This is a genomic window from Rhodovulum marinum (assembly GCF_004343075.1).
Classification (GTDB): domain Bacteria; phylum Pseudomonadota; class Alphaproteobacteria; order Rhodobacterales; family Rhodobacteraceae; genus Rhodovulum; species Rhodovulum marinum.
Genome location: NZ_SLXP01000014.1, coordinates 1 through 56,000, shown reverse-complemented (window position 1 = coordinate 56,000; position 56,000 = coordinate 1). Strand labels below are relative to the sequence as shown.

The following is a 56,000-nucleotide window of genomic DNA, read 5'->3' as shown; positions in this document are numbered from 1 at the left end:
TGCTCCAGGATATGCGCGGGGTAGTGCGTCGGAAACGCCTGCAGGATTCGCCGCGTCTGGCGCGCCTCTTCGACGACGCGGGACAGGTCGGCACCGATGATTTCCTCGCCCGACCCCAGCCGCAGCACCGCGCCCTCGATCCCCATCTCGATCAGGTAATCCTCCAGCGCCGCCTGGTCCTTGAGATAGACCTCGGACTTGCCGCGCGCGACCTTGTAAAGCGGCGGCTGCGCGATGTAGAGATACCCCCCCTCGATGATCTGGGGCATCTGCCGGAAAAAGAACGTCAAAAGCAGCGTGCGAATATGCGCGCCGTCCACGTCCGCGTCGGTCATGATGACGATCTTGTGGTAGCGCAGCTTGCCGATATCGAACTCGTCCCGCCCGATGCCCGTGCCCAGCGCGGTGATCAGCGTGCCGATCTCCTGGCTGGAAAGCATCCGGTCGAACCGCGCGCGTTCCACGTTCAGGATCTTGCCGCGCAGGGGCAGCACCGCCTGGTTCGCGCGCGCCCGGCCCTGTTTCGCCGATCCGCCCGCGCTGTCCCCCTCGACAAGGAAGATCTCCGACTTGGCCGGGTCGCGCTCCTGGCAATCCGCCAACTTGCCGGGCAGGCTGGCGACATCCATCGCCGTCTTGCGCCGGGTCAACTCGCGCGCCTTGCGCGCCGCCTCGCGCGCCAGCGCCGCCTCGATGATTTTTCCGACGATGTTCCGCGCCTCTTGCGGGTGCTCCTCGAACCACTCGGCCAGTTTCTCGTTCACCAGGCTTTCGACCGCTGGCCGCACCTCGGAACTGACCAGCTTGTCCTTGGTCTGGCTGCTGAACTTGGGATCGGGCACCTTGACCGACAGCACGCAGGTCAGCCCCTCGCGCGCGTCGTCGCCGGTGAAGTTCACCTTCTCACGCTTGGCGATCCCGCTGGACATCGCATAGTTGTTGATCGTCCGGGTCAGTGCGCCCCGGAACCCCGCCAGGTGCGTGCCGCCGTCACGCTGGGGGATGTTGTTGGTGAACGGCAGCACCGTCTCGTGATAGCTGTCATTCCACCACATCGCGATTTCCACGCCGATCCCGTCCCGCTCGCCGGTCATGAAGATCGGCTCGTCCATCACCGACGCCTTGTGGCGGTCGAGATAGCGAACGAATTCCCGCACGCCGCCCTCGTAGAACATCTCGGCCCGCTGCGGCTCGGCGCCGCGTTCATCCTCCAGGATGATCTTGACCCCGGAATTCAGGAAGGCCAGTTCGCGCAGGCGGTTTTCCAGCGTCTTGAACACGTAGTCGAGGTTGGAAAACGTCTCCAGCGAGGCGAGAAAACGCACCTCGGTTCCGGTGCGGTCGCCGGCTTCGCCAACGACCTTCAGGTGCTCGACCGTATCGCCGCGTTCGAAGCGCGCGTAATGTTCCTTGCCGTCGCGCCAGATGCGCAACTCCAGCCAATCCGACAGCGCGTTCACGACCGACACGCCCACCCCGTGCAGGCCGCCCGACACCTTGTAGGAGTTCTGGTCGAATTTCCCGCCCGCGTGCAGCTGGGTCATGATGACCTCGGCCGCAGAGACGCCCTCTTCCTCGTGGATGCCCACCGGAATCCCGCGCCCGTTGTCATGCACCGACACGCTGGAATCGGCGTGAATCCTGACGGTCACGGCGTCCGCATGACCCGCCAGCGCCTCGTCGATCCCGTTATCCACAACCTCGTAGACCATGTGGTGCAGGCCCGAGCCATCATCGGTATCCCCGATATACATGCCCGGCCGCTTGCGCACCGCCTCCAGACCCTTGAGAACCTTGATGGAATCGGCGCCGTATTCTTCGGGCTGCCGCGCGTTTTCCGCCATGCGAGCGATCCTTTTTCTTCTGCCCGATTTATACGGTCTCGTGGTGGGAATGTCACGCGCCACCCACAAGATTTGGTGTCAGGTAAAGGGTATGACCAGCCCGACCAGGATCAGCAGACCACCCGCCACCCGGTTGGTGCGCCTCAATGCCTTGGGCGAGGTCAGGATACGCCGCGCCCGGTCGATGAACAGCGCGAAACACAGGTTCCCGATCAGCGGCACGCCCATCGAAATCGCCACGATGGCCGCGATGTCGGGCGCCCCGATCCCCGACAGGTCAAAGAACCCGGGCAACACCCCCATGTAGAACAGGATCGCCTTGGGGTTGCCCAAGATCACGGCAAGCCCCGCCACGAACCCCGCCCACATGCCCGGCCGCGTCAGCCGGCTGTCCTCGGCGATCGAGGCGCCCGGATGCCGGATCAGCAAAACGCCCATTGCCAGGAAGACGGCGCTGGCCACATAGCGCAGCACCACGAGAAACCCGTCGAACACCGACACCACCCAGCTGACGCCCAGGATCGCCAGAAGCGGCCAAAGCGCATCGCCCACCACCACGCCCAGCGCCAGCGGCCAGGCCGCGTTGAAGCCGCCCGACAAGGCGCGCGCGGTCAGCGCCACCCAGACCGGCCCGGGCGTCAGGAACAAGACGAACAATGCACCTGCGTAAAGGGCCAGGTCACCCGGTGTCACGGTCACGGTGTATCCCTTACCACAACGGCGCTTGTCCCGCCGGTTTCGGTCACTTCCAGGTATTGCGCCCGCTCGCCCAACGCCTCGAACAACTCCGCCCCGGTGCCGGTCATCCAGGCCTGCGCCCCCAGCACGCAGATCTCGTCGAACAGCGCCGCGCGCCGCCCGGCATCCAGATGCGCGGCCACCTCATCCAGCAACAGCAAGGGCGGCGCCCCGAAATCCTCGGCCAGCGCACGAGCATTGGCCAGGATCAGCGAAATCAGCAACGCCTTCTGCTCCCCGGTCGAACTTTGCCGGGCGGGCACACCCTTGGCGGCGAACACGGCGTCCAGGTCCACCCGGTGCGGCCCGGCCAGCGTGCGCCCCGCCATCCGGTCGCGCCCTCGCCCCTCGGCCAGCGCCTCGGCCAGCGCCTCGGGCGTTTCGGGATCGGCACCCTCCGGCCCGACCAAGGCCAACCCGGCCTGCGGAAACGCCGTCTCGCCCTGCGCCTGCGCGACCTCCAGCCGGGTCAGCGCCGCCCGCCGGTTCGCGCCGATCGCGGCCCCGGCCTCGGCCATCTGCCCCTCGAGCGCGGCAAACCAATGGGCGTCGCGGACGTCGTCCTTCAGCAGGCGGTTGCGCTCGCGCATCGCCTTTTCATAGGCCAGAACCGCCTCGGCATGGCCGGGCTCAAAACTCATCGCGATCCGGTCCAAGAACCGCCGCCGCCCCTCGGCGCCCTCGATCCACAGCCGATCCATCGACGGCACCAGCCACAGCACCCGCGCGATCCGGCCCAGTGCGACCTGCGCCGCCGCCTTGCCGTCGATCCGCACCTGCCGCGTGCCGCCGGGTTCGGCCCAGGTCTCGACCTCGTGCACCTGCCAAAGCGACTCGAGCACCGCGGCGACCTTCCAGCCCAGCCCGCCCGGGGCGCGTGCCATTTCCTCGGCCGCGGCCCGCCGCAAGCCCCGCCCCGGCGACAGCAGGGAAACCGCCTCCAGCAGATTGGTCTTGCCCGCCCCGTTCGCACCGAAAATCGCCACCGGCCGCCCGTCCAGGGCCAGCCGCGCGCGTTCGTGAGAGCGGAACTGGGCGAGCGTCAGCTCTTTCAGGGCCAGCCTGGGCATCCCCCGCCCTTCTTCTGGTCAGAAATATCCCCGCCGGAGGCAGCCCGGCAAAGCCGGGCTAGACCCGCATCGGCATCACGACATAGACGGCCGAACTGTCATTTCCCTCGCGCATCAGGGTCGGGTCGCCCGAGGAATTGAACAGGAACACCGCATTCTCGCGGTCCACCTGGCTGGCGATTTCCAACAGGTATTTCGCGTTGAACCCGATCTCCAGCTTCTCGTCGCCATAGGCCACGGCCAGTTCCTCTTCGGCGGCGCCACTGTCGGGCGCGTTCACCGACAGGGTCAGCCGATCCTCGTCCAGCGCCAGCTTGACCGCGCGCGAGCGTTCCGAACTGACGGTGGCCACCCGGTCGACGGCCTGCGCGAACTCGGCGGCATCGACCTCCAGCCGGCGCGAATTGCCGGTCGGGATGACCCGGCTGTAATCGGGGAAAGTGCCGTCGATCACCTTCGACGTCAGGGTGATCTCGGGCGTGGCGAAGCGCACCTTGGTCTCGGACACCGACACCGCGATCTGCGCATCGTCGTCTTCCAGCAGCTTGCGCAGCTCGCCCACGGTCTTGCGCGGCACGATCACGCCGGGCATCGTCTCGGCGCCCGGCGGCAGCTCGGCGTCGATCCGCGCCAGCCGGTGGCCATCGGTCGCGACACAGCGCAGCACCTTGCCGCCCTCACCCTCGGCGACATGCATGTAGACGCCGTTCAGGTAATACCGCGTCTCTTCTGTCGAGATCGCGAATTTCGACTTGTCGAACAGCCGCCGCAGCACCGGCGCCGCGGCGGTGAAATTCGACGTGTATTCCGACGAGGCCATCACCGGGAAATCTTCCTTGGGCAACGTGGCAAGCGTGAAATGCGACCGCCCCGCGCGTACCGTCAGCCGACCCGAGGCACCGTCATCGGACATCTCGACCAGCGCGCCATCGGGCAGCTTGCGCACGATCTCGTGCAGGGTGACCGCGGGCACCGTGGTCGCACCCGCGCGTTCGACCTGGGCGGAAACCTTGTCGACCACCTCGATATCCAGGTCGGTCGCGCGGAAGCTGACGGTATCGCCCTCGGCCTCGATCAGCACATTGGCAAGGATCGGGATCGTGTTGCGCCGCTCGACCACCGATTGTGCCTGACCGACCGCCCGTAGAAGGGTGCCGCGTTCGATGCTGAATTTCATGCCCTCGCTCCTCATGCCGGCGGGAGGCGAACCCTAGCGGTTCCGCCCCCCGGCTCAAGCGTTTTCTGGACTGTCCGAGACTTTCGCAGGGGCGTCAAGGCCGTAGCCGCCGCCCTCAGGCCTCCAGCATGCGGCGCAGCAACTCAAGATCCTCGGCGATCTGCGGATCGCTGGTCCGAAGATCGTCGATCCGCCGGACCGCGTGCATCACGGTGGTGTGGTCGCGCCCGCCGAACCGCCGTCCGATCTCGGGCAGGCTGCGCTGGGTCAGTTGCTTGGCCAGCCACATCGCGATCTGCCGCGGCCGTGCGATCGTGCGGTGCCGCTTGGGGCCCACCATGTCGGCCAGGCGCATGTTGAAATGCTCGCTGACCTTGCGCTGGATCTCCTCGATCGTCACCTTGCGGTCGGTCGCGCGCAGGATGTCGGCCAGGCAATCCTGCGCCAGTTCCAACGAGATTTCCTTGCCCACCAAAGAGGCAAAGGCGAACAACCGCGTCAGCGCACCCTCCAGAACCCGGACATTCGTGGAAATCCGGTGGGCGAGGAATTCCAGCACCCCGTCGGCAATCACAAGACCCGGATATTGCTGGCGATACAGGTCGACCTTCTGCTGCAGGATGCCCAGCCGCAATTCGTAATCGGTGGGATGCAGGTCCACGACCAGCCCGCATTGCAGGCGGCTCTTGATGCGGTCTTCCAAGTCCTTGATTTCGCCCGGCGCACGGTCTGCGGAAATCACGATCTGCTTGTTCTGGTCGACCAGCGCGTTGAACGTGTGGAAGAATTCTTCCTGCGTCGAATCCTTGCCGGCGATGAACTGCACATCGTCCACCATCAGCACATCGACCGAGCGGAACAGCGACTTGAACCCCATCATGTCGCGTTCGCGCAGCGCCTGGACGAACCGGTACATGAACTGTTCCGCCGACAGGTAGACCACGCGCTTTTCGGGGGCGCGTTCGCGCAGGTCCCAGGCGATGGCGTGCATCAGGTGGGTCTTGCCCAGCCCAACGCCGCCATACAGGAACAGCGGGTTGAAGGTGACGTTGCCCCCCTCGGCCACGCGGCGCGCGGCGGCATGGGCCAGTTCGTTCGGCTTGCCGGTCACGAAGGTGTCGAAGGTGAACCGCGCATCCAGCGGCGCGCCGGGCAGATCGTTTTCCGCCTGCGGCGCCGTCCCCGACGCCGACGCAGGCGCCGCAGCCCGTGGCGCGGCGCGGGCCGCGGCGGGTTTCGTGGCCGAGACGGCGAATTCCAGGCGGTCGACGGCAACGCCGTTGCGCGTCAGCTGTTCGATGATCTTGTCGCCGAAGTTCCGGTTCACCCATTCGCCGACGAAGTTGGTCGGCACGCCGAACCGCGCGACCCCGTTTTCCAGGGCCCGGAACTCGAGCGGTGCAATCCAGGTTACAAAGTTGTTTTTCCCGATCGTCCGCTCAAGGTCATCGCAAATTCGTCCCCAGGTGTCGTCTGTCATTTTTGCCCGCTTTCGCTCCGTCCCTGATCATCTGGCAGACGGGATCATCGTGCCGTTCCGGCCACGGACCACCGCCCCCGGCGTCCCCAAAGACCCGGCGGGCGGCGCCACGCGAACGGACCAAGGAGCAAAAGAGATCGACCCCGGCCAAACCTGTCGGACAGGCGCCGGTTCCCATTTCTCCTGCTCCGCTTCCGCGCGGGCAACCTTGGACATGAGGCCGGAACGCCGGAAGCCAGTTCCGGCAAGGGCCTGCAATCGCGTCCGAATTTTCGCCGATCCCCCAATCGTCGCGAAATCCGAATCCTGCCCCCGCGAGCGTTCCAGGCCATGCACCACCAGGCCAGCGGAACGGTCCCGGGGGACCGCGTGCGTCATGTCCCCCCAAGTCGATGTGAATCGCCTCAAGACGGTAGCCCGCCCCTCGAGACAGGCGCAACAGAACTTAGACCTTGACTTGGGCTTTGCCGGGAACGAATCCGGGCCCCGTGGCAGAGCCGCCACGCGACCCGATTTCGCGCCCCGAAAACAAAAGGGCGCGGCCAGTGCCACGCCCTTCAAAAGCCTTGTTTTTATGGCCGATCAGGCGCCGAGCGCCTTCACCCGGGCCGACAGGCGCGACATTTTGCGTGCCACGGTGTTCTTGTGAAGAACGCCTTTGGTGACGCCGCGCATCAGTTCGGGCTGGGCCTGGCGGAGGGCGGCGGTGGCGGCTTCCTGGTCGCCGGAGGCGATGGCCTCTTCGACCTTGCGCAGGAAGGTGCGGATGCGCGAGCGGCGCGCCTTGTTGATCGCGGTGCGGCGCTCGGCCTGGCGGGCGCGTTTCTTGGCTTGGGGCGAATTTGCCATTGTCTTCAGGTCCTTCGGTCCGGGTTCGTTCGGTCAAAATCTGTCGCGCAACGAGCCCCGGGCCGGGTTCCAGACAACCGGCTGATTCCGGCCAGAGCGGGCCTCACGCGCATGTAGGCCCCGGCGTATAGGGCAGAACGGCGCGCAAGGGAACCCGGAAAATCGCGATATGAATTCCATATGAATCGCATATGAAATCCATATGACTCTTTTCGGACCCCGCGCGGCCGATCACTTGTCGCGGAATTGCGGCTCGCGCTTTTCGACGAAGGCCTGCATGCCCTCGGACTGGTCCTCGGTGGCGAACATCATGTGGAACATCCGCCGCTCGAACAGCAGCCCCTCGCGCAGCGTGGTTTCATAGCTGCGGTTCACGCATTCCTTGACCGCCATCACCGTCAGCGCGGATTTCTCGGCGATCTTGCTGGCCGCGGCCATCGCCTCTTCCATCAGCTTCTTGGCGGGCACGACGCGGGACACCAGCCCGGCGCGCTCGGCCTCTTCGGCGTCCATGAACCGGCCTGTCAGGTGCATGTCCATCGCCTTGGACTTGCCCACGATGCGGGTCAGGCGCTGGGTGCCGCCGATGCCGGCCACCACGCCCAGGTTGATTTCAGGCTGGCCGAACTTGGCGGTGTCGGCGGCGATGATGAAATCGCACATCATCGCCAGTTCGCAGCCCCCGCCCAGCGCATAGCCGGACACCGCGGCGATGATCGGCTTGCGGCAGGCCAGGAATTTCTCGGTCTCGGGCGTGAACAGGTCGCCCCCGAACACGTCCACGAAACTCTTGGTGCTCATCTCGCGCACGTCGGCCCCGGCGGCGAATGCCTTTTCCGAGCCGGTCAGCACGATCACGCGCACCTTGTCGTTGGCGTCGGCCTGGGACACGGCATCGGCCAGTTCGCCCATCAGTTCGGCGTTCAGGGCGTTCAGCGCGTCGGGCCGGTTCAACCGGATCAGCGCCACGTGGTCCTCGATCTCGACGATCAGCGTCTTGTAAGCCATGGGGGCCTTGCCTCCGTTCCGTTCGAACCCGAGTCCTTAGCAGTCTGGCCCCGGCGTTCAAGCTATCTTTGGCATTGCGGGCAGTAGAAGGTGGACCGCCCCGACTGCACGATGCGGGCGATCGTGCCGGTGCACCCGTCCGCCGGGCACGGCGCACCCTCGCGGCCATAGGCCCGGAAGGCGTGCTGGAAATAGCCAAGTTCGCCATCGGCCTGGCGGTAATCGCGCAGGGACGACCCGCCCGCCTCGATCGCCTCGGCCAGGACCTGGCGGATCACCGGGACAAGCCCGGCGACACGGGGTGCGGCAATACGGCCCGCCTTGCGCCGGGGCGAGATGCCCGCGCGGTGCAGCGCCTCGCAGACATAGATATTGCCCAGCCCCGCCACCACGCGCTGGTCCAGCAGCGCGGCCTTGATCGGGGTCATCCGGCCGCGCAGCCGGGCCACCAGATAGGGTTCGTCGAAGGCGTTGCCCAAGGGTTCGGGCCCCAGCCCCGCCAGCAGCCAGTGCGACTCGACCCGATCCGTCGCGACCAGGTCCATCGCGCCGAAGCGGCGGGCGTCGTTGAAGGTGATGCGCGCGCCGCGCCCCATGTCGAACACGACGTGATCGTGTTTCGCGGGCGCGGGGTGGTCGTGGACATAATCGCCCAGCATCCGCCCCGAGACCAGCACCCGCCCCGACATGCCCAGGTGCCAGACCAGCGTTTCGCCGGTGGACAGATCGGCCAGCAGGTATTTCGACCGCCGCCCCAGCCGGATCACCCGCGCCCCGGTCAGCCGTTCGGCCATCCGGTCGGGGAAGGGCCAGCGCAGGTCGGGGCGATTCACGCGTGCCCGGGCGATCACGTCGCCTTCCACCGCGGGGGCCAGACCGCGACGCACTGTCTCTACCTCTGGCAATTCGGGCATCGTGCCCTTCCTTGTGATCGGCTGCGCATTGTAACCCCCGCAGGGCGCCTTATAAGAAGGGCGCGAAAGATCAACGGCAAGGCCCCATGACAGAGCAAGCCCAGAACACCACCCATTTCGGTTTCCAGACGGTCGCCGAAGAGGAAAAGGCAGGGATGGTCCACGGGGTCTTTACCCGCGTGGCCTCGCGCTATGACCTGATGAACGACCTGATGTCGGGCGGCATCCACCGCGTGTGGAAAGACGCGATGATGGACTGGCTGGCGCCGCAGCCCTGGCAACGTCTGCTGGACGTGGCGGGGGGCACCGGCGACATTTCGTTCCGGTTCCTGAAACGCGCGCCGGGGGCGCAGGCGGTGGTCTGCGACATGACGGAATCGATGCTGGTCGAGGGGCGCAAGCGGGCCGATGCCGCGGCGCTGGCCGACAGCCTGGACTGGGTGACGGGCGATGCGATGGCGCTCCCGTTCGCGGACAATTCCTTTGACGTGGTCACCAACGCCTTCGGCACGCGGAACATCACCCGCATCCAGGACTGGCTGGACGAGGCATTCCGGGTGCTGAAACCGGGCGGGCGGCTGATGATCCTGGAGTTCAGCCAGCTGCCGAACCCCGCGATGCAATGGGCCTATGACCGCTATTCGTTCAACGTGATCCCGGTGATGGGGCAGATCGTGGCGAATGACCGGGCATCCTATCAATACCTGGTGGAATCGATCCGCAAGTTCCCCGACCAGGAGACATTTGCGGGCATGATCCGCAAGGCCGGGTTCGGGCAGGTGAAATACCGCAACCTGTCGATGGGCATCGCGGCGCTGCATTCGGGGTGGAAGCTCTAGGTGCGCGGTCCTCACAACATCGTCCGGCTGGTGCAGACGCTGGCCACGTTCGAACGCACCGGCGCGAACCGTTTCGTGCTGGAGGCGATGGAAGCCCCGGCCAGCGTGCGGGCGGCGGCGCGCATCCTCGGCTGGCCGTTCAAGTGGCTGGGCGAAAAGGGCGACGAGACGCAGCCCCCGGTGACCCGCGCGCTGTCGGCGCTGGGCCCGGCCTATATCAAGTTCGGCCAGATCCTGTCGACGCGGCCCGACGTGGTCGGCGACGAGCTGGCGGTGCAGCTGCGCGTGCTGCAGGACAAGCTGCCGCCCTTCCCGATCGAGGTCGCCAAGGAGACCGTCGCCCAGGAGCTGGGCCGGCCCGCCGACGAGCTGTTCTCGGAATTCTCGGAACCGATCGCCGCGGCCTCGATCGCGCAGGTGCACAAGGCGCGGATCCGCGAGACCGGCCAGCAGGTCGCGGTCAAGGTGCTGCGCCCGAATGTCGAGCGCAACTTCCGCCGCGATATCGACGCGTTCTATTTCGCCGCCTCGACCATCGAGCTGTTGGCGCCGTTCTCGCGGCGGCTGCGCCCGACCGACGTGATCGCCCATTTCGACGGGGTGGTGACGGGCGAGCTGGACCTGCGGATCGAGACCTCGGCCGCGGCGGAATACGCCGCCAACACCGAGAACGACCCGGGCTTTGCGGTGCCGCGGGTGATCTGGCCCCTGTCGGGCAAGCGGGTGATGACGCTGGGCTGGTGCGAGGGCGTACCGCTGGGCGACAACGCCGCGATCGACGCCGCCGGCCACGACCGGCGCGCGCTGGGCGAGCGGGTGCTGTCGATGTTCCTCAGCCACGCGCTGCGCGACGGGTTCTTCCATGCCGACATGCACCAGGGCAACATGAAGGTCGGCCCGAACGGCGACATCCTGGTGTTCGATTTCGGCATCATGGGGCGGATCGACGAATACACCCGCCGCGTCTATGCCGAGATCCTGTACGGGTTCATCCGCCGCGATTACCGCCGCGTCGCCGAGGTGCATTTCGAGGCGGGCTATGTCCCCGCCGACCAGGATATCGACGAGTTCGCGCAGGCGCTGCGGTCGGTGGGCGAGCCGATCTTCGGGATGGACGCCACGCATATCTCGATGGCCAAGCTGCTGGCCTACCTGTTCGAGGTGACGGAACGGTTCGGCATGGCCACGCGGACCGAGCTGATCCTGTTGCAGCGGACGATGGTGGTGGTCGAGGGGGTGTCGCGGTCGCTCAACCCGTCGATCAACATCTGGGAAGTCGCCCGGCCCATCGTGGAATCCTACATCAAGGAAAACATCGGGCCCAAGGCGCTGGCGCGCGACCTGGTGCGCACGGTGCGGGTGCTGTCGCGGTTCGGCCCGCAACTGCCGCAGATGGCCGAGGCGGCGCTGATCCGCCAGTCGCAGACCGCGCCCGACCACCCGCGCCCGACAACGCGGCACGCCGCGCTGTGGATGGGCACGGGCGCGGCGCTGGGCGGCGCGCTGGTGGCGCTGGCGATTCTGGTCTGAGGGCGGCGCCGGCCCCCTAGGGCTGGCGCAGCGCCGACACCGACGAGGCCGACGCCTCGCCGCCGCCTTCGAACACCAGGGTCACGCCGCTGGCATCGCTGCGCACCTCGGTGATGGGAACGTAGACCTCGGCCGCGCTTTCGGCGATGCGGGCGCCATCGAGAAAGCTTTCGACCACGAAACTGTAGGTGCCCTCGGCCAAGGCCGCGCCGTTGACGCCGGTGCCTGTCCACTCGATCGCCGCCGCGCTGGTGCCGATCGACTGGCGCTGCACCTCGGTCCCGTTGGCGTCACGCACGACAAGCTGTGCGGCGTCCGCCTCGGTCGAGGGTTTGGGCAGCACGGTGATCGGCGATCCGTCAAACACGGCGGGCACCTTGGCGCGCCCCTCCATCCCGACCCAGTCGCCATATTGCGACAACCCCGCGCCGCCCAGGGTTTCGGTCAGCGTCTTCAGCAAATCGTTGGTCTGCACCTGCTGTTCGACCCCCGAAAAGGTCGCGAGCTGCACGGCGTAATCCGACGATTCGATCGGGTTCAGCGGGTCCTGGTTGGTCATCTGGACCGTCAGCATCTTGAGGAACGTCTCGAAATCGCTGCTGATCGCGGCATTGCCGGTCTTGGTCTCGGCGGCGGCCGTGGCCGTCGTCGCCGTGGTGGTGGCAGAGGTTACGCTGTCCATCGGGTCGGTCCTTTCACAGGCGCAGGTCAAGACCGCCATCGGCGGCAAGGCGGGATCGGGGGCCGGGCACCGCAGCGGGCGCCAGCGCGGGGTCATCGCCGGGCGCGGGCGCCGCGGGATCGGCCTGCGGGGTCTGACCCTGGCCGGTGCCCTTGCCCGCGAAATCCAGCACCACCTCGCCATAGCCCAGCTCGCGCATCGCGCTGTTCAGCAGGTCGGCATGGCGGCGCATCAGGTCCATCGTCTCGCCACGCTCGGCGTTGATCGTGACGGTGATCGCGCCATCGCCGGGGTTGAGGGTCAGCCGCACGCGGCCAAGCTCCTCGGGGCTGAGGGTCAGTTCGACCGACCCGTCAGAGGCGCGGTGCAACGCCTCGGCCATGGTGCGCATCGCCGGGCGCGGCGCGTCGGCCAGCCGCGGCGCCGGCTGGGCGGGGCGGGGCGTGTCCTGGGCCGGGCGGTCGGGACCGGCCAGTTCGGTGCGCGCGGTCGGATCGGCCGGGGCGGTCTCGGCCATGGTGGGGGTCGCGCGGGCCGTGTCGGGCTGGGCCGGGCCATCGGTGGCCTGGACCGGCGCGGCCGACGGGTGCACCGGGCGGCGGCTGTCGGGCGGCGTGGCCGGCCCGGGGCGGTCGGCCGGGGGCGGGGTATCGCCGGGCGCGGCGCGGGGGTCCGGGTCGGCAGCCGCGGCATCGGCCGGGGCGTCGACCGGCCCCTGACCGGGCAGGGCCGCGGCACGCGGTCCGTTCGCCGCCTGGCGCACCGGCGCGGCCGGGTCGGCCTGCCCGCGGGGATCGGCCGGCGGCGGGGTATCGGTGGCCGCCGGTTGCGCGGGGGCGGCGCCGGACGGGGCGGGGACGGCCGGGTCCTGGGCGGGCGCGGCACCGGCGGGCACCGGCGCGGGCATGGGCGCGGGCGACGCGGCGGCCGGGCTGCCCAAGGCGGGCCCATCCGCCGCCGGGGGGGGCGATGACCGGGCAGGAAGGGCCGCGTCCGCGGGGCGATCTGCGGCGGCATGGGGCCGGGGCGCCGGGGGCGTGTCGGCCGGGCCGCCGGGCAAGGGACCGGGCCGCGGCGCGCGCGGCGCCTCGCCCGTTTCGGGCAGGGCCCGGGCGGCGGTCTGTCCGGTGGCCGGGTCGGCCGGGGCGGGGAAGGGGAGCGGGATTGTCTCCGGGCCGCGGCGCGATGCGGCCGGGCGCGCCGCGTCGGGCGCCGCGGGATCCGCCGCGTTCGGCAGCGGCGGGCGTGCAGCACCGGGCGCCGGTGTGCCGGCCTCGGACGCCGCCGCCTGGCCGGGGCGCGGCCCCGTCGCGGGGGGGGACGCGGCGGCGGAGACGCCCTGGGCGGCGGTCTGCGCTTGGGCGGCGGTCTGCGCCGCGTCTGGCCGCTGCGGCTGGGCGGCGGTCTGCGGCTGGGCGGGCACCTGGACCGCGAGGGACATATCCGGCGTCGCATCGCCCGCCGCGGGACCGGCCAGCGCCACTTCCGGCGCACCCTCGGCAGACCGCCCTGCCCCGGCGGGACCCTGCGGCACCTCGCCTGTGACGGCCAGCCCGGGTGCGATCCAGCCCTCGAGACCGGTCAGGTCGGTCGAGTCGCCCTCACCGGGCAGGTCGAGCTGGGCAAAGCGGCTGACCAGGCGCACGGGCGCGGACGACGGGGCACCGTCCCCCTGCGGCGCGCCCCCAGGCCCAAGCGTGAACGCGGCCTGAAACGCGCCCGGCCCCGTCGGGGAAGGCGATGCCGCGCGGACACCGTCGCCCTGTGCCGGTGCGGGGACAGCCGCGGACTCGAAGAGATGAACATACTGCATGCGTTTCGCCGGACTTCTGCCACTGGTCGGGAGCAGATTGGCCGCAAGCGGTTACCGGTTCTTTACCGGATGCGCGTCATACACGGAAAAACGACTCGCAATTTAGGGAAACCGCCATGCTTCCCCCGATCACGGCCCCGACCGCGCCCACGCCCGCCCCGACCGCCAGCGATACGCGCCTGCGCGCGGCCGCCCAGAAACTCGAGGCGCAGTTCCTGGCCGAGATGCTGAAACATGCCGGGCTGGGGGAAACCGGCGGCGAATTCAGCGGCGGCATCGGCGAGGAACAATTCGCCTCTTTCCTGCGCGAGGCCCAGGCCGGGGAAATGGTCCGCGCCGGCGGAATCGGCCTGGCCGAAACCCTGTTCGAAGCCCTGAAGGAGCGAATCGATGACGCTGGATGACCCGATCGAGGCCCTGCTCCTGCGCGAACGCGACGCGCTGCGCCGCGCCGATTTCCCCGCGCTGCAGGACCTGGCCGAGGAAAAGGAACGCCTGGTGGCCGACCTGTCCGCGCGCCCGGTCCCCGACGCCGCGGCGCTGGCCCGGCTGCGCGAGCTGGCCGAGGGCAACGCCCGCCTGATGCAGGCCGTGCAGCGCGGCGTCGAAAGCGCGGTGGCCACCCTGCGCCGCGCCCGCCAACCCGCCGAGGCGCTGACCACCTATGACCAGAGCGGCAAATCCTCGCGCATCGGCGCCACGCAAGGGTCGCTGACCCGCCGCGCCTAGGCCCCATTTTCGACAAAAGGCCCCGCTAATACCTTTTTCCATTAGCCGTCGTTTAACCCGCAGCTGAAATGCTCGGGACCGCGCCCGGAACATGGGTGGCACGGCACGGACCCCCTCCAAAGCCGTACGGGTGAGAACACCTTCGATCGTCGTCCCACGGCGGCAGCAACCCGTGGCGCAAAGCGCCATACGAAAAGGAAGGACCAACCCATGTCCAGCATTCTGACGAACACCAGCGCCATGACCGCGCTGCAGACCCTGAAAAGCATCAACTCCAGCCTCGAGAGAACCCAGGGCGAAATCTCGACCGGCAAAAGCGTCGCCACCGCCAAGGATAACTCCGCCGTCTGGGCCATCTCGAAGGTCATGGAAAGCGACGTGAGCGGCTTCAACTCGGTATCCGACAGCCTGGCCACCGGTCAGGCGATGGTCGGCGTTGCGCGCACTGCGACCGAATCGATCACCGACCTGCTCGATAGCATCAAGACCAAGGTCGTCGCCGCACAGGACCCCTCGGCCGACACCGGCAAGCTGCAGAACGAGACGGACCAGCTGATCCAGCAGGTGAACTCGATCCTCGACGCCGCCCAGTTCAACGGCGTGAACCTGATCAACAACGGCACCGACCAAAGCGTGCTGGGCTCGCTGAACCGCAGCAACGGCGATGTGACCGCCGCGACGATCACCGTGGCGGCCCAAAACCTTGACACCGCGCCCGCGGCGGCTGCGACGGCGACGCTTGCCGATGGCGGCGGAACGCAGACCTTCACCGTCGGCACGACTGCTGACGACGCCGCAAGCGTCGTAGCCCTGGCTGGCGGGGATGCCGCGATCGATCTCGACGCGATTGCGGAAGGCGAAACGGTTCGGGTCACCATCGGCGATCAGAACTTCAGCTATACGGTGACGGCTGACGACGCTGCGGCGGGCAACGATGCCAACGATATCGCGCTGACCAATATCCGCAGCCAGATCAATGCCGCTGGCATCACCGGCCTGACGGCCGACTACGACCCGGCATCCCCCGGCGTCCTGTCGTTCAACAACGCGGGCACGGGTGCGGCAGATACGGCCATCACCGTGCGCGTCAGTGCGGCGGGCACCGGCGGCCTGTCCGGCCTGGGCGATGGCGTGTCCACACGGTTGGACGTGACCTCGGCCACGGCGCTGGCGGACATCGAGTCGATGATCTCGACGTCGATCGACGCGGCCGCCGCCTTCGGGTCGATCGAGTCGCGCCTGGAAACCCAGTCGAACTTCGTCTCGAACCTGACCGATGCCCTGAAGTCCGGCATCGGGGCGCTGGTCGACGCCGACATGGAGGCCGCCTCGGCCCGTCTGCAGGCCCTGCAGGTGCAGCAGCAGCTGGGCACCCAGGCGCTGTCGATCGCGAACCAGTCGCCGCAGAACCTGCTGTCGCTCTTCCGCTAAGACATCGGCCGGGCCGGGGAAAATCCCCGGCCCTTCCCCTGATGCCTTGGCCCACTTTCAGAATGGAGTGACAGAACATGAACGCCCTGCACATGGCCAGATCGGCCTATTCCGCCCCCAATCAGACCACGATGCGGACCCCGCGCGCCACCGAATACGCGGCCTTTGCCCGTGTCACGGCACGCCTCAAAGAGGCCGCCAGCGGTGGAAAGACCGCATTTCCCGCTCTCGCCTCGGCGCTGACCGAAAACCGCAGGCTTTGGCGCCTGCTCGCGTGCGACGTTGCCCAACCCGACAATGCCCTGCCGGCCGACCTGCGCGCCCGCATCTTCTATCTTTACGAATTCACCGATTTCCTCAGCCAGGAGGTCCTGGCCGGTCGCGCCAAGGCGGATGACCTGATCGAAATCAACACCGCGGTCATGCGCGGGCTCGACAAACCGGAGGCGGTGTGATGAGCGGTCTCGTCCTGAAACTGGGCCCCAAGGAACGGGTCCTCGTCAACGGCGCCGTGATCGAGAACGGCGACCGCCGCACCCGGCTGTCGATCAAGACGCCCAACGCCAACATCCTGCGCCTGCGCGACGCGATCCACCCCGAAGAGGCGAACACGCCCGTCCGCCGGGTCTGCTATATCGCCCAGCTGGTGCTGTCGGGTGACACGACCCCCGAGGAGTCGCGGACGCAGCTGTTGCGCGGGATCGAACAGCTGAGCCAGGTGCTGACCGACCATGACAGCCGGCGGCAGCTGACGCTGGCCACCGAGGCGGTCATCGAAGAGCAGTACTACCAGGTGCTCAAGGCGCTGCGCAGCCTGCTGCCCCGCGAAGAACGGCTGCTGGCGGGTACGAGGCCGTCATGAGCTTTCAGCCCGTCGTTCCCATCGGCGGCTATGCCGGCTGGCGCTTTCTCGAACGCACGATGGAGCGCCAGCAGGAGGTGTTCAACCAGAGCACCGTCATGCAGCGCGACCTGGACTATTTCGCCGAGAAGATCGGCGATGTGCGCACCGCCGAGGACCTGGTCGGCGATTACCGCCTGCTCAAGGTCGCGCTGGGGGCGTTCGGGCTGCAGGACGACATCGGCAACAAGTTCTTCATCCGCAAGATCCTGTCCGAGGGAACGACGGCCGATGACGCACTGGCCAACAAGCTGGCCGACAAAAGCTATTTCAAGCTCGCCGAGGCCTTCGGTTTCGGCGAGCTTGGCCTGCCCAACACCCGCGACGAAGGGTTCGCCGACACGATCGCCGAGGCCTATCGCACCCGCAGTTTCGAGATCGCGGTCGGCGAACAGAACGACGACATGCGGCTTGCCCTGAACCTGGAGCGCGAGTTGGCGCCGCTGGCCGAGGGCAGTTCGAGCGGCGATGCCAAGTGGTTTTCGGTCATGGGATCGGAACCGATGCGCGCGGTCTTCGACACCGCCTTCGGCCTGCCCGATTCCTTTGCCGCGCTCGACCTCGACAAGCAGCTGGAGGTCTATCGCGACAAGGCCGAGGCCATCTTCGGGGATTCGGAGCTTGACCAGTTCGCCGACCCCGAAAAGCGCGAGGAACTGGTCAAACTGTTCCTGATCCGCTCCGAGATCAGTTCGGGTTTCGCGGGCTATAGCCCGGCCCAGACGGCCCTGACATTGCTTGGCGGCTAAGCACGGCCCGGCCGGGCGCCACAGACGGCCGCGATCACCCGCCGGCCGCCGCCGCAGCCCCCCTGCCGGGCGCCGCGCCCTTGCCGGGGCCGGGTCCGGGGCCCGCGCTGGCTTCCTCGAGGATCTGGGCCAGGCGCGCAAAGCTTTCCGGGACACCGCCCGGCGCGTTCTCGGACAGGAACCCGTCGAGACCGGGCCAGACCCGGATCGCGGCGTCGATCTCGGGATCGGACCCGGCGGCGTAAAGCCCGGCCTGGATCATCATTTCCGCCCGGTCATAGGCGCCCAACAGCTTGCGCGCGCGGGCGATCAGCGCGTTTTCCGGCCCGCTGGCCGCACGCGGCAGGCTGCGCGAGACGGACCGCAACAGGTCGACCGCCGGAAAGCGCCCGCGCTCGGCGATGCGGCGATCCAGAACGACATGGCCGTCGAGCACGCCGCGCAGGATGTCGGCCACGGGTTCCTCCATGTCCGAACCCGCGACCAGCACCGAGAAGATGGCGGTGATGTCGCCCATCCCCTCGACCCCCGGCCCGGCGCGTTCGGCCAGCGCCATCACCGCCTGCGCGGTCGAGGGCGGATACCCCCGAAGTGCCGCGGGTTCGTTCACGGCAAGCGCCAGTTCGCGATGCGCCTCGGCGAAACGGGTCACGGAATCGGCGAGGAACAGAACGTGGTTGCCCTCGTCGCGGAAATGTTCGGCCACGGCCATGGCGGCCCAGGCCGCGCGCCGGCGCACCATCGGCGACTGGTCCGAGGTCGCGGCGACGATCACCGAGCGGGCCATGCCCTCGGGGCCCAGCACATGGGACACGAATTCGCCCACCTCGCGGCCACGTTCGCCGACCAGCGCGATCACCGCCATGTCGGCCTGCACGCCGCGGGCGAACTTGGCCAGCAGGTTCGACTTGCCCACGCCCGAACCCGCGAACAGGCCGATGCGCTGGCCGCGCACGATCGGCAAGAGCGTGTCGAAAGCGGCCAGCCCCGTGCCCAGCCGCGGCCCGAGGCCCCGCCGTTCGGTCGCGGGCGGCGGCGCGGCGCGCAAGGGCCGCGGTTCTGCCCCGGGCATCAGCGGGCGGCCATCCAGCGGCTGACCGAACGGGTCGACGATGCGCCCCAGCCACCCCTTGTGCGGCGCGATCTGGCCGGGCCCCATCAGGACGACGCGATCACCCACCGACAACCCCTCGGGCGTGCCGTCGGGCAACACCGTGACCGCACCCTGGGCCAGCGCCAGAACCTCGCCCCGGCGGCGCACGCCGCGGCCATGCCGGATCTCGACCAGATCGCCCAGCCCCGCCTCTTCGGACAGGCCGGAGACGGTCACCGTGCCGCTGCCCGCGGCGGTCACACGCCCCACGGGCCGGATCGGCGCCAACGCGGTGATGCGGTTCAGAAGCGCGGCGAAGGGACTGTCGGGCATTCGGATTCTCCGGCCGGGTCAACACTTACCGTTTCTAAAGGAATCATCCTTAAGCCTTGATTGAAACCGAGGGAGAATCCCCGATGTTCGACAAGTTGGAAATCTTCAGGATGGCGCAGGGGCTGGCAGTGCATGCCGGCACGCGCCAGGCCGTCATCGCCCGCAACGTGGCGAATGCCGATACACCGGGCTACCGCGCCCAGGACATCGCGGATTTCGCCGACACCTATCGCAAGACCGGGGACGACATGCGCCTGCGCACCACGCGGGCCGGCCATTTGCCGGACGCCGAAACGGGCCTGCGCGCCGCGGCGATCCGCGAGGACGACGTCCCGAGCGAACCCAACGGCAACTCTGTCTCGCTTGAAGAGGAGATGCTGAAGGCCGCCGAAACCAAGAGCAAGCACGACCTGGCGATCGCCGTCTACCGCAGTTCGCTGGGCATCCTGCGCACCAGCCTGGGCCGGGCAAGATAGGAGGCATGAATGGCTGATCTCAGCGATAGTCGCGGCCTTTCGGCCAGCGGGTTACGCGCCCAGGCGGCGCGGTTGCGCCACGTGTCGGAAAACATCGCCAATGTCGACACGCCCGGCTATCGGCGCAAGCTGACCAGCTTCGAGGCGGAACTGGCCCCCAAGGGCCCCGAGGGCGCGGTCAAGACCGGGCCGGTGCGGCTGGACCAGCGCGAGCTGCCGCGGGTCTATGACCCCTCGCACCCGATGGCCGACGCCACCGGCTATTACGACGGCTCGAATGTCGACCTGGTGATCGAGATCGCCGACGCCCGCGAGGCGCAGCGCAGCTATGAGGCCAACCTGAAACTTTTCGACCAGGCCCGGCAGATGTCGCGCGGGCTGCTCGACCTGCTCCGTCGATAGGAGGAATTCGAATGGACATAAGATCCAGCATCGCCGCACAGGCCTATGCCACCGCGAAACCGGCGACCCAGCCGCAGAAACCCGACACCCAGGGCACCGGCGCCTTTGCCGACGCGGCGCAGAAATTCGCCCAGACCCTGCAGAGCGGCGAACAGACGGCGATGGCCGCGATGTCGGGCAGTGCCGATCCGCACGCGCTGGTCCAGGCGCTGGCCCAGACCGAGCTGGCCATCGAGACCGCCGTCACCGTCCGCGACAAGGTGGTCGAGGCCTACCAGGAAATCCTGCGGATGCCGGTGTAACCCATGACCGAATTCGTCTTCTACGACACGTTGCGCCAGGGGCTGTGGATCGCGGTAATCATCTCGATCCCGATCCTGACGGCGGCCCTGGTGACCGGTGTGGCCATCGGCCTGTTCCAGGCGCTGACCTCGATCCAGGAAATGACGCTGACCTTCGTGCCCAAGCTGGCGGCGATCCTGGTCGTGTTCTGGATGTCGATGGGGTTCATGACCGAAACGCTGACCGGGTTCTTCACCGACCGGCTGGTGCCGATGATCGCGGGGGTCTGAGCGATGGACAGCACATCCTACGGCACGCTGACCCGCCAGGTCGGGCTGATGCGCGAGATGCAGAGCGTCGCGCATAACATCGCCAACGCGGCGACGGCGGGTTTTCGGCGCGAAGGCGTGGTCTTTTCCGAACATATCGCGGCGCTGGACGGGCCGGCCGGGTCACTGTCGATGGCGAACGCCCATGCGCGCGAGATCGACCTGTCCCAGGCGCCGCTGACGCAGACCAACGGCACCTTCGATTTCGCGATCGAGGGCGAGGGGTTCTTCCTGGTCGAGACGCCACAGGGCGAACGCCTGACCCGGGCGGGCGCCTTCACCCCGAACGCCGCGGGCGAACTGTCGACGCCCGAGGGCCATCGCCTGCTGGATGCGGGCGGCGCGGCGGTGTTCGTTCCGCCCGATGCCACCTCGGTCTCGCTGGCCGCCGATGGCACGCTGAGCGCGGACGGACAGCCGCTGACGCAGATCGGGCTGTACATGCCCGCCGACCGCAACGCGATGACCCATGTGGCCGGCACGCTGTTCGATCCGGGCGGGGCGCCCGAGCCGCTTCTCGAAGGGACCATCCTGCAGGGTTTCGTCGAACAGTCGAATGTCGACGCCGTGGCAGAGATCACCCGGATGATCGAGGTCCAGCGCGCCTACGAACTTGGCCAGAACTTCCTGACCCAGGAAGACGAACGAATTCGCGCCGCCGTCCGCACCCTCAGCGGCAGCAGCTAGACCGGAAAGGACTGACCCATGCGCGCCCTACAGATCGCCGCCACCGGCATGTCGGCCCAGCAGATGCGGGTCGAGACGATTTCCAACAACCTCGCCAACATGAACACCACCGGCTATGACGCCCGCCGCGCCGAATTCGCCGACCTGCATTACCAGCAGGTCACCCGGCCCGGCACGATCAACGCGTCCGACGGCACGGTGGTGCCCACGGGCGTGCAACTGGGCCTGGGCGTGCGGCCGGCCTCGGTCACGGTGAACCTTGCGCAGGGGGCGCTGTCGCAGACCGGCAACGACCTGGACGTCGCGGTCGAGGGGCGCGGTTACCTGGAAGTGACGCTGCCCGACGGCAACCCCGCCTATACCCGCGACGGGTCGCTGAAACGCACGGGCGACGGGCTGATCGTGACCTCGGACGGCTACGAGGTGGCGCCCGGCATCACCATTCCCGACGACGCCCGCAGCATCTCGATCAATTCCGAGGGCGAGGTCTACGCCTATTTCACCGACCAGGTCGAAGCGCAGCTTCTGGGCCAGATGACCCTGACGATCTTTACCAACGAAAAGGGGCTGGAGGCGATCGGCTCGAACCTGTTCACCGAGACCGAGGCCTCGGGCGCGCCGATCGCGGGCACGCCCGGGGATGTCGGCTATGGCACGCTGCGCCAGGGTTACCTGGAGGACAGCTCGGTCGACGCGGTGCGCGAGATCACCGAACTGATCGAGGCGCAGCGCGGCTATGAGCTGAACTCCAAGGTGATCACGGCGGCCGACCAGATGCTTGGCGCGACGACGCAGATCCGATGACCCGCGCGCTGCTCCTCCTTGCGGCGCTGTGTGCCGCCGCGCCCGCCCCGGCCGAGATGCTGGTCGCCACGCGCACGATCCGCGGCCAGACGATCCTGGGGCCGGGCGATATCGCGGTGGCCGAGGGGACCATGCCCGGCGCGCTGACCGACCCGGCCGAGGCCATCGGCCAGGAGGCGCGCGTCAACCTGTATGCCGGCCGCCCGATCGGCGCGGGCGATATCGGCCCGCCCGCGATCATCGAACGCAACCAGATCGTGACCCTGATCTACCGCAACGGCCCCGTGAACATCGCCGCCGACGCGCGCGCGCTTGACCGCGCGGGCATCGGCGACGCGCTCAAGGTGATGAACCTCGCCTCGCGCACCACCGTGATCGGATTCGTCGCGCCCGACGGCACAGTGACCGTCGGGGCCTCGACCAAACCCTGAGGAGACCTGCTGCCATGACCCGCCTGACCCTTCTTGCCTGCGCCGCGGCGCTGGTCCTTCCGACCGCCTGTTCCCGCCTGGAAAACGTCGGCAAGGCGCCGGCCTTCAACCCCGTCGAGGGCAGCAACGAGTATTTCGCGATGACCGCGCCCGGCAGCCTGCCCGAGGCCGCCGACCGGCGCTATCCGGCCGACAGCGCGTCGCTTTGGGCGGGCGGGCGCAAATCGCTTCTGGGCGACCGGCGCGCGGGGCGGCGCGGCGACATCATGACCGTGGTGATCGAGATCGACGACAAGGCCGAGATTTCCAACTCGACCGCGCGCAGCCGCAGCGGATCGGAATCGCTGGGCATCCCGCAGATGCTGGGCCTTCCGCAGATCCTCGACCGGCGGTTGCCCGATGGCGCCTCGATGGCCAATGCCGCGGACGCCAATTCCAGCTCCAGCCATTCGGGCGACGGGTCGGTGCGGCGCAACGAGAAGATGACGCTGCGCGTCGCCGCCACCGTCACCGAGGTGCTGCAGAACGGCATCCTCCGGATCCAGGGCAGCCAGGAGGTGCGGGTGAATTTCGAGATGCGCGAGCTGATCGTCACCGGCTATGTCCGCCCCGAGGACATCTCGCGCCAGAACGAGATCACCTATGACAAGATCGCCTCGGCGCGCATTTCCTATGGCGGGCGCGGCCAGATCACCGACGTGCAACAGCCGCGCTATGGCCAGCAGGTCGCGGATATCCTGCTGCCGTTCTGAGGACCGACATGGGCAAGCTTCTTCCGGTCATCATCGCCGTCGTCGGCCTCCTGCTGGGGGCCGGGGCGGGCTTTTTCCTGCGCCCCGCCCCCGATCCGGCCGCCGCCGATCATGCCGCCGAGGGCGATCACGCCGGCGATGACGGCCATGGCACCGACGCGCATGCCGCGGATGACGGCCATGGCGAAGACGGCGCGACCAGCGATTTCGTCAAGATGAACAACCAGTTCGTGATCCCGGTGGTGCGCACCGGCAGGGTGGCATCGCTGGTCGTGCTGTCGCTGAGCCTGGAGGTGACGACCGGGGGCAACGAGCTGGTCTATGACCGCGAACCCAAGCTGCGCGACAGCTTTCTGCAGGTGATGTTCGACCATGCGAATGCCGGCGGCTTCGACGGCGCGTTCACCGAAAGCGGCAACATGACGATGCTGCGCCGCGCCCTGCTGGAGGTCGCGCATCAGGTGCTGGGCGACAAGGTGCGCGACGTCCTGATCATCGACATCGTCCGCCAGGACGCCTGAACGGCTCAGCCATCCTCGGCCCGGCGCATCAGTCGGCCCAGCGCGTCGTCCCGGCCAAAGGCCCGGGCGGCTTGCTTCATCTGCATCGCCTCTTCGACGCGCGCGCGGGCCAGCGCCCCATTCAGCGCGGCGCGGCGCCGAAGATACCACCGCTCGCGGCTGTCGCCCATCAACGCGCGGACGGCCGGGTCGGTCTCGTCGTCGAAGGCGCGACGCTCGGCGTCCAGGGCGGCGATCTCGGCCTCGATCCGGCGGCATTCCTGCGCGGCGGCGCGCAGCCGGGCCAGGGCCGCGTCGCGCAGGATGGTGCCCACCTCGGCCAGCCGTTTCAGCCTGTCGTCGGCGCCGCCCATCAGCGGCCCCGGGCGCGGGCGCGCATCTCTTCGGCGAAGCGGATCGCGGCGGCCACGGCGCGGTAATGTTCGGGGTGGATCTCGTCGCCGATCTCGACGGTGGCATAGAGCGCCCGCGCGGTCGGCGGGTCGCGCCGCATCGGCACGCCCGAGGCGGCGGCGACCTCGCGGATGCGGGCGGCGACCTCGTCCACGCCCTTGGCCACGCAGATCGGCGCGCCGGGTGTCGCCCGGTCCCATTTCAGCGCGACCGCGTAATGGGTCGGGTTCACGATCACCACATCGGCCTGGGGCACGTCGGTCATCATGCGGTTGGTCGCGATGTCGATCCCCTTTTGGCGACGCTGCTGCTTGACGTGCGGGTCGCCGTCGGATTGCTTGATCTCTTCCTTCATTTCCTCGTGCGACATCCGGTTCTTGCGCCGGTGTTCCACGACCTGCCACAGGTAGTCGACCGCGGCGATACCGCCCGCGATCGCCACGACGACGGCCATGAACTCGGCCGACATCCTGCCCAGTTTCGCGGCCGCCATCCCCGGCGACAGGTGCATCGTGCCCAGCATTTCCTCGATATGAGCCGAAAGGTAGACCCCCAGCAGGATCGTGTAGAGCGTCAGCTTGACCGCGCTTTTGGCGAATTCGAACAGGCCGGCGCGGCCGAACTTGTTCTTGGCGTTCGACAGGATCGACAGCCGCGACAGCTTGGGCTGGATCCGGTCGGGCGCGACCACGAAGCTTTTCTGCGCGAGGATCGAGGCCAGCGCCGCCAGCCCGGGCAGGGTCAGCCAGGGCAGCGCGGCCAGCGCCGTACTGCCCATCAACCCGCCGATCGGCGCCGTGCCGTGACCGTGCAGCACCAGCGGCGCGATGCGGTCGGCCTGGCCGATCAGCCCCGCGCCGATCTCGCCCAGCGCGGTCAGGCTGGCCGCCCCCAGCCCCAGCGCGGTCAGGGAAAACCCGGCATAGGCGGCGGCGGTGTTCAGGTCGGTGGACCGCGCCAATTCACCCTTCTTGCGGGCATCATCGAGCTTTTTCTGTGTCGGCTCGTACTGCTTGTCGTCGGGATTCTCGTCGCTCATCCGCCAACTCCGAACGGGGCGGCGAAGAGCTCGAGCAGACGGCCCTGCCACAGCACCAGCATCGGCGGCAGCGCCAGCAGCAGAAGCAGAAGCCCGCCCGCCGTCAACGCGGGCGCACCGACGAAGGCGACCATCAGCTGCGGCATCGCCTTGTTGATGACGCCGAGCGCGAGGTTGTAGATCAGCGCCGCGATCACGAAGGGCATGGCCAGCGTCGCCGCCAGCCCGAAACCCCGCGCGATGCTGAGGATGCCCCAGTCGGCCAGTTCCGCGGCATCGGGAAACCGCCCGGCGGGCAACAGGTCATAGGACAGGATCATCGTCTCGGCCGCGCGCACGTGCAGCCCCGACATCACCGCCAGCGCAAGTCCCGCGACCATCATCAGCCGCCCCATGGCGGGTTGCGGGTCCATCGTGTTCGACCCAAGGATTTGCGCCAGAGAGGTCGCCTGCGCGGCGATCTCGCCCGCCATCTGAAGCGCCAGGATCATCAGCCGCAGCACCAGGCCCAGCGCCAGCCCGATCACCGTTTCGGTCGCCACCGCAAGGCCCAGCGGCCCTGGCGCCACGTCCAGCCCCGGCGCGACCGCGGGCGCCACCACCGCGGTAAACGCCAGCGCAAGGCCCAGCCGCACCCGCGTCGGCACCGCCCGTTCGCCAAAGGCCGGCAGCATCGCCATCACCGCGCCGACCCTGAGAAACACCAGCCAGGCCGCCCAGATCAGCGGCTGCCAGGCCTCGGTCAGGGCGGCGAGATCATAGGTCATGCCGCCACCATGCCCACCAGCGCCGGGCGCGAATTTGTCCCGATCTCTTCGAAGGACAGAACGGGGACGGCGATCCCCTTGGCCGACAGCGCCGTCTGCACGAAGCGCCGCCGCCGCCCCGAGGTGGCGATCACCGGGAAAACGCCGGTCTCGCCCGCCCGCGCCAGCCGCTCGGACACGGCGCCGGCCAGGCGGTTGAACTCGTCGGGGGGCAGCGCGACGTCGGGCGGGCCGTGATCGTTGGGCACCTGGTAGGCGGTAAAGCGTTCCTCCCATTCGGGGGCCAGCTGCAGCAACGGCAGCGTGCCGTCCTCGCGCCGGTGATCGGCCACCAGCTGGAACCCCAGGCGCCGGCGGACATGTTCGCAGATCGATTCGGCACTGGCGTGCGAGGGCCGCGCCTCGGCGATCGCCTCGAGGATGAGGGGCAGGTTGCGGATCGACACCCGTTCCTCAAGCAGCAGGCGCAACACGGCCAGCAGCAGGTCGGTCGGCACCTTGTCGGGCACCAGCTCGTCCAGCATGCGGCGGTTGGCGGCGGCGCGGCCGGTGTCGGACAGGTTCGTCATTTCGTCCAGCAGGCGGCGCAGCGCCTTGTTGGTCAACAGCCGCGAGAAGTTGCGCTTGACCACCTCGAGCAGGTGGGTGGCCAAAACCTCGGAGGCGTTGACCACCGTCACCCCGAGCAGCGCCAGATCCTCGCGCCGGTCGGCCGGCACCCAGCGGGCGGGCGCGCCGTAGACCGGTTCGCGCACGTCCTCGCCCGGTGGCAGGATGGTGGCGTCATCGGCCTGCAGCGCCAGCACCTGGTCGGGGCGCAACCGGTCGCGCGCCTGTTCGACGCCCTGGATGCGCATCACGTAGGTGCCGGGCGTCAGCGCGCCGTTATCGGTCAGCCGGATCTCGGGCAGGATCAACCCGAAAGTCTCGGCCACGTGGCGCCGCATGGACGTGATCCGCGCCTCGATCCCGGTCGAGGGGTCGAGCACCATGCCCACCAGGTCGGGCGCGAATTCCAGGTGAATGTCGTCCAGGTCCAAAAGATCGCCAAGCCGGCTTTCGGTCTTTTCGCCCGCGCCCTCGGCGGGCTTGGGTTGCGCGGCCGCCTCGGCCTCGCGCAGGGCCTTGCGGCGCATCGCCTCGGCCGCGACGCCCAGCGCCACCGCGCCGGCCATGAAGGGAAGGAACGGCAGGCCCGGCACCAGCGCGAACAGCCCCAGCAGGACGGCGACGGTGCCCAGCGCGGCGGGGTGGCGGCCCAGCTGGCTGAGCACGGCGAAATCGGCGGTGCCGGTGGTGCCCCCGCGCGACAGCAAGAGCGCCGCCGCGATCGAGATGATGACCGCGGGGATCTGGCTGACCAGCCCGTCGCCCACGGTCAGGATGGCATAGGTTTCGAACGCGCGGCCCAGCGGCATGCCGTGCAGGATGACACCGATCGCCAGGCCCATCACCAGGTTCAGAAGGGTGATCAGCAGGCCCGCCACCGCGTCGCCCTTGACGAATTTCGACGCGCCGTCAAGCGAGCCGAAGAAGGTCGTTTCCGCCTGTTCGCGCTCGCGCCGGGCCTTGGCCTCGGCATGGTCGATGGCGCCCGCGGCCATGTCGCTGTCGATGGCCAGCTGCTTGCCCGGCATCCCGTCCAGGGCGAACCGCGCGCCCACCTCGGCCATGCGGCCCGCGCCCTTGGTGATGACGATGAAGTTCACGATCATCAGGACGCCGAACACGACAAGCCCCAGGAACACGCTGCCGCCCATGACGAACATCGCGAATCCCTCGATCACGTCGCCCGCCGCCCCGGTGCCGGTATGGCCCTGGCCGATGATCAGCTTGGTCGAGGACACGTTCAGCGACAGCCGCAGCATCAGCGTGGCCAGAAGGATGGTCGGGAAGGCCGAGAAATCCAGCGGCCGTTCGATGAACAGCGTCACGGTGAAGATCAGGATCGCCAGCGCGAAAGAGGCGGCCAGCCCGATATCCAGCACCCAGGCCGGCATCGGCAGGATCATCATCACGATGACCGCCATCAGCGCGAGCGCCAGCAGGATGGTGGGGTTGTACAGGTCCTTCAGGGTGATCTGGGGCACGGGGCTATCCCCCGCCATGCGGTTGCGCGGCGCGCCAACGCGGGCGGCCCGTCAATGGCGACGACGCGGCGCGGTGGGGCACGGGGCCCGTGGCGCGGGGATCTGGGTGATATGCCATTCTGGCCTGCCCGGTTCTGTCCACTCGTCCGGCAGACTAGGCCGGCACGGTTGACAAAGACTGAATCGCCGCGCGTGTCAGCGGTTTGCGGGGGGGGCCAGCAGATCGGCCAGCCGCGCGCGCATCGCGCTGCTGCCATCCAGCAGGGATCGTGCCCCCGACAGGCTGGGCGCGGCGGCCGGGTCGAAGGCCCCGGCCGGGGTTTCCTCGCGCAGGTCGGCATAGCCGCGCTGGTCGTCGGGGCCGGCGGTGCGCACGGTCTGCCAGTTGCGGTCACGCCAGGCCAGGGCGGCCTGCCGTTCGGTATCGCCCGCCGCACCGTAATAGCGCGCGGCGGTGGCCAGATCGCCCAGCGCACGCGCGGCCTCGGCCCGCAGGATGTCGGCCTGGGGCGAGTCGAGGCCCGACAGATACTGCATCGCCTGGCCCGGCTGCCCGATGGCCAGCGCCAGCCGCGCCCGCACCTGCCGTTCCTGCGGCGTTCCCCTGGGCGGGATATCCGACACGATTTCCGCAGCCCGCGCCGGGAAGCCCAGCGTCAGAAGACGATCGGCGACCGCCAGCCGGGCATTGTCGGCGATGGCGATGTCGGGCCGGGTCAGCACCCCCGAGAACGCCTCGCGCAGCAGATCGGCATCGCGGCCATCCCGCGCCAGCGCCCGGACAAGGTCGGACACGAGGACGCCGTCACTTTCCAGGCCGTTGTGCATCAGCATGCCGAAGGCCGTCTGGAAATTCCCGTTCGCCCCATGGCCCCGGATCGACAAGGCCAGCAATTGCGTGCCCAGCGCCGTGCCCCGGCGCTCGAAGGCCAGCGCCTCGGCCAGCGCAAGCGCATCGGCGGCGGGCGCCTGGCCCGCGTCAAGTTCGGTCTCGAGCCGAAGCACCAGCGCCTGGGGCGAGGACAGGCCACCTTCGGCAAGAACTTCGTCGATCCGGGCCTCGGCGGTTTCGATCTGCCCATGCGACAGATCCAGACGCGCCTCGACCAGGGTCAGGTCGCCCGACTGCGTCATCTCCCCGGCGCGCGCCACGGCATTGCGCACCCGCGTCGCGGCGGCGGTATCGCCGGCTGCGAGGAACCGTTCCGCAAGGGTCGGACCCAGGTGCCGCCGCAGGTGCAGCGGAAGTTCCGAAAAACTGCGGATCACGGCCGCCTCGTCCACCTCGGTGGTCGACGGTATGTCGGGCCGGGCAAGCGTCGCCCAAAGTGCGGCGCGGGACGGACAGGAAAGCTGGCCGTCGAAAAGATCGGGGTTTTCCGCCCGCCCCTCGTCCAGGATGGCGCCCATCTCGCGCCAGACCGGGGCGGGCGCACTGTCCAGCGCGACGGTGTCGATCACCGCGCGCGCCTCGGCCCCGAAACCCAGCGCCAGATAGCTGCGGACCAGGGCCTGGGCACCCGCGGGATCGGGGGCGTCGCGCATGTTCAGCAACGCCGAACGCCCGGCCGCGATCAAGGCGGCCGGCGGATCCTCGCCCAGCCAGCCGGAGAGATCGAAATAGCTGTCGGGAAAGCACGGATCGCCAAGCGCGGACTGGGTGCGCCCGCTGGCCTGGGGGCCGAACCCCCGGTCGATCGAGGTTTCGACATGCATGTTGGGCCGGTCGGCCAGCCCGGGCAACGCGGGCTCGGGCCCGGGGTCGTCCTCGGCGGTTTCGGGCGGCGCGGGGTCGGGCGGCGGGTCGTCGTCTTCGCGGGCGCGGCGGATATCGGCGGGTTCAAGCAGGCCCTGCGCCGCGGCCCGGCCGATCTGCTTGGCAAGTTCCGAACGCGCCGCGGCAACCCGGGGATCGGCCGGCGCCGCGACCGTCGCCGACGGCGGTGTCGGCGGCAGGAAGCGGCCGATGACCGGCGCGGGGCGCATCCGGCCGGCATCCATCGGCAAGCGAACCTTGGGCACGGGCGGCTGCGCGGTGCGGCGCGGTTCGGCCTGCTGCGGTGCCTGGGCCTGCAACGGCGCCTCGAACGGAGAATCCGCGGGCGCCGGGCCGTTGCGCAGATCCAGCACCACCAGACCCGGGCGCAGGGTGAAGGCCTCGGCATGGACGTCCTCGGCCACGCCGAGCGACAGCCGGCCCGGGGCGTCCAGCGCGATCGCGGTCAGGCGGGTCCGGGGGATAAGGTCGAACACGCCCGCAAAGGTGAAGTCGAGATCGGGATCGTCGAATTCCAGGAGGTAGCCTTCCGCGCCGCGCCCCAGGGACCAGGACACGCCCGCCGGCACCTCGAACACCAGGCGCGAGAAATCGGCATGCTCGCCCGACCGGATCGCGACGGCCTGGGCCAGCGCCGGCAGGCCGGGTAACAGAAAGACAACCAGCAGGACCGCGCGAAGGATCATGCGGCCTCCTGCTTGGCGGCCTTCAGCGCCTCTTCCAGCTCCGAGAAGCTGGGACGCATGGCGCCGGGCGTGTTCTGCCGGCCCACCTCGATGCAGATGGTGGGCGGGTGGTTGTGCAGGTTGGCCACCAGGACCTCGCGGATCAGGTGGTAGAAATGCGCGTCTTCCTCGGTCACGGCCTTTACCTTGGTCGAGAACGGGCCGACGAAACCATAGGCCAGGAACACGCCGAGAAAGGTGCCGACAAGCGCCCCGCCGATCATCTTGCCGAGGATCTCGGGCGGCTGGTCGATCGACCCCATCGTCTTGATGACGCCCAGAACGGCGGCGACGATGCCCAGGGCGGGCAGGCCGTCGGCGATGGTCTGGAGCGCATGGCTGGAATGCATCGCGTGGTGCATGTGCGCCTCCAGCCGCTTTTCCAGAACCTCTTCGACCTGATGGGGATCGTCGTAGTTCATGCTGGCCGCGCGCAGGGTATCGCAGATCAGGTCCACCGCTTCGTGATCGGCGGCGATCTTGGGATAGCGGCCGAAGATCGGGGAATCGGACGGCGCCTCGATATGGCTTTCCAGTTCCAGCGGGTTCTGGCGCGCGACGCGGATCATCTCGAACAGCAGGCACAGCAGGTCGCGGTAATCGTCGGGCTTCCATTTCGGGCCCTTGAAGACCTTGCCCACATCCTTGGCGGTGTGCTTGATCGCGGCCATGTCGTTGCTGATGACAAAGGCCCCGACGGCCGCGCCGCCGATCATCATCATCTCGTAGGGCAGCGATTTCAGGATGATGCCAAGCTTGCCGCCGGCGGCCATATAGCCCCCGAACACCATCGCGAAAATGATAACGATACCGACGATGCCGATCATGGACGGCGCTCCGTTGAAAAATGTGTCGACGCGAACTGTGGCAGCCCGGCGTTAAGAAAGGCTGATCATTCCCTGGGCGCGCGCGCGTTGCGCCCGGCGAGGATCACGCTGATCGAATAGGCGACCGGCGGGTCGAGCCCGGCCATGACCGCGGCGGCCGCATCCGCCCGCATCCGGCCCAGGAACCCCGCCGCGAAATCCGGGTCCATCTCGGCGAACAGGGCGGCGGCCTCTTCGGCCTTCATGTTCTCATAGACGGCGGTCAGGCGCGCGATGTCGGATTCGGCCGCGTCGTCGGCGATGGCGATGGTGGATTCCAGCGCCGCCTCGGCCGCCTCGAGCGCGGCCATCTGGCGGGCGATCTCCTCTCCCGCGATTTCAAGCGTGGCGGCGCGTTCGTCGAGTTCGGCCTCGAGCGCGGCGATCTCGGCCTCGCGGGCCTGCAGCGCGGACAGCACCTCGGCGATGTCGGGCGGCGGCGGGCAGGGTTCGGCCGCGGGATCGTGGCTGTCGCGGCTGTCATGCGCGGGGGCGGCAAGGCCGCGGATCTCTTCGGTGAGGGCCTGGGCGGTGCCGCCGCCGAACCGGATCAGCCCCGAGGCCAGAAACAGCCCGGCGATCACCGGCAGCACGGCGCCGCCGCCGGGAAGGGACGGAAGCTTGCGGGTCATTCGGCGGCCTCCTGGATCTGGCGGCGGCGGAACAGAACCATCGGCGCGGCCTCGGGCGGCGGGGCCTCGCGGGGCGGTTCGGCGGCGGGGGCCGGTTCGGGCACGGGCGCGGCGGCCTGCGGGGCGGGGGCGCCACGCGCCGCGGGGGTGCGCGCCTCGTCGGGCAGGTCGTGCATCGCGGCGACCAGCAGTTCCAGCCGCCGGGCCACGTCCTCGGCCCGGCCGGTCAGCGATTCCAGGCCGTCGGTCGAGTGCCGCGCCGATGTCTGTGCCCCCTGCAGCGCGCGGGTCATGTCGTCGACCTGGGCCGACAGCACGGCGATCGCACCGCCCATGCCCTTTTCCAGGTCGTTGAACCGCCGCAGCCGCCGGGCAAGGACATGGCAGTACAGCGTGGCGCCCAGCGCGCCGGCGATCAGCAGGATATCCGCGATCAATGCCATCGGTCCCTCCTCAGTTCAGCACGAATTCGGTGATCAGCAGGTCGCGCACCCGGTCCTGCCCGGTCACCAGCTGGACCCGGCGCAGCATCTGCGCGCGCAGGGTGATCAGCGCGGTGGGCTTTTCCAGTTCGGCCGCCTCGACCGCGCGCAGATAGCTGTTCAGCACGTCGAGAACCCGCGGCATCAACAGCGTCACCTCCTGTTCATAGGCGGGCGTCACCTCGAGCTGGGCCTGGAAGCGCAGATGCCGGCTTTGGGCCTGGGGATCGAGCGTGATGATCAGCGGGTCGACCGCGACGAAGGCCACATTGCCCAACGCCGATTCGCCGCCATGCGCGCCGTCGCCATGGCCCGCGTCGCCATGGGCCGCCGCATTGTTGTCACCGCCCAGAATCAGGCCCGAATACAGCGCAAAGAAGGCCCCGCCGCCCAGAACCAGCGCGCCGACCAGCCCCAGGATCAGGGGCTTCTTGGACTTCTTGCCAGAGGCTTCTGCCTCGTCTTCCTCGGTGTCGGCCATGGGTTCGGCCTCCTTTCGTCTCCCGCCCTCTATAGCCGCAGGAGGGCTAACCGATTGTTAAGCCCGTCCTGCGAAGGATGTGCGGCAGAAACGGGGCAGAAGCCCCCAGGATCGGGAGACCAATCTTGCCGCAGCTGATGGCCATATGGACCGGGCTGACCCCGCGCCGCCGGATGATCGTGATTCTCGCCACGCTCGCCATGTTCGCCGCTGTCCTTGCCCTGTCCCGCGTGGCCACGACGCCCCGCATGGCATTGCTGTATTCCGGGCTCGACGCCTCGGCGGCGGGGGATGTGATCCGCTCGCTCGATCAAAGCGGTGTCGCCTACGAAGTGAATGGCCCCGCGATCTATGTCGACGCCCGCCACCGCGACTCGCTGCGCATGACGCTGGCCAGCGAAGGCCTGCCGGCGAACGGCGCGGCGGGCTACGAGTTGCTGGACGGGCTGTCGGGATTCGGCACCACGTCGCAGATGTTCGACGCGGCCTACTGGCGCGCGAAAGAGGGGGAACTGGCCCGCACGATCCTGGCCAACCCGCAGTTCCGCAGCGCGCGGGTGCATATCGCAACGCCGTCCGCTCGACCCTTTGCGCGGAACGTGACCGCCTCGGCCGCGGTCACCGTGGGCGGCGCGGGCGGCGCGCTGGCACCCGCCCAGGCCAAGGCGCTGCGCTATCTGGTGGCGTCCAGTGTCGCCGGCCTGTCGCCCGAAAACGTCTCGGTGATCGACGCCAATACCGGCACCGTGGTGGTCGACGACGCGATGCCGGGCTTCGGCGGCGATACCGAAGACCGTGCCGAGGCGCTGAAGGCCCGTCTGGAACGGCTGTTGGCCGCGCGGCTTGGCCCCGGCCGCGCCGTGGTCGAGGTCAGCCTGGAAACCGAGATGCAAAGCGAATCGATCCGCGAGCGGCGGATCGACCCGGATTCCCGCATCGCCATCAGCTCGGAGAACGAGGAACGCTCGACCAGTTCCAGCGATTCGGGCGGGGCGGCCGTCACCGTGGCCTCGAACCTGCCCGAGGGCGACGGCTCGACCAACCGCCAGGCCCAGCGCAAGGAAACCGAAACGCATGAACGCGTGAATTACGAGGTGTCGCAGACCGAGCGGGAAATCCTGCGCGCCCCCGGCGCGATCAAGCGGCTGAGCGTCGCGGTGCTGGTCGACGGGGTCAGCGCAACCGACGATGCCGGCAACGAGACCTGGCAGCCCCTGCCCGATACCGAGCTTGAAGCACTGCGCGAACTGGTCGCGTCGGCAGCCGGCTATGACGAGGCGCGCGGCGATGTCATCACGCTGAAATCCATGCCGTTCGAACCGGTCGACGCCCTTGGCACCGGCCCTGAAAGCAGCCTGTTCGCCGAGGTCTCGCTGGACCCGCTGACCCTGATCCAGCTGGGTGTCCTGGCGGTGGTCGCGTTGATCCTGGGGCTGTTCGTGGTCCGCCCGATCCTGGCCGGATCGGGCCGCGCCGGCCCGCCCGCCAGCCTTCCGGCTCCGATGGCCGCCGGCGACGAACCGACCTGGCTGGATGGCGAGATCGACCCCGATGACGGGCCGGCCGGCCTGCCGATGGCGACGATGGCGATGAACACGCTCGATCCGTCCGAGTTCACCGATACCGGGTTCGGCGGGGCCGATGCCGACCCGGTCGAACGGCTGCGCGAGCTGATCGAAAGCCGGCGCGAGGAATCGGTCGCGATCCTGCGCGGCTGGATGGAAGAACGGCAGGAGAACGCGTGATGAGCCGCCTGAACCTAGAGGATTTCTCGGCCCGCCACGTGACAGAGGCCCCGGCCGCCCGGCCCGCCGAGCCGGTCGAGACCGCGGAGACCCAGGATGTCCGGCTGAACGCCTTCGAGGACGGCTACAAGGCCGGCTGGGACGACGCCACGGCCGCCGAAACCCAGGGCCGCGAACGGATCGCGGCGGACTTCGCCAAGACACTGCAGGAAATGTCGTTCAGCTATCACGAGGCCCGCGCCCATGTCCTGGGCGCGCTTGGCCCGTTGCTGACCGCGATGGTGGAACGCGTGATGCCGCAGCTGGCCGCCGCCGGCTTTGCCCGCACCGTGGTCGAAACCGCGATGCAGCTTGCCGAGGCCCAGGCCGACCGCCCGGTTCGGATGCGGGTCTGCCCCGAGAACCGCGCCGCGCTGGAAGACCTGGTCGGCGCCGATCCCGGCATGCCCGTGGTCATCGTCGCGGACGACACGCTGGGCCCCGGCCAGGCGCTTGTCTCGGCGGGCGAGGCCGAACGCGAGATCGATATCGACGGGATGCTGTCGGCGATCCAGACCGCACTTGACGAATTCCTGACAACCCAAAAGGAGGCACGCCACCATGGCTGAGTCCATTTCCGACGGCCCGGCCGAGGCGCTGGGTGCAAAACTGCTGGACCAGGTCCCGATCGAGATCACCGTTTCGGTCGGCAAGGCCCGGCCGCTGTTGCGCGACCTGCTGCGGATCGACCGCGGCGGCGTGCTGCCGCTGGACCGGCGCATCGATGACCCGGTCGAACTTTATATCGGCGACCGGCTGATCGCCCGCGGCGAGCTGCAAGAGGTCGAGGGCGCACAGCCCGGCCAGATCGCGGTGCGCCTGACCGAGGTGATCGACACCGTGAAAGGCGGCTGAGACATGCGCACGCCCCTGATCCTCGCCGCCGCCCTGCTGGCCGCGCTTGCGCTGCCGGCCGGCGCCCAGGAGATTTCGGTTTCGCTGGGCGAGGGTGGGTCGCTGGCGGGCCGGGGGGTGCAGCTGATCCTGCTGGTGACCGTGCTCAGCCTGGCGCCGGGCCTGGCGATCATGGTCACCTGTTTCCCGTTCATCGTGACGGTTCTGGCAATCCTGCGCCAGGCGATCGGGCTGCAGCAATCGCCGCCCAACATGCTGATCGTCAGCCTTGCGCTGTTCCTGACCTATTTCGTGATGGAGCCGACCTTCACCCAGGCCTGGCAGGACGGCGTGACGCCACTGGTCGAGGAAACCCTGCCCATCGAACAGGCGATCCCGCGCATCATCGACCCGTTCCGCGCCTTCATGGCCGCGCGCGCCGAGGCCGACACCTTCGTTTCGCTGGCCTCGCTGCGCCCCGAGGCCGATCTCACCGTCCCGATCGAGGAGGCGCCGCTCGCCGTCCTCGTACCCTCTTTCCTGCTCAGCGAGATCGGCCGCGCCTTCGAGATCGGCTTCCTGATCTTCCTGCCGTTCCTGATCATCGACCTGGTGGTCGCCGCGATCCTGATGTCGATGGGCATGATGATGGTGCCGCCGGCGGTGGTGGCGATGCCGTTCAAGCTGGCCTTTTTTGTGGTGGCCGATGGCTGGAGCCTGATCTCCGAAGCGCTGGTGCGCGGCTACTTCCCGTCCGGCTAGACCCGCCTTCGCGCCGCGAATTGGCCTTTCCGGCCGCACCGCGCGACAGCGCGAGGCGCCCCCTTGTTTCCCACTGCGTTTCCCGATCCGCCCACGGGACGGGCCGGTCGCCACTTGCCGCGATCGACGGCACAGCCCGGCTGACGCGCCTGCCGGTTTTCGGCCCATGGCCCGGGCGAGCGGCCGGGTCAGGCAGAGGGCTGGCCGGGGTCACGACCCCGCGGCCACACCGGCGGCTGGGTATGCGCGCAAGCGCAGTCGGTCGCGATCTTCCAAGGCGTCATGCGGAGTCCACCCTTGGCGGGCATCTACCGAACACACCAGACGCCATGAAAGGCAACGGGCTGTGGAAGCGGAGTTCCTTGCGCCGGCGACACGAAGAACCGCAGCGGAAACGCCCCTGCCGGTGTCCGCGCGGAATGGTAACGCGCGGTTCTGGGGGCGGAACACGACGCGCACTTGCCAAACGGAATGAAGGTAGATCGCAACAGCCGCGAAAGGACTGCCCCGGGTCAACCGACCGCCGCGCCGCGCGGACGTGCCTCAGCGCACCACGAATTCGGCGTGAAGCGCGCCCGCGGCCTTGATGCTTTTCAGGATGTCGATCATGTCGCGCGGCGACACGCCCAGCGCATTCAGCCCCGCGACAACCTCGGACAGCGAGGCGCCCTCGTCGATCTCGGCCAGGCCGATCCCAGGCTCTTCCTGGATGGTGGCATTGGTGCGCGGCACCACGACGGACTGGCCCTGCGAAAACGGGTTGGGCTGCACGACCAGCGGCTCTTCCTCGATCCGCAGGGTCAGGTTGCCCTGGGACACCGCGACGCGGGAAATCCGCACGTCCTCGCCCATAACGATGGTGCCCGACCGCTGATCGACGACCACGCGCGCCTTGCGCTGGGGTTCGACGGTGATGGCCTCGATCCGCTGCAGGGCGTGGGCCGGCGACGGTGCCCGCGTCGCCCCGATATCCAGCAGGACGGTGCCCGCGTCGATCATGCGGGCGACGCCGCGGCCATAGCTGTTGTTGATCGCCGCTTCGATCCGGCCGGCGGTGGTGAAATCGGGGCTGCGCAGCGCCAGCCGCAGCGAGGTCAGCGTGCTGAAATCGAAATCGATCTCGCGCTCGACCCGCGCGCCGGAGGGGATCACGCCCGCGGTCGGAACGCCCTGGACGACGGACGCCCCATCGCCCTCGGCCGAGGCGCCCCCGGCGATCACGGTGCCCTGGGCGACGGCATAGATCTGGCCATCGGCGGCATTCAGCGGGGTCATCACCAGCGTGCCGCCCAGCAGGCTTTTGGCGTCGCCGATGGCCGACACGGTGATGTCGATCTGCGACCCCGCGCGCGAGAAGGGCGGCAGGGTCGCGGTGACGAAGACCGCGGCCACGTTCTTGGGCCGGAATTGTTCGCCGGTAACGTTAACGCCCAGCCGTTCGAGAATGTTGGACATGATCTCTTCGGTGAAGGGCGCGTTGCGGATGCCGTCGCCGGTGCCGTTCAGACCCACGACAAGGCCGTAGCCGACAAGATCGTTGCCCCGCACCCCGTCGAACTCGACAAGATCCTTTATGCGGATCGGGGTGGCACCGGCCGGCAGGGCCAGCACGACGGCGAGAAGGGCAAGGAATAGCCGGCGTAGCATCAGATGTAATCCGCAAGGCTGAGGCGCGACAGGCGCGCGGTGATGGTATAGACCGTCTCGAGCTGGGCCTCGACGGCCTGGAATTCGGTCGCCGCGTCGTAGGGATCGACCGAAAGCATGTCGAGGCGGGCAAGGTCGAGCATTTGGCGGCTGGCGGCGTTTTCGGTTCCGATGGTTTCGATGCGGGCCTGGGCGACGCCGATTTCACCTTGCAAGGAGACAAGCTCGGCGGTGTTGGTCAGCAGCTGTTCCCCCGCCGCCCCAAGCAGTTCGGCACGCTCGTCGAGATCGCCCGAGAACAGGTTTTCATCGGACAGAAGCGCCCCGGCCACCAGCCCCTTCAGAACGTCGCGGATCACCGGGTCGGACGCGGTGACGTCCAGGGTCATGCTGTTGCCCTCGTTCAGGCGCACCGGGCCGGCGGGGTTGTCGGACCCGATATAGCCGACCGTTTCGAACCCGCCGCCCGGCGTGTCGAACCAGGCGTCGATGGCCGCAACCACGTCGTTGGCCGTGGTCAGGCCGGCAATCGCGGTCTGCACCTCGGCCAGAATATCCGCCCCCGAGGCGAGCGCCGCGCTGTCGGTGGCGGCCCCCGCGAACAGGCTGCGGCCGCCGACCTGGATGTTCAGCGTCGCCACCGTAAGGTCGAGCCGTTCCTTGGATTCGCGCCCCAGCGCATTGACGGTGCGCGCATCGTGCATGGTGGATGCGTTCAGCATGCTGCCACTGAGGGTCTGCCCGGTGTCGTACAACCGCGACAGCGCGGTCTGCATCGCGTCGGTGGTCAGCGCGGCCTCCTTGGTGGCCAGGTCGTAGGAGTCCATCACCGCGAGGCTGCGCTCGATCGCGCCAAGAGCGCGGAAATCGCCGCGCAGCCGTTCGGCCGGATTGGCGGTGACGCCGGTCGTGACCTCTTCGCCCAGGCGGCTGAGGCGCGCCTTGATCTCGGCATTCTGGGTGCGCATCGCGAAACCGCGGGACAGATCGCCTATGGAAACAAAGGACATGGCTCAGATCTCCATCAACGTCTGCATCATCTGGTCGACCGCCTGCATGACCTTGGCGTTGGCGGCATAGGCCTGTTCGAACAGCATCAGGTCCTGCAGCTCGGCATCGGTATCGACCCCGCCCGCCAACTCGGCCTCCTTGAGCGCATTGGTGCGGGCGAGCGAGAAACTCTCGCCCTCGATCGCGTTCTGGGCCTGGACGGAAATGCGCGACACCGTCTCGGAGGCGAGACCGGCGGCCGAGAAGACCTGGCCGGAAAACGGCCCGGACACCGCCGTCCGCCCGGTGGTGAGGGCATCGGCAAAGGCGGTCAGAAGGGTCGAATTGCCGACCTCGCCCACGCCGGCCGCCCCGAGACCGTCGCGCAGGCGCCAAACCGCGCCGCCCTCGGCCGGATCGACGGCGGCGTTCACGGCGATGCGTTCGGACAAACCCAGTTCGTCGAGCGGATCGAAGGCCGCGCCGCGGTCGGTGAACAGGCCCGCAGCCCCGGGCGCAAGGCTCGCGTCAAGCGAGGGGCCGGAGAAACGTTCGACCAGGTCACGGGCCAGCGCATCGAGATCGGCCTGGGCCGAGGGGGCGGTCACGTCGCGCGTTTCGAACAGGGCACCGAGGCGGCCGCCGCCCATCGGCGCGAACCCGCCGGTTGCCTTGACCGGCTCGCCGTTCATGGTCAGGCCGGACAGCGCGCCGCTTTCGATGGTCATGTCGGCGACGATCATCCCGGCGGGCTTGAACGCGAATTCCGAGGCCTGGGCGTCAACCAGCGCGGCGCCGGTTTCGGTATACAGGGCGATGGTGCCGCCATCGCGGGCGATCTGGCGCAACGGCACGATCTCGGCGATCCGGTCGACGAGGATCTGGCGTTGATCGAACAGCGCGCTGGTGTCGACATTGCTTCCGGCATGACTGCGGATTTCGACGTTCAGTTCGGCGATGCGGGCAAGCGAGCTGTTGAGCGTTTCGACATCCTGGGAAATCGCGTTCTCGGCATCCATCCGGACGGACTGGATGTCGCTGGCGGCGGCCTGGATGGTGCCGGCGACCCCCTGGGCGGCCGACAGGACATCGGCGAGCCGGGTGGTGCTGTCGGGCCGGCTGGCCGCGGAGACGAGGCTGGATTCCAGCGCCGCGATCCGCGCGGCGATGGAGTCGGCGTCATCGGGCGTACCCAGCGCCGCCTCGATCCGCGACAGCGCGTCGGCGCGTGTCTCGGCCTGGCCGGTTTCGGCCTCGGAGAGGCGGCGGTCGGAAATCAGCACGAGGTTCGTGTCGCGGCGCACGCCGTCGACCCGCACGCCCCCGCTTTGCCCGCCATTGACGGCCGCCGACGTCTCGAGGACGCGGCGACCATACCCTTCGGTGAGCGCGTTGGAGATGTTCGACGATACGACCTGGGCGCCCCGAGACGCGGCATTGAGGCCGGACAGGGCATTGGAAAGGCTTGTGCTCAGGCTCATCTCTCACCTCGCTTTCACGCCGGCCGCGACATCGCGGCCTAGCGCTTGATGTTCGTCGTCTCCTGGAGCATCTCGTCCACGGTCTGGATCACCTTGGCGTTCGACGAGTAGGCCCGCTGGGTCTGGATCAATTCGGTCAGTTCGTTGGCCACGTCGGTCGAGGATTCCTCGAGTGCGTAGCTGATGACGTCACCGGTGGGCCCGTCGCCGGCATCCCACAGGAAGAACGACCCGCTGGTGTCCGACAGCGTGTAGATCTGGTTGTCCAGCGCGACGAGACCGTTCGGGTTGGGCACGTCGATCATCGGGATCTGGTAGATCGTGCGGGTGATGCCGGTGTCGAAGTTCGCCTTGACGAAGCCGTTCCCGTCCACCTCGATCGAGGTCATGTTGCCGACCGGAAAGCCGTTCTTGCTGATCGCGGTGGGTGCGAAGCTGTCGGAGAGCTGGGTCATGATGCTGCCCGTGCCCGCAGCGCCGATATTGATTTCCATCGCGTCGCCATTGGCACCGACATTCACGGTCAGGACGCCGGTGCCGGAATCCCAAGCGCCCGCCCCGGCCGCCGTGCCGGCCGCGGTCAGGGCCACCGTGTCGAGCGTGCCGCCATTGCCCTGGGTGTCATCGAAGGTCAGCGTGTATTCGCCGATGACCGCGCCGCCCAAGGCGCTGTCGGTCAGCGTCATGATCCACTGGTTGGACGCGCCGGTCCCGGGGACGACCGGATCATAGGTGACGCCGATGCTTTGCGACGTGCCCAGGTTGTCGAAATATTCAACCGACAGGGTCAGCGGCGTATCGGCGGCCCCGGCGATGGTTTCGGTCGCGGGCAGGTTCACGCCAAGGGTGATTTCCGTCGTCGGCTCGGCCGCGAACTGGTTGGTCTGGATCTGCACCGGGCTGAGACCGTCGGAGGTATCGCGCGGATAGGTCGGGATCGTGCCATCGGCATTGGCCGGCCACCCCATCAGCACGAGGCCCGTCGAGGTGCGCAGGATGCCGTCGGCATCGGTGCGGAACGAACCGGTGGTGGCCAGGTACATCGGGTAGTCGTCGGTATCCGAGATCAGCGCCGTTTCCGAGGTCACCGGAAGGAACCCGCGGCCACGCACCGCAAGGTCGGTCGCGTTGTTCGTGGTTTCCAGCGCCCCGGCCTCGTCGATCAGCCGCGAGGTCGTGATCCGCACGCCGCCCGCGGAGTAGGTGCCGCGCGTGCTGTCGATGACCATGGAATGGAAATCCGCCTGGGCCCGCTTGTAGCCGTAGGTCGACGAGTTGGCGATGTTGTCGGAAATGGTCGCCAGCCGGTTGGCGTTGGCCGCAAGGCCCGCAACACCGGCATTAAGCGAGGAGGAAATCGTCATGGAAGCACCTTTCTGCTGCTTGGTCCCCAGCCGACAGCACCGTTACATCCCGACATTTAACGTGGCCCTAATATCTAAAATCCGCCCCATTACGACGTGTCCGAGCGCAGCAGCACCAGTTCGAGCCGGTTGTTGCGCGGTGCCATCGGCGTCGAGACCGCGGGTTTGCGGTCGGCATAGCCGCTGATCCGTTCGAACCGGTCGGAGGACAGGCCCGCCGCCTCGAGCATGCGGCGCACCGCATGCGCCCGCGCGGTGGACAGGTCCCAGACCGGGTTTTCGGCCAGGACGACGGGCCGCGCGCTGACATAGCCCGAGACCGACACCTCGTTCTTGACGATGGCGAAGGCTTCGCCGATCACCGCGATCAACTCGTCCAGAACCGGCATGGCCTCGGTCCCGTCCGCGGAGAACAGGGGCGCCTCGTCGAGGTCGAAAATCTCGACGATGAGACCCTCGTCGGTCAGCCGGGTGATGATGTGGCGCAGCAATTGTTCGCTGAACACGGTCTCGCCGCTTTTGCCGTTCAGCAACTCCTCGATCTCGCGCAGGGCCTGCGCCTCGGCCTGGGCCTGGGCGTCGTCCTTCTTGTCCGCCGACTCCTGCGCACCGACGGTGCCGCGCGCCTGGCGTTCGGGCGTGGGGCTGGGTTGCGCGGCCCCCGTGCCGGTCTGGGCAAGGATCCGTTCCGAAAACACGCTTTCACCGCCAAAGGCGCCCTCGCCGCCCCCGGACACCCGGTTCACCGGGATCGTGGGATTGAAATAGTCCGCAATCCCCTTGCGTTGTTTTTCCGTCGTCGCGTTCAGCAGCCACATCAGCATGAAGAAGGCCATCATGGCGGTCACGAAGTCGGCATATGCGACTTTCCACGCCCCACCGTGGTGTCCGCCGCCGCCCACTACCTTCTTACGCTTGATGATGACTGGCGCGCTGTCTGCATGCGCCATAGCACCACCTTCGTATTCACCCCACCCCGGTTCTGGTGAGCGGCCAACGGCATGGTGGTAACGGTGAAAAACGGCGGAATTCAGGCGCCAAGGCGCAGATCTGCGGCCTTTTCCGCGATCACTGTCATCGGTGTATCGGTTGCCGTTCGCCGATACAGGCGTGGACGATCGCAGGGATTGCGGCGGTCTCGACCCGGATCTCCGAGGGGTAGGGCGACAACACCCCTGCCAGTGCCCGCGCCCCACTTCGGGATCCGGTATTCTCCCAGCCGCGCACATCCTCGACCCAGGTCATCGCCTCGACCATATTTGAGTCGAGGCCTTCGAGCAACTTGTCGATCTATGCGCGTTCAGCGCAGGAAACGAGGGACGACCTTGACCATTGAAGCCCTGTATCCGCACCTCGCGATCAACGAGGGCGCAGAATCGGAGCCTGGCGCATGCGCCAGGCGAAGGAACCGCGCTTCAAGCGCGCGCCCAGCATGGCCGCGCTGCCCGTTCCCATCGCGGGAAGCGGCGATCTGGACGCCCTGCGGGCCTTCGTGAATGTCGGCACCGATCGGGACTTCCGGCTCATGGTGAGCTGGCTCCTGGGCTGCCTGCGGCCGAGCGGCCCTTACCCACTCCTGATCCTGACCGGTGAACAGGGCAGCGCCAAGAGCACCACGTCGAAGGTTCTGCGGGCCTTGGTCGATCCGTCCACCCTCGAAACCCGGAGCTTTCCCGGCGACGAACGCGGCCTGGTGATCGCGGCCCAGGGCGCGCATGTCCTGGTCTTCGACAACCTCTCGCGGATCAAGCCCAGCATGGCCGATGCGCTGTGCCGCCTGGCCACCGGGGGCGGATTCGCCACGCGCAAGCTGCACAGCGATGCCGACGAGGTGCTGGTCGACGCGACGCGCCCCTGCATCCTGAACGGCATTCCCGACCTGTCGGAACGCGCCGACCTGGCCGACCGGGCAATTGCCCTGACGTTGCCGACCATCTCGGAAAGGCACCGCCACGGACTGGATCGCCCATCTAAGGCACTGCTACCCGGCCCTGACCGACGCAGCCGACGGCTTCCCGCGCAAGCCCGCCGCCTTCGGCGCATCGCACCGCTCCTGCGTAAGCGTCGTCTGACGGTCACCCGGTTTTCAGTTTGACGGCTGGAAGTTCCACGGGAGCAGGTCGTCGAGCCGGCTTTGGGGATGGCCGTTCGCGATGGCCTCGAGGGTGGCCTTGAGATAGGCGAAGGGCTCCACGCCGTTGATCTTGCAGGTCTCGATCAGCGAGGCGATGCGGCCCCAGGTCCTGCCGCCCTCGTCATGACCGGCGAAGAGTGCATTCTTGCGATTCAGGGCAATCGGACGAACCAGATTTTCGACGGCGTTGGAGTCGATCTCGACGCGGCCGTCGGTCAGGAAGGTCTGCAGCCCGTCCCAATGGTCATGGATATAGGCGAGCTTTTCGCCGAGGCGGGACTTGGCGGAGACGCGCAGGCGTTGCGCTTGCAGCCACTCGCCGAAGGCGGTGACCAGAGGTGCGGACCGGGCCCGACGGGCCGACAGGCGCTGGCCGGGGGCGCAGCCGCGGATGTCTTTCTCGATCGCGTAGAGTTCGGCGATCCGGCGCAGGGCGAGCCATTGGTGCGCCATTGGTTCAAGCACAATGGCGAACGGCGGCGATCTCGGAGCCGTCGCGGTCGAAGACCTCTTTCAGCTTGCGCCTCGCATGTCCGCCTGCCGTCCGCCGCCATATTCAACAGGGCTTCGCGGGCGGACAGGGCGGACGGCAGAAAGGTGAATGCAGGAGGGTGAGGCTTCGCGTGCACCCAGTCCATTGCCGTGCGGCGTATATGGCGCAGCACCGGCCTTCACCTCCCATGGAAGAGGTGGGCGGGAAGCGGTCATTGGCTGCGTGTCCTCGCTCGCCATGTGTCAGGTCTGGAAGATGACCTTCCCGGAGCTCTGGATATCGCTATTGGATTTCCGGTTTCAGTTTCGCGCCATAAGGAACTCAGCCACGGCCTGGTAGGCGGGCAGCGAGGTCGGGTCGATGAAGCCGTTTTGTGCGCGCGGGAACGAGGCCAGGCGGACCAGCACCATCTCGGCGGTGGGATCGACGTAGATCGTCTGGCCGTGCACGCCGCGCGCGGCATAGGCGCCGTGATCGTTGTGGAACACCCACCATTGGCTGGTGTAGCTGCCGTTCGGGATCGTCGGGAAACCGGCGAACTTGGACTGGTCGCCCCCGGCTGCAATGCTTTCTACGACCTCTGCCGGGAACAGGCGCTCGCCATTGATCACGCCGCCGTTCAGCATCAACAGCCCCAGCCGACCCAGGTCACGCAGGCCGGCCGTCACGCCACCACCGGCAAAGGGCACACCCTTGCCGTCGACCGTCTGGTAGGCATCCTGCTCGGCACCCATGCGAGTCCAGAGCCGCTCTGAGGCAAGCTCGGTCACGGCTTTGCCGGTCACACGGGAGATGATCCAGCCAAGCATGTCGGAATTGATGGTCTTGTAGTGGAAGGAGATCCCGTGCTCGCCATCGGGCTGAACCTGCTGAAGGTACTCCCAATACCCGTTGGGTCCCTCGTACCCCTCCGGCTTGGGCAGCGGGCTTGCCGCGGCGGAATACAGCCAGATGTCCGCGTTTGGATCAGAGTAGTCCTCGGAATATCGAACGCCTGTGGTCATATCCATGACCTCGCGCACCGTGGCGGTGGCGAAGGCGCTGTCGCCGATTTCGGGGATCACGTCACGCACCAGAAGCGTTTCGTCCAGCGCGCCCTCCTGAACCAAGATCTCGCCCAGGAGTCCGGTGATCGACTTCGTCATCGACATGATGGCGTGCTTGCCGCTCTCTTCGAGACAACCGAAATAGCGCTCGTATACGACCTGTCCCTTGTGGATGATGAGCATGCCATCGGTGTAGTTGGCATAAAGCGACTCTTCCCACGTCATGGCCTGATCGCCGTTCACCGGCATGAATGTCAGATTGTCGATCTCGGACCGCAGGTCCGCGAACTCTGCCGGTGTGGGGTAGTCCAGCGGGACCGGCGCGCCGAGCCCGCGGCTGATCTCTTCGGTGGGAAGGAACTCGCGAAGGTGACAGACTGACCAACGAAGCTTCGGAAAGCTGAAGTAGTTGGAATCGGGCTGCGTGATCAACTTGTCGGGCGGCGGTGGAAAGCCTTGCATCCAGCCCATCGCGTTAGGGTCGGAGTCCTGCGCCGTGAGCGGCACCGCCTGCGCATCCGCACCGGTTGACATCGCGAATGCCATGGCAACTCCTGCGGCCAATGCGATCATATCAGAAGTTGATGACGACATTCACGAAGCCTCCTGTCCATGGATCTGCGCTCCCGCCCACGACATTGTCGATGCCGTCTCCCGGAAAGGAGACCGAGACGCCAGCCGTCAGGAACGTGTTGCGGTTGATGATACGGCTGTATTCCAGGAACAGGTCGTCGGCGAGATGGGCGTCGGTGACACCCGAGACCACGTTCCCGTTCAAATCGACGCGGGTTGCCTGGCCGAACTGGACGGGGCTGTTCAACTCGTTCGCCCGGATATGGGCATACCGAAGCGTCCAGGTGTCTTGCCGGGTCGGCTGAACCCGAAGCGCAAGGGTCAGCGCGTTCACGTTTGAATTGATGAAGGTCGAGGCGGACTTCGATCCCGTCGCCCAGGCACTCGGACTTCCCTGATAGTAGAGCGGGTCGAACCGTTCCAGGGCCGTCGTGTTCGGATCGTCCCCGGAAAATGTCTGGTAACCGAGGGTCAAGTTCGGCGACCAGGGCACATTAGCGAACGTGTATCCGGCTGTTACCCGCCCGGCCCAGGCGTCCAGATCGATACGGTCATTCCACTGGCGGGCAAAGTCTGCGGTGAAGACCCAATTCTCCAAGGCGCCCGCGAACGGGTTCGTCTTGGCGTAAACACTCACCGTGTTGGTTCCATCGCGCGCGCCCGGTGTAACCGTGGGCGCGCCCACGCCGCCCGGCGCAGCCTGCGGATAGGGCGAGTCGGACTCGAGCACATTCACGAATGTCGCCCCGAGATAGCCCCCTCGCGGGTCGTCGTAGCGCAGATCGAAACCTGCCAGTTCGTTGTTCCCGTCGGTAGAAGGCAACTCGTTCGGGTCGAGGTAAAATGCCGTTCCAGTGATGTCCCCGAAGGAGAGGCGGCCAATCACCGCCATTTCCCAGGCCTTGCGCGGGCCGAACTTGAGGGCGCCACGTTCGAACCCGCTGGTCGCGCCGTTCGCGATCAGCATGCCAGTGCCGAGGGTCAACTCACGCGGCCCCAGCGACAGGTCGTACGACAGGTCTGGACCAAGGTCGCCACGGATGGCGAGATAGGCCTCTTCGAGAGTGGTGGCTCCGGTATCGCCCGTGTCGAACGCGTCGGTTCCCCAGGTGTAAGACGACACGGCAGAGAACTTTCCGTAGAACACGGCGCCCGTGTCCAGTTGGTACTCGAAGCTGATGCCGGGCTTGATGTAGCCTTCCAGCCAGTTGGTATCCGGGTCGAAGCCACTGCCCGGGTTGGTCGTCGCCGCCAAATCCCAAAACAGGTTGCGCTCGGCAACGGCATTCACACCGAATTGGAGATGCCCGCGCAGGGTCAGGCCGTCTTGTTCGTAGAGCAGCATCGGATCGCGCTCTTGCGCCTGTGCCGGCAGCACTGCGACATGCGCGAGGATCAGGGTACCGGCACAAATTCTGGTCATGTGCTTCTGCACAAAGACGACCGCACGGCGCGCCGCGTCGTCGCGAGATTGAGCCCGCGCGGGCAATGAAGATTTCGACGCCATGAACGTCCGCCCAATGATGTTCCAAGCGGAGTGTTGACTAAGTCTAATTGCATGAGAAGACTTTCTTCGCCCAAAATGGGCAAAGCTGGAGGAGCATGCGCGATGCCGTCACGCGATACCGCGCAAGGCGCGTTCATCAAATCCAGTTTCGGGACGGTCTGGCCCGTCCACCTGGCGGGGTTCACCCGCCTGCTTGTGCAGTTGCGGAAACGTTTCGACGGCGACCTCGACCTTGTTCTGGTCCTGGCCGTAATCGGCAGCAGGACGCTGCCTGAGCGATGGGTGCCGGCGCTGGACGAATTAACCCAGATGACCCGACTGGACGACACGGAAACCAGGCAGCTTCCGATCAATATACAGTCGGTGGCCGAGTACTCGGGCATTCCGAGAGAGACGGTGCGGCGGAAGGTGGTCACGTTGCAAGAAAAAGGATGGGTCGCAAGAGGGGCGGATGGGTGCCTTACCGTCACCCGTGGCGCCGCTTGCGATCTGGAAGCCGCGACTGGTGACACGATCGCCTCTCTCGCGTCCTTGCTGCTGGCTTTCGAGGCCGCGAAAGTCGCCGGAGCAGATGAAGAATGACTTTGACGATTTATGCGAGATTTCGCTTTCCCCGGTCCAGCGGCACTTTTGCAATTGCGCCTAAGGGGCACCGAAAGCGCCGCCTGGCGAAACGCCGCTGGATTGGACAGAGAAAACCGCTTAACCGATCACAGCGAAAACGGCCCAAAGCCGTCGTCAGGCGGTATCGATCCATGCTGCAGCGCGGCCCACCGAAGAACGCCATGCCCAAGATCACCAAACGCCTCGTCGACGCCGCCGAAGCCCGCTCCGCCGAATACTTTGTCTGGGACAGCCAGATCCCTGGCTTCGGGCTGCGCGTGCTGCCGAGCGGGCGGAAGGGCTACGTGGTGCAGTATCGCGCCGGACGCCGGTCGCGGAGGATCAGTCTCTTCGCGATTGCGTCCTCGATCTCGATCAGGCGCCGGGTGTCGTCAGGCAAGCCGGGGGCGTTCGCGGCCGCGCAGGCCGCGTCGGGGGTGTTGGTCATGGTCGGTCTCTCGGGTCTGGCGATGTCCGGGCCGCCGCGAGCTATCCGCCCGCGGCGGCCGAGGGCGTCAGCTCTTGCGGTTCCAGGGCGCGGTGGCCGGGCGGGCGGGCGCCGACTGCGCGGGCGCGCTGGCCGGCTGCGTCGCGGCGGGCTTGTGCGGGATCGTCTGCGCCGGGGCCTCGGGCACCATGTAACGGATCGTGTTGCGCTCGCCGTAGCCGTCCTTCGGGGGCTTCACGCCGACCTGGATCGTCATCGGGATCAGGTGCAGCTCCTCGCTGTCGTTCACCTGCAGCTTGCCCGTGGCGTGGCAGATCGCCGACAGCGTGCGCTGCGCGATCTCGACCGTGGTCGGGTTGGCGTTCACCAGGTTCAGCTGGTCGAAGACCTTGCGGCCCTGCTGCGGCCCCTCGAGGACGTCGAGCATCAGCCAGAGATACTGCCCCTCCCGGTCTGCCCGGTCGATCCATCGACAGCAGCAGACACTGCCCAACGCCATGCCGATCTGGCGGAGAAGCTCGGACGCTTTGACGACAGGTTGGAGCGTTTGGACGAGGACATCGCCGCCGTGAAGGCGAAAATCACCCGGCTCTCGGAAGACGCTAGGATTGCAAGCGACGAAGAGGAACAGGCGGCGCGGACCCGACGTGACGCCCTTTGGCAAGCACATCGTGAAACCCTGACATCAGAGAGCGCGGACAGCTTTGCACCGTCGATGAAAACGGTGGACGACATCAACGCCGCGCGTCTCGCCCACGCGAGCGAGCTCGGCGAACTGCGAAAGCTCCTGCAGGATCTGGCGGACGCGGAAGCACGCGCGACGACGACCCGGGAACAGCGCGATGGGCTCGCCGAGCAGGCACGAGAGCTCGAGAGACAAGTCCACGGTCTATGTTCGCAGATCGGACTTCCGGCGCTTTCCCCTTCGGCTTTTTCGGACTGGGTTGCGCTACACAGCAAAGCCATAACCGCTGAGCGGCAACGGAACAGGTTTGTCGAACACCACCGGGAGACGCTGGATCGGGCAGAGCAGCTTCGTCAGGCGCTCACGCCCCTCGTCGCTTTGGAGACCCCGACATTGGATGCAGCGTTGCTCGCCGCGCGACGTCTTGCCGAAAACGAACGGCGCCACCAGGAAGAGGTGCGGGCCGCCTCAGACAAGACCACCGCCCTCGAGGAGGATCTCGAACGCCGGCAAGGCGAACAGGGAGTCCTTGAGGACACCGCCGAGAGGACTGCTGCGGCCTGGAGCGCAAAGGTACACGAACTTTTCGGCGAGATGCTCTCACCCGACCAACTTGCCGCCGGTCTCGGGCAGCTGCGCGAACTACGCGAACACAACGAGAAGCGGCGACAAGCCGAACGTCAGGTTAACACGATGAAGGACGATCAACGCCGGTTCACGGAAGCCTCTGGCGCCCTTGGTGCACGTTTCGGCATCGGGGAGAGCGACCCTCTCGACACATTCCGGCGCCTGCGGGAGCTCGCAGAGCAAGCGCAGGCTGACAAGTCACAGCACGAGAAGCTCGGTACTAAGCTTGAAGACGGTGAAAAACGGCGAACTGAACTCGAGGCGAAGCTCGAAGACATCGACAGGAAAGTGGCGGAACTTGGTGCGGTGTTCCCGGAGACGGTGGACACCAGCACAATCGACGCCCTTCGGGTCGCTGTGGGCAAGGGCCTCGACATCATCGCAAAAAGAGAACGGGTCGCCGAGCTCGAACGGCAGATCCTCGACGACCTCTCGCTGAGGAAAGTGGAGGAAGCCCGCCAGCTACTTGCCGATGAAACCGCTACAACGCTCGAGGCGAAAGCGAAGTCCCTAGACACCGATCTCAACCTCGCGGAAGAGCGGATGTCCACCGCCACCGTGGCCCGAGCCAATGCCGAGCGGGACCTCGGCAGTGTTACCGGCGGCGCAGAGATCGCCGACCTGGTCGAGCGGCGCGCCACGTTGCAGATTCAGATCGAAGAGGCGGTTCTTGACTATCTGGAGTTGGACTTCGGTCTACGCCTCGCCGAAGATGCCATCCGCCGCTATCGCGACAGGCATCGGAGCGACATGATGGCATCCACAGAGCGCGCCTTTGCGGAGCTCACGAACGGCGCCTATCAGAAGCTGCTGACGCAACCGGACGGTGGTGCTGAAATCTTGTTGGCGGTCGATGCGAGCGGCACCGCCAAGCAGATCGGCGACATGTCGAAGGGAACGAGGTTCCAACTCTATCTGGCGCTGCGCGCAGCGGCCTACGAACAAATGGTAGCACAGGGCGTTCAGCTACCCTTCTTTTGTGACGACGTTTTCGAGACCTTCGATGAGGACCGAACGCGTGCCGCCTGCCGTCTCATGGAACGGATCGGCCGGAGCGGTCAAGCGATCTACCTGACTCATCACCGCCATGTCGTCGAGATCGCCAAGGAAGTTTGCGATGTCCAGCCTTATGTACACGAACTTTAGAGTTGCCGTGTCCGAACTGCTCTCATTTACTCAATTGCCCGTTTTGCGAATACGGAAAATCGACGAGGCCTTAAGACTCAGATCGGTCCGAAGAGCCTTGATTTGATTTGTTCACGTGAACGAGTATGTCTGGAACTGATAAATTGCCTTTGGACCGGGCATCTCGCAGCAGTAGGAGGGCGGCAACGACAGCATCCTTGCCTGAAACGCAAAGATGCTCTTTGGCTTCCCGAGCACCTATCGGAAGCCTTGTATCGATCTCACTAAGGAGATCCGCTTCAATCTGACGCTTCACAGCAGTTTCTACTGCTGCCGCCTCAGCATTCTTTACCACTGCCCGCCAGATGTCCAATCTTCGACTGCGAAACTTCAGAAGATCAATTCCTGGATTTCCGATCTTCTCTGCGCAGTCCTGTACAATAGGATCGAACCGATGTGCTTCCCATGTTTGGCTGACCTGCAGATGTAGATTAGAAACGAGCGCTGGACCGTCGATTGGGTCATCTAGCAGATCACATGCATCGATAGCTCCTTCTAAAGTTGTCCGAAGCCGATCAGCGAGAAAATGGCAAGCGGCGGCATAGTGCTCGGGTTCTCTCGGAGATCCCTTACCGCAGGCTTGCCCGAACCACCTAGCGGCACCCGCCGCCGTTTGAAGGTCGCGCTTACTGTTTCCCAGATTGTGGCTCAGATAGGTTCGCAGAAAACCGATCTCGCGCTTGTAAATATCGTTGGCGCGTAATGGCGGCAGGTTCGCAAGGTATGGTAGCGGAATGCGGGCTGCTTCATTCACCAATGCATACGCCCAATTCACTAGCCTGTAGAATGCCAACTCTCCATCGAATGCTTGCGGAAGGCGGAGCGTAATCTCATCACAACCTTCAGAGACGTGCACAGCAAGTCGCCTTCTCAGCGTCGCGTACAGGTCAGACAGGTCAATCGGCGAAGTCGTGCTCATCTCGGGTATTCGGCGACCGGTCCAATGTAGTTGAAGGCGATCCAGAAGCGGTTGAGCTGACGCCCGGGACTGATCTGTTCTGACCGGAACTCGTGTTCAAGCAGTCCGATCTGCGCTTCCAGGCCATCAACATCGACAAGCCAGCGATCTCCGCCTAAGTGTCGGCGCACGCGTCCTGAATAGTCGATTGGCCGTCCGTTGATACCTGTTGAGATCAACTTTCTGATAACACGCGAGCGATCCTCGAATTCGGTGTCCCTCGCGAGGTCACGAAAAAGATCCGCTGCACCGCGGGTATCTCCTGACAAGAATGCGAGCACGGCCTCCAAGTATCTATCCTGGTTGCGAACAGCATCGCCAAGTCGCTCGTTCTGCGTCGCTACCAGGTCGTATAGCTGACTGGCCATTGTGGCATCCGAGGGGGTGCGCCCTCGTTCTCCACGAAACAATCGTTGTCTAGTTGCGACTAACCAGCGCATGCGAACGAGTAGCCGAAGGCAACGAACATCGCGCATTGCTTCCATGTCTTTTTCAAGAATTCGGGCAGCCTGCAGGGCTTTTGAAACTTGATTTTCAGTGGCTAGCTCACCGTCAGAGACGTCTGGTGCAAGCTGGCGGGCGCGCAGAAAAGCGGCAGTCGCAGGAGCAACGGCATCAAGACTCGTCAATGCGTCCTCGCCCAAAGCTTTATCCTCAAGAATGCTCGCGACCTTGTGCCGACGCTGCTGGTAGCGAACCCTCTGTTCTGGCCGCAGATTAATGGTTTCGGCCAGATCGAGTGTAGAATAGAGATCAGCAACCAGTTGGGCCTTGTGTAAATCCGTACTCTCGCCCTCGAGCACGTCTAGCGCTGTCCACAACGCAACGTCGATCGGATGGTAATCATCGGTCAACGCAGTGGCCCGCAGGCCCGCCTGGCGTGCGGCTTCATACTCCGACCACATCGTAGGATCGCCGGTCCGCGCTCTTTGTACAGCGAGGTAACCGTAGATCGAGGCTCGCTCGACGCTAAGGTTCAATCTATTGCGCTTACCGACATGCATCTCACCCGACGCAGCCAGTCTTATGGCTTCCTCAATGACGCTTCTAGCTGTGTCGAGAACCCTTAGGCGTTCTTCCTCTGGCATTTGGTCGGGAGAGTCCGGCCCATCCTGCGAAAAGATGGCCTGTCGGTAAAACACGCACTCCCTGAGCATGAGAGACGCATCACATATTCCACGTTGCTCCCTGAGATAGCGAAGCGCATCAGCAAAACGGAGGTAGCCCTGCTTGTAGGCTTGCCCGCGCGGTCCATCACGATCCAGTTTCTGGAGAAGATCGATAAGGAAAGAACGCTCGTGCGCCTGCTCAATACCCTCGAACTGCACCCCGCGGATAAGATCGACGACGCATTCGATTTCCCGGTCGGTACCAGCTAGGCGCCGACGGCAAATCAGCTCAGCCTCAAGCTGCAGCCGTGGAGAGATCAGCAGGTCAGAGCCTTCGGCATCGGCCGTTCGCCAACGAAATAGATCAAGATTTTCAAATAGGTGACCAACCGTAGTGTAGTCCAAGTGACCTACTTGACTGCTGAGCACTCGTATCAAGAGGTTGATTGGCACCGGTACGCCTAAGCGACCGGTTACCATCACAAGATCGATAAGTCGTCCGGCGACATCTTCGCCAAGCTCTGCCCCTTGTGTGTCTTCATCGAAGATTGAGAAAGATTCGCCGGCAAACCCAACCTGCAGGAGTTGCTCGGCGAGTTTCGAGGTGTTTGCGGGTCGCGGCGTCGTTCGCGCCCGCTCGCGAATAAGGGCTTCCGCACGTCGTGCTTCGGCGCCAATTCCGTGAGCGACGCGCGAGCGTCCCCAGGATAGCTTGCGATACACCCAAGCAAGCATGTTCCAGCCGTCTGGCACTGTGCCTACAACTACCTCGCCTGGAGCCATCTGCGCGATCAACTCGCCAAGCGCGGCGGTCTCCTCCGGCGACAGCTCGACAGGCGCTTCAACCGCAAAATCTTGACCCTGAAGATATCTATCCTCAATCCGATAAGTTGTACCCACGGTAGTGACTTTCCTGCCTCGGCTCTGCAAAGCAGAGGTCAACTCGCGGTAGCGGTGTATCGGCAGGTTCGCGTCGCAGACTAGAACAGTTGTCGGAGCCCCCGCCTGCTCCGCCTCGACGCAAAAAGCATCAATATCCGCGAAGCTGGGAAGCCGATTGAGACATATCAGCACCGGTAAGCGGAGCCGCGTGCGTATCAGCCAAGTGAGCCGAGCAAGGGCAATGCTTTTTCCCGTTGCAGATTGTCCGTGGAGAACCACGAGACCGTCCGATTTATCGGCCCTACGCACGGCTCTCTCGAGCAAGCCCAAGAGGTCCCGTTCAAACCCCCGTTCAATAGCAAAGCCGCGTTCGATGCCTTCGACGAGGTTCCGGAACCCCCCGAGATCACCGTGGAACACCCGGAACGCCTCGGCGAGTTGATCTCCATCGAGCGCGGGTGGTTGCGCCGTCCAAGTGTCATCAACGATATTGGCTGAAGCCTCGACACGAAGACGCAGCTGCGGCGAGATATCGATTGCACCATCTGCAGTGGTTATGCGTGCAGGATCTTCCGGGGCGGATACTTCTGAAAGATCAAGAAGACCCTCTGCCTCCAGCGTCGCGACACAAGACCCGAGGGAGACTTCCGTCGTGACAAGTGCGCCTGTTTCTTGCATCGCGAGCGACAGGTCTGTCGACAGTATCTGTGGAGCCTGAAACCAAAGCACCTGCATACCTGGCTGACTTAGCAGCGCAGCGAACAGATCGTCGATTCCGAGCCAGTCTCCGTGCACATCAACACCATCGATGATAACGAGACCGTGAGCCGTCGCAGTGTCCGCGACGCGGTTGAGTAACTCGCTAGCGTGGGTCTGCTTGCGCAGCGCAAGTTCAATTCTTGAGCTTGGAATTCGAGCCTCGGGTGCGACCTCGCTCAAGCGTCCAAACAGGTGGTAAACTGGAGGTCGTGATTTGCTCCGCGAAACCCGGGCGTAGTGATTGCGCGATAGCACTGCCTCTGGTTGCCGGCCGCGAGTTGAAAATCGACTGGCAAATCGCGGATCGATGGACGAGGTAAAGACAGCGCTCCATGGAAGCTCAATTGCGCGCAACGCAATGGAATTTGGGGCCATGCGGTCGAAGCGCTCCGCAAGAAATTCCTTGTCTTCGTCGTTGAGCTGATGGTCGAGCACTTGGCGCCAGCCGAAGCGTTCACCAGAATGGGCTATTCGTTTCTTGAAGAGCGTCAGCACATTCGATGGCGCAGGAGGAACCGCAAAGTCCTGTCCAGCTACAAGCACAATTGGTTTCTCTTCGCGGACGGCGTTGAGAAGAAGTTCTGCTGCAAGTCCTTGCATGTGCTGCGAATGCCCTTCGACGAACTCGGAGTTTGGCACAGCGCTTTGCCGCTCTCCGTTGGGTATTAGATTTCCCTCATACCCTACAGAGCGCCGGATGCGTGCGCCAGATGCGGATGATCAACCACACCCGAGAAACCTTAGCTGTTGGGCGAATGAAGGTCAGTTTCTGATCGCCAAGACCGCTCTCGAAGTTTGCGATAGATGGATTGCTTGCAGCGCAAGCGTACAGTGCTTCAGGTCGTGGAGACAGGTGTTCTGAGTAAGTTTACGCGACGATATGAAGGAGTTCGGCCCCTCTTGCTTCCACAGTGTTTCTGGCCTGCCCCCTGAAAAGTGGTCCTCCCTGAAGTAGGCTTTCGAGCCAGATGGAGGACGAAGGAATGCCCCAGAAGAAGCACAAGCCCGAAGAG

Annotated in this window: 55 protein-coding genes and 1 pseudogene (1 of these 56 running past the window's edge); 24 read left to right on the top strand and 32 right to left on the bottom strand. The window is 66.6% G+C overall.

Annotated features, from left to right (window positions below; genetic code table 11):
• The 8 genes from gyrB to mutM form a co-directional block, all read right to left on the bottom strand.
• On the bottom strand, positions 1–1,844 hold the 5' portion of the coding sequence (gene gyrB, locus EV662_RS16655) for a DNA topoisomerase (ATP-hydrolyzing) subunit B (protein ID WP_132465054.1). Its footprint begins 574 nt before the window's first position; the window shows 1,844 of its 2,418 coding nt (coding positions 1–1,844); its start codon is at positions 1,842–1,844; its stop codon lies beyond the left edge, outside the window.
• A gap of 78 nt (positions 1,845–1,922) precedes the next feature.
• The gene (locus EV662_RS16650; RefSeq protein ID WP_132465051.1) at positions 1,923–2,543 is read right to left on the bottom strand and encodes a LysE family translocator; all 621 of its coding nucleotides are present in this window, start codon (positions 2,541–2,543) and stop codon (positions 1,923–1,925) included.
• Positions 2,540–3,652, bottom strand: a complete 1,113-nt coding sequence (recF, locus tag EV662_RS16645; RefSeq protein ID WP_132465048.1) for a DNA replication/repair protein RecF — start codon at positions 3,650–3,652, stop codon at positions 2,540–2,542. The genes EV662_RS16650 and recF overlap by 4 nt, the downstream gene beginning before the upstream one ends.
• Before the next feature lie 58 nt (positions 3,653–3,710).
• Entirely contained in the window at positions 3,711–4,829 is a 1,119-nt protein-coding gene (dnaN, locus tag EV662_RS16640) for a DNA polymerase III subunit beta (RefSeq protein ID WP_132465046.1), read from the bottom strand.
• Between the two features lie 115 nt (positions 4,830–4,944).
• The gene (dnaA, locus tag EV662_RS16635; protein ID WP_132465043.1) at positions 4,945–6,309 is read right to left on the bottom strand and encodes a chromosomal replication initiator protein DnaA; all 1,365 of its coding nucleotides are present in this window, start codon (positions 6,307–6,309) and stop codon (positions 4,945–4,947) included.
• A 582-nt stretch (positions 6,310–6,891) separates the two neighbouring features.
• Entirely contained in the window at positions 6,892–7,158 is a 267-nt protein-coding gene (gene rpsT / locus EV662_RS16630; RefSeq protein WP_132465040.1) for a 30S ribosomal protein S20, read from the bottom strand.
• A gap of 231 nt (positions 7,159–7,389) precedes the next feature.
• Positions 7,390–8,166, bottom strand: coding sequence for an enoyl-CoA hydratase (locus tag EV662_RS16625; protein ID WP_132465037.1), 777 nt, complete (start codon positions 8,164–8,166; stop codon positions 7,390–7,392).
• Between the two features lie 62 nt (positions 8,167–8,228).
• Entirely contained in the window at positions 8,229–9,080 is an 852-nt protein-coding gene (gene mutM, locus EV662_RS16620) for a bifunctional DNA-formamidopyrimidine glycosylase/DNA-(apurinic or apyrimidinic site) lyase (protein ID WP_132465034.1), read from the bottom strand.
• A gap of 86 nt (positions 9,081–9,166) precedes the next feature.
• On the opposite strand from mutM, the gene ubiE reads away from it, so the two are divergent.
• A complete protein-coding gene (gene ubiE, locus EV662_RS16615; RefSeq protein ID WP_132465032.1) occupies positions 9,167–9,919 on the top strand; it encodes a bifunctional demethylmenaquinone methyltransferase/2-methoxy-6-polyprenyl-1,4-benzoquinol methylase UbiE in 753 nt (250 codons plus the stop codon).
• Positions 9,920–11,449: a 2-polyprenylphenol 6-hydroxylase gene (ubiB, locus tag EV662_RS16610; protein WP_132465029.1), complete on the top strand. Its 1,530-nt coding sequence runs from the start codon at positions 9,920–9,922 to the stop codon at positions 11,447–11,449.
• Positions 11,450–11,465: 16 nt separating this feature from the next.
• On the opposite strand, the gene EV662_RS16605 is transcribed toward ubiB, so the two are convergent.
• Positions 11,466–12,131 (bottom strand): flagellar hook capping FlgD N-terminal domain-containing protein, encoded by a 666-nt coding sequence (locus tag EV662_RS16605; RefSeq protein WP_132465026.1) that lies wholly within the window; start codon positions 12,129–12,131, stop codon positions 11,466–11,468.
• A gap of 13 nt (positions 12,132–12,144) precedes the next feature.
• Complete coding sequence (fliK, locus tag EV662_RS16600; protein ID WP_132465022.1) at positions 12,145–13,776, bottom strand: flagellar hook-length control protein FliK; 1,632 nt, start codon at positions 13,774–13,776, stop codon at positions 12,145–12,147.
• A gap of 284 nt (positions 13,777–14,060) precedes the next feature.
• Between fliK and EV662_RS16595 the strand changes: the two genes are divergently transcribed.
• The 6 genes from EV662_RS16595 (at position 14,061) to EV662_RS16570 (ending at position 17,754) form a co-directional block, all read left to right on the top strand.
• Positions 14,061–14,348 (top strand): rod-binding protein, encoded by a 288-nt coding sequence (locus EV662_RS16595; protein WP_132465019.1) that lies wholly within the window; start codon positions 14,061–14,063, stop codon positions 14,346–14,348.
• Positions 14,335–14,673: a hypothetical protein gene (locus tag EV662_RS16590; protein ID WP_132465016.1), complete on the top strand. Its 339-nt coding sequence runs from the start codon at positions 14,335–14,337 to the stop codon at positions 14,671–14,673. Before EV662_RS16595 ends, EV662_RS16590 begins: the two co-directional genes overlap by 14 nt.
• Positions 14,674–14,883: 210 nt before the next feature.
• Positions 14,884–16,104: a flagellin gene (locus EV662_RS16585; protein ID WP_132465013.1), complete on the top strand. Its 1,221-nt coding sequence runs from the start codon at positions 14,884–14,886 to the stop codon at positions 16,102–16,104.
• 77 nt (positions 16,105–16,181) lie between these two features.
• The gene (flaF, locus tag EV662_RS16580) at positions 16,182–16,559 is read left to right on the top strand and encodes a flagellar biosynthesis regulator FlaF (RefSeq protein ID WP_165915637.1); all 378 of its coding nucleotides are present in this window, start codon (positions 16,182–16,184) and stop codon (positions 16,557–16,559) included.
• On the top strand, positions 16,559–16,966 hold the full coding sequence (gene flbT, locus EV662_RS16575) for a flagellar biosynthesis repressor FlbT (RefSeq protein WP_132465010.1): 408 nt from the start codon (positions 16,559–16,561) through the stop codon (positions 16,964–16,966). Before flaF ends, flbT begins: the two co-directional genes overlap by 1 nt.
• Positions 16,963–17,754 carry a DUF1217 domain-containing protein gene (locus EV662_RS16570; protein ID WP_132465007.1) on the top strand — a complete coding sequence of 264 codons (792 nt, stop codon included), beginning with the start codon at positions 16,963–16,965 and terminating at the stop codon, positions 17,752–17,754. The genes flbT and EV662_RS16570 overlap by 4 nt, the downstream gene beginning before the upstream one ends.
• A gap of 34 nt (positions 17,755–17,788) precedes the next feature.
• Here the strand turns inward: EV662_RS16570 and EV662_RS16565 are convergent, their stop codons facing one another.
• Entirely contained in the window at positions 17,789–19,180 is a 1,392-nt protein-coding gene (locus tag EV662_RS16565) for a FliI/YscN family ATPase (RefSeq protein ID WP_132465004.1), read from the bottom strand.
• 83 nt (positions 19,181–19,263) lie between these two features.
• Here EV662_RS16565 and EV662_RS16560 point away from each other — a divergent pair, with 83 nt between their 5' ends.
• From EV662_RS16560 to EV662_RS16520, 9 genes are read left to right on the top strand one after another with little or no spacing between them, the layout of a single operon-like run.
• Complete coding sequence (locus EV662_RS16560; RefSeq protein ID WP_132465001.1) at positions 19,264–19,656, top strand: FlgB family protein; 393 nt, start codon at positions 19,264–19,266, stop codon at positions 19,654–19,656.
• A 9-nt stretch (positions 19,657–19,665) separates the two neighbouring features.
• Positions 19,666–20,058: a flagellar basal body rod protein FlgC gene (flgC, locus tag EV662_RS16555; protein ID WP_132464998.1), complete on the top strand. Its 393-nt coding sequence runs from the start codon at positions 19,666–19,668 to the stop codon at positions 20,056–20,058.
• 11 nt (positions 20,059–20,069) lie between these two features.
• Complete coding sequence (fliE, locus tag EV662_RS16550) at positions 20,070–20,360, top strand: flagellar hook-basal body complex protein FliE (protein ID WP_132464995.1); 291 nt, start codon at positions 20,070–20,072, stop codon at positions 20,358–20,360.
• 3 nt (positions 20,361–20,363) lie between these two features.
• Positions 20,364–20,630: a flagellar biosynthetic protein FliQ gene (locus EV662_RS16545; protein ID WP_132464992.1), complete on the top strand. Its 267-nt coding sequence runs from the start codon at positions 20,364–20,366 to the stop codon at positions 20,628–20,630.
• A gap of 3 nt (positions 20,631–20,633) precedes the next feature.
• Positions 20,634–21,356, top strand: coding sequence for a flagellar hook-basal body complex protein (locus EV662_RS16540; RefSeq protein ID WP_132464989.1), 723 nt, complete (start codon positions 20,634–20,636; stop codon positions 21,354–21,356).
• Positions 21,357–21,374: 18 nt separating this feature from the next.
• A complete protein-coding gene (gene flgG, locus EV662_RS16535) occupies positions 21,375–22,160 on the top strand; it encodes a flagellar basal-body rod protein FlgG (RefSeq protein ID WP_132464986.1) in 786 nt (261 codons plus the stop codon).
• Positions 22,157–22,591, top strand: a complete 435-nt coding sequence (gene flgA / locus EV662_RS16530) for a flagellar basal body P-ring formation chaperone FlgA (protein ID WP_132464983.1) — start codon at positions 22,157–22,159, stop codon at positions 22,589–22,591. Before flgG ends, flgA begins: the two co-directional genes overlap by 4 nt.
• Positions 22,592–22,605: 14 nt before the next feature.
• The gene (gene flgH / locus EV662_RS16525; RefSeq protein ID WP_132464980.1) at positions 22,606–23,343 is read left to right on the top strand and encodes a flagellar basal body L-ring protein FlgH; all 738 of its coding nucleotides are present in this window, start codon (positions 22,606–22,608) and stop codon (positions 23,341–23,343) included.
• Positions 23,344–23,351: 8 nt separating this feature from the next.
• Positions 23,352–23,864, top strand: coding sequence for a flagellar basal body-associated FliL family protein (locus EV662_RS16520; RefSeq protein ID WP_132464977.1), 513 nt, complete (start codon positions 23,352–23,354; stop codon positions 23,862–23,864).
• 5 nt (positions 23,865–23,869) lie between these two features.
• Here the strand turns inward: EV662_RS16520 and EV662_RS16515 are convergent, their stop codons facing one another.
• From EV662_RS16515 to EV662_RS16475, 9 genes are all read right to left on the bottom strand, one after another.
• Complete coding sequence (locus EV662_RS16515) at positions 23,870–24,217, bottom strand: hypothetical protein (protein WP_132464974.1); 348 nt, start codon at positions 24,215–24,217, stop codon at positions 23,870–23,872.
• Positions 24,217–25,296, bottom strand: a complete 1,080-nt coding sequence (locus tag EV662_RS16510) for an EscU/YscU/HrcU family type III secretion system export apparatus switch protein (RefSeq protein ID WP_132464971.1) — start codon at positions 25,294–25,296, stop codon at positions 24,217–24,219. Before EV662_RS16510 ends, EV662_RS16515 begins: the two co-directional genes overlap by 1 nt.
• Positions 25,293–26,063: a flagellar biosynthetic protein FliR gene (locus tag EV662_RS16505; RefSeq protein ID WP_132464968.1), complete on the bottom strand. Its 771-nt coding sequence runs from the start codon at positions 26,061–26,063 to the stop codon at positions 25,293–25,295. The genes EV662_RS16510 and EV662_RS16505 overlap by 4 nt, the downstream gene beginning before the upstream one ends.
• A complete protein-coding gene (gene flhA / locus EV662_RS16500) occupies positions 26,060–28,171 on the bottom strand; it encodes a flagellar biosynthesis protein FlhA (RefSeq protein WP_425057043.1) in 2,112 nt (703 codons plus the stop codon). The genes EV662_RS16505 and flhA overlap by 4 nt, the downstream gene beginning before the upstream one ends.
• 177 nt (positions 28,172–28,348) lie before the next feature.
• On the bottom strand, positions 28,349–30,616 hold the full coding sequence (locus EV662_RS16495; protein WP_132464962.1) for a hypothetical protein: 2,268 nt from the start codon (positions 30,614–30,616) through the stop codon (positions 28,349–28,351).
• On the bottom strand, positions 30,613–31,482 hold the full coding sequence (motA, locus tag EV662_RS16490; protein WP_132464959.1) for a flagellar motor stator protein MotA: 870 nt from the start codon (positions 31,480–31,482) through the stop codon (positions 30,613–30,615). The genes EV662_RS16495 and motA overlap by 4 nt, the downstream gene beginning before the upstream one ends.
• Before the next feature lie 65 nt (positions 31,483–31,547).
• Positions 31,548–32,153 (bottom strand): MotE family protein, encoded by a 606-nt coding sequence (locus EV662_RS16485; protein ID WP_132464956.1) that lies wholly within the window; start codon positions 32,151–32,153, stop codon positions 31,548–31,550.
• Positions 32,150–32,596: a DUF6468 domain-containing protein gene (locus EV662_RS16480; RefSeq protein WP_132464953.1), complete on the bottom strand. Its 447-nt coding sequence runs from the start codon at positions 32,594–32,596 to the stop codon at positions 32,150–32,152. The genes EV662_RS16485 and EV662_RS16480 overlap by 4 nt, the downstream gene beginning before the upstream one ends.
• A gap of 10 nt (positions 32,597–32,606) precedes the next feature.
• Positions 32,607–33,116: a flagellar basal body-associated FliL family protein gene (locus EV662_RS16475; RefSeq protein WP_132464950.1), complete on the bottom strand. Its 510-nt coding sequence runs from the start codon at positions 33,114–33,116 to the stop codon at positions 32,607–32,609.
• 125 nt (positions 33,117–33,241) lie between these two features.
• On the opposite strand from EV662_RS16475, the gene fliF reads away from it, so the two are divergent.
• Genes fliF through fliP form a run of 4 tightly spaced genes read left to right on the top strand, consistent with a single transcriptional unit; the run spans position 33,242 to position 36,496 of the window.
• Positions 33,242–34,861 (top strand): flagellar basal-body MS-ring/collar protein FliF, encoded by a 1,620-nt coding sequence (gene fliF, locus EV662_RS16470; RefSeq protein ID WP_132464947.1) that lies wholly within the window; start codon positions 33,242–33,244, stop codon positions 34,859–34,861.
• On the top strand, positions 34,861–35,469 hold the full coding sequence (locus EV662_RS16465) for a FliH/SctL family protein (protein ID WP_132464944.1): 609 nt from the start codon (positions 34,861–34,863) through the stop codon (positions 35,467–35,469). The genes fliF and EV662_RS16465 overlap by 1 nt, the downstream gene beginning before the upstream one ends.
• Entirely contained in the window at positions 35,462–35,755 is a 294-nt protein-coding gene (locus tag EV662_RS16460; protein WP_132464941.1) for a FliM/FliN family flagellar motor switch protein, read from the top strand. The genes EV662_RS16465 and EV662_RS16460 overlap by 8 nt, the downstream gene beginning before the upstream one ends.
• A gap of 3 nt (positions 35,756–35,758) precedes the next feature.
• Complete coding sequence (gene fliP / locus EV662_RS16455; protein WP_132464937.1) at positions 35,759–36,496, top strand: flagellar type III secretion system pore protein FliP; 738 nt, start codon at positions 35,759–35,761, stop codon at positions 36,494–36,496.
• A 543-nt stretch (positions 36,497–37,039) separates the two neighbouring features.
• On the opposite strand, the gene EV662_RS16450 is transcribed toward fliP, so the two are convergent.
• The 5 genes from EV662_RS16450 to EV662_RS16430 all read right to left on the bottom strand — a co-directional run bounded on the left by EV662_RS16450 (position 37,040) and on the right by EV662_RS16430 (position 42,928).
• A complete protein-coding gene (locus tag EV662_RS16450) occupies positions 37,040–38,143 on the bottom strand; it encodes a flagellar basal body P-ring protein FlgI (RefSeq protein WP_132464934.1) in 1,104 nt (367 codons plus the stop codon).
• Positions 38,143–39,153: a flagellin gene (locus EV662_RS16445; RefSeq protein ID WP_132464932.1), complete on the bottom strand. Its 1,011-nt coding sequence runs from the start codon at positions 39,151–39,153 to the stop codon at positions 38,143–38,145. The genes EV662_RS16450 and EV662_RS16445 overlap by 1 nt, the downstream gene beginning before the upstream one ends.
• A gap of 3 nt (positions 39,154–39,156) precedes the next feature.
• Positions 39,157–40,614 (bottom strand): flagellar hook-associated protein FlgK, encoded by a 1,458-nt coding sequence (gene flgK / locus EV662_RS16440; RefSeq protein WP_132464929.1) that lies wholly within the window; start codon positions 40,612–40,614, stop codon positions 39,157–39,159.
• A gap of 38 nt (positions 40,615–40,652) precedes the next feature.
• Complete coding sequence (locus EV662_RS16435; protein ID WP_132464926.1) at positions 40,653–41,978, bottom strand: flagellar hook protein FlgE; 1,326 nt, start codon at positions 41,976–41,978, stop codon at positions 40,653–40,655.
• 89 nt (positions 41,979–42,067) lie between these two features.
• Positions 42,068–42,928, bottom strand: a complete 861-nt coding sequence (locus tag EV662_RS16430) for a flagellar motor protein MotB (RefSeq protein WP_132464923.1) — start codon at positions 42,926–42,928, stop codon at positions 42,068–42,070.
• A 440-nt stretch (positions 42,929–43,368) separates the two neighbouring features.
• On the opposite strand from EV662_RS16430, the gene EV662_RS16425 reads away from it, so the two are divergent.
• Positions 43,369–44,073 carry a P-loop NTPase family protein gene (locus tag EV662_RS16425; protein WP_132464920.1) on the top strand — a complete coding sequence of 235 codons (705 nt, stop codon included), beginning with the start codon at positions 43,369–43,371 and terminating at the stop codon, positions 44,071–44,073.
• On the opposite strand, the pseudogene EV662_RS16420 reads toward EV662_RS16425, so the two are convergent.
• The 3 genes and pseudogenes from EV662_RS16420 to EV662_RS16410 all read right to left on the bottom strand — a co-directional run.
• A pseudogene (locus EV662_RS16420) lies at positions 44,065–44,568 on the bottom strand (IS66 family transposase); the annotation flags it as partial. The gene EV662_RS16425 and the pseudogene EV662_RS16420 overlap by 9 nt on opposite strands.
• A 336-nt stretch (positions 44,569–44,904) precedes the next feature.
• Positions 44,905–46,197, bottom strand: coding sequence for a serine hydrolase domain-containing protein (locus tag EV662_RS16415; protein WP_243695882.1), 1,293 nt, complete (start codon positions 46,195–46,197; stop codon positions 44,905–44,907).
• A 28-nt stretch (positions 46,198–46,225) separates the two neighbouring features.
• A complete protein-coding gene (locus EV662_RS16410; RefSeq protein WP_243695881.1) occupies positions 46,226–47,731 on the bottom strand; it encodes an alginate export family protein in 1,506 nt (501 codons plus the stop codon).
• Positions 47,732–47,833: 102 nt separating this feature from the next.
• On the opposite strand from EV662_RS16410, the gene EV662_RS16405 reads away from it, so the two are divergent.
• A complete protein-coding gene (locus EV662_RS16405; RefSeq protein ID WP_132464914.1) occupies positions 47,834–48,313 on the top strand; it encodes a hypothetical protein in 480 nt (159 codons plus the stop codon).
• Positions 48,314–48,635: 322 nt separating this feature from the next.
• Here the strand turns inward: EV662_RS16405 and EV662_RS19635 are convergent, their stop codons facing one another.
• Positions 48,636–48,782, bottom strand: coding sequence for a hypothetical protein (locus tag EV662_RS19635; protein WP_165915635.1), 147 nt, complete (start codon positions 48,780–48,782; stop codon positions 48,636–48,638).
• Between the two features lie 67 nt (positions 48,783–48,849).
• A complete protein-coding gene (locus EV662_RS16400; protein ID WP_132464911.1) occupies positions 48,850–49,281 on the bottom strand; it encodes a DUF669 domain-containing protein in 432 nt (143 codons plus the stop codon).
• A gap of 48 nt (positions 49,282–49,329) precedes the next feature.
• Here EV662_RS16400 and EV662_RS16395 point away from each other — a divergent pair, with 48 nt between their 5' ends.
• Positions 49,330–51,240, top strand: coding sequence for an ATP-binding protein (locus EV662_RS16395; RefSeq protein WP_132464908.1), 1,911 nt, complete (start codon positions 49,330–49,332; stop codon positions 51,238–51,240).
• Between the two features lie 70 nt (positions 51,241–51,310).
• Here the strand turns inward: EV662_RS16395 and EV662_RS16390 are convergent, their stop codons facing one another.
• Both EV662_RS16390 and EV662_RS16385 read right to left on the bottom strand, forming a co-directional pair.
• Positions 51,311–52,198, bottom strand: coding sequence for a hypothetical protein (locus EV662_RS16390; RefSeq protein WP_132464905.1), 888 nt, complete (start codon positions 52,196–52,198; stop codon positions 51,311–51,313).
• Positions 52,195–55,587, bottom strand: a complete 3,393-nt coding sequence (locus EV662_RS16385) for a hypothetical protein (protein ID WP_132464902.1) — start codon at positions 55,585–55,587, stop codon at positions 52,195–52,197. Before EV662_RS16385 ends, EV662_RS16390 begins: the two co-directional genes overlap by 4 nt.
• Positions 55,588–56,000 lie beyond the last annotated feature (413 nt).

Bases quoted from the DNA above. Each gene is read 5' to 3' on its own strand.
- EV662_RS16560 (WP_132465001.1), top strand. From the start codon at position 19,264: ATGTTCGACAAGTTGGAAATCTTCAGGATGGCGCAGGGGCTGGCAGTG.
- EV662_RS16545 (WP_132464992.1), top strand. From the start codon at position 20,364: ATGACCGAATTCGTCTTCTACGACACGTTGCGCCAGGGGCTGTGGATC.
- EV662_RS16435 (WP_132464926.1), bottom strand. From the start codon at position 41,978: ATGACGATTTCCTCCTCGCTTAATGCCGGTGTTGCGGGCCTTGCGGCC.
- EV662_RS16450 (WP_132464934.1), bottom strand. From the start codon at position 38,143: ATGCTACGCCGGCTATTCCTTGCCCTTCTCGCCGTCGTGCTGGCCCTG.
- ubiE (WP_132465032.1), top strand. From the start codon at position 9,167: ATGACAGAGCAAGCCCAGAACACCACCCATTTCGGTTTCCAGACGGTC.
- EV662_RS16505 (WP_132464968.1), bottom strand. From the start codon at position 26,063: ATGACCTATGATCTCGCCGCCCTGACCGAGGCCTGGCAGCCGCTGATC.
- flgK (WP_132464929.1), bottom strand. From the start codon at position 40,614: ATGAGCCTGAGCACAAGCCTTTCCAATGCCCTGTCCGGCCTCAATGCC.
- motA (WP_132464959.1), bottom strand. From the start codon at position 31,482: ATGATCGGCATCGTCGGTATCGTTATCATTTTCGCGATGGTGTTCGGG.
- EV662_RS16540 (WP_132464989.1), top strand. From the start codon at position 20,634: ATGGACAGCACATCCTACGGCACGCTGACCCGCCAGGTCGGGCTGATG.
- EV662_RS16510 (WP_132464971.1), bottom strand. From the start codon at position 25,296: ATGAGCGACGAGAATCCCGACGACAAGCAGTACGAGCCGACACAGAAA.
- EV662_RS16520 (WP_132464977.1), top strand. From the start codon at position 23,352: ATGGGCAAGCTTCTTCCGGTCATCATCGCCGTCGTCGGCCTCCTGCTG.
- EV662_RS16485 (WP_132464956.1), bottom strand. From the start codon at position 32,153: ATGACCCGCAAGCTTCCGTCCCTTCCCGGCGGCGGCGCCGTGCTGCCG.
- EV662_RS16465 (WP_132464944.1), top strand. From the start codon at position 34,861: ATGAGCCGCCTGAACCTAGAGGATTTCTCGGCCCGCCACGTGACAGAG.
- flbT (WP_132465010.1), top strand. From the start codon at position 16,559: ATGAGCGGTCTCGTCCTGAAACTGGGCCCCAAGGAACGGGTCCTCGTC.
- EV662_RS16410 (WP_243695881.1), bottom strand. From the start codon at position 47,731: ATGGCGTCGAAATCTTCATTGCCCGCGCGGGCTCAATCTCGCGACGAC.
- EV662_RS16585 (WP_132465013.1), top strand. From the start codon at position 14,884: ATGTCCAGCATTCTGACGAACACCAGCGCCATGACCGCGCTGCAGACC.
- EV662_RS16475 (WP_132464950.1), bottom strand. From the start codon at position 33,116: ATGGCCGACACCGAGGAAGACGAGGCAGAAGCCTCTGGCAAGAAGTCC.
- EV662_RS16400 (WP_132464911.1), bottom strand. From the start codon at position 49,281: ATGGCGTTGGGCAGTGTCTGCTGCTGTCGATGGATCGACCGGGCAGAC.
- recF (WP_132465048.1), bottom strand. From the start codon at position 3,652: ATGCCCAGGCTGGCCCTGAAAGAGCTGACGCTCGCCCAGTTCCGCTCT.
- flgH (WP_132464980.1), top strand. From the start codon at position 22,606: ATGACCCGCCTGACCCTTCTTGCCTGCGCCGCGGCGCTGGTCCTTCCG.
- EV662_RS16425 (WP_132464920.1), top strand. From the start codon at position 43,369: ATGCGCCAGGCGAAGGAACCGCGCTTCAAGCGCGCGCCCAGCATGGCC.
- flhA (WP_425057043.1), bottom strand. From the start codon at position 28,171: ATGGCGGGGGATAGCCCCGTGCCCCAGATCACCCTGAAGGACCTGTAC.
- EV662_RS16565 (WP_132465004.1), bottom strand. From the start codon at position 19,180: ATGCCCGACAGTCCCTTCGCCGCGCTTCTGAACCGCATCACCGCGTTG.
- EV662_RS16415 (WP_243695882.1), bottom strand. From the start codon at position 46,197: ATGGCATTCGCGATGTCAACCGGTGCGGATGCGCAGGCGGTGCCGCTC.
- EV662_RS16480 (WP_132464953.1), bottom strand. From the start codon at position 32,596: ATGGCATTGATCGCGGATATCCTGCTGATCGCCGGCGCGCTGGGCGCC.
- EV662_RS16605 (WP_132465026.1), bottom strand. From the start codon at position 12,131: ATGGACAGCGTAACCTCTGCCACCACCACGGCGACGACGGCCACGGCC.
- dnaA (WP_132465043.1), bottom strand. From the start codon at position 6,309: ATGACAGACGACACCTGGGGACGAATTTGCGATGACCTTGAGCGGACG.
- flgC (WP_132464998.1), top strand. From the start codon at position 19,666: ATGGCTGATCTCAGCGATAGTCGCGGCCTTTCGGCCAGCGGGTTACGC.
- flaF (WP_165915637.1), top strand. From the start codon at position 16,182: ATGAACGCCCTGCACATGGCCAGATCGGCCTATTCCGCCCCCAATCAG.
- EV662_RS16430 (WP_132464923.1), bottom strand. From the start codon at position 42,928: ATGGCGCATGCAGACAGCGCGCCAGTCATCATCAAGCGTAAGAAGGTA.
- EV662_RS16495 (WP_132464962.1), bottom strand. From the start codon at position 30,616: ATGATCCTTCGCGCGGTCCTGCTGGTTGTCTTTCTGTTACCCGGCCTG.
- rpsT (WP_132465040.1), bottom strand. From the start codon at position 7,158: ATGGCAAATTCGCCCCAAGCCAAGAAACGCGCCCGCCAGGCCGAGCGC.
- EV662_RS16390 (WP_132464905.1), bottom strand. From the start codon at position 52,198: ATGAGCACGACTTCGCCGATTGACCTGTCTGACCTGTACGCGACGCTG.
- EV662_RS16570 (WP_132465007.1), top strand. From the start codon at position 16,963: ATGAGCTTTCAGCCCGTCGTTCCCATCGGCGGCTATGCCGGCTGGCGC.
- flgA (WP_132464983.1), top strand. From the start codon at position 22,157: ATGACCCGCGCGCTGCTCCTCCTTGCGGCGCTGTGTGCCGCCGCGCCC.
- EV662_RS16445 (WP_132464932.1), bottom strand. From the start codon at position 39,153: ATGTCCTTTGTTTCCATAGGCGATCTGTCCCGCGGTTTCGCGATGCGC.
- EV662_RS19635 (WP_165915635.1), bottom strand. From the start codon at position 48,782: ATGACCAACACCCCCGACGCGGCCTGCGCGGCCGCGAACGCCCCCGGC.
- dnaN (WP_132465046.1), bottom strand. From the start codon at position 4,829: ATGAAATTCAGCATCGAACGCGGCACCCTTCTACGGGCGGTCGGTCAG.
- fliE (WP_132464995.1), top strand. From the start codon at position 20,070: ATGGACATAAGATCCAGCATCGCCGCACAGGCCTATGCCACCGCGAAA.
- EV662_RS16625 (WP_132465037.1), bottom strand. From the start codon at position 8,166: ATGGCTTACAAGACGCTGATCGTCGAGATCGAGGACCACGTGGCGCTG.
- EV662_RS16405 (WP_132464914.1), top strand. From the start codon at position 47,834: ATGCCGTCACGCGATACCGCGCAAGGCGCGTTCATCAAATCCAGTTTC.
- EV662_RS16385 (WP_132464902.1), bottom strand. From the start codon at position 55,587: ATGCAAGGACTTGCAGCAGAACTTCTTCTCAACGCCGTCCGCGAAGAG.
- mutM (WP_132465034.1), bottom strand. From the start codon at position 9,080: ATGCCCGAATTGCCAGAGGTAGAGACAGTGCGTCGCGGTCTGGCCCCC.
- EV662_RS16515 (WP_132464974.1), bottom strand. From the start codon at position 24,217: ATGGGCGGCGCCGACGACAGGCTGAAACGGCTGGCCGAGGTGGGCACC.
- EV662_RS16460 (WP_132464941.1), top strand. From the start codon at position 35,462: ATGGCTGAGTCCATTTCCGACGGCCCGGCCGAGGCGCTGGGTGCAAAA.
- EV662_RS16595 (WP_132465019.1), top strand. From the start codon at position 14,061: ATGCTTCCCCCGATCACGGCCCCGACCGCGCCCACGCCCGCCCCGACC.
- EV662_RS16590 (WP_132465016.1), top strand. From the start codon at position 14,335: ATGACGCTGGATGACCCGATCGAGGCCCTGCTCCTGCGCGAACGCGAC.
- flgG (WP_132464986.1), top strand. From the start codon at position 21,375: ATGCGCGCCCTACAGATCGCCGCCACCGGCATGTCGGCCCAGCAGATG.
- fliP (WP_132464937.1), top strand. From the start codon at position 35,759: ATGCGCACGCCCCTGATCCTCGCCGCCGCCCTGCTGGCCGCGCTTGCG.